Source organism: Shewanella sp. 5S214 (assembly GCF_041439795.1).
Lineage (GTDB): Bacteria > Pseudomonadota > Gammaproteobacteria > Enterobacterales > Shewanellaceae > Shewanella > Shewanella vesiculosa.
In genome coordinates, this window is the sequence record NZ_JBGOOV010000005.1 from 1 (window position 1) to 57,671 (window position 57,671).

Annotated in this window: 51 protein-coding genes and 1 other RNA gene (1 of these 52 running past the window's edge); 34 read left to right on the forward strand and 18 right to left on the reverse strand. The window is 41.5% G+C overall.

From position 1 onward, the window contains the following. Window positions 1-582 precede the first annotated feature (582 nt). Window positions 583-938: a transfer-messenger RNA gene (gene ssrA / locus ACED29_RS04420) on the reverse strand. A 145-nt stretch (window positions 939-1,083) separates the two neighbouring features. Further along, a complete protein-coding gene (gene smpB / locus ACED29_RS04425; protein WP_124016830.1) occupies window positions 1,084-1,572 on the reverse strand; it encodes an SsrA-binding protein SmpB in 489 nt (162 codons plus the stop codon). A 249-nt stretch (window positions 1,573-1,821) separates the two neighbouring features. On the opposite strand from smpB, the gene ACED29_RS04430 reads away from it, so the two are divergent. Continuing rightward, window positions 1,822-2,259 carry an SRPBCC family protein gene (locus tag ACED29_RS04430; RefSeq protein ID WP_124016831.1) on the forward strand — a complete coding sequence of 146 codons (438 nt, stop codon included), beginning with the start codon at window positions 1,822-1,824 and terminating at the stop codon, window positions 2,257-2,259. Continuing rightward, window positions 2,249-2,584 (forward strand): RnfH family protein, encoded by a 336-nt coding sequence (locus tag ACED29_RS04435; protein ID WP_182697950.1) that lies wholly within the window; start codon window positions 2,249-2,251, stop codon window positions 2,582-2,584. Before ACED29_RS04430 ends, ACED29_RS04435 begins: the two co-directional genes overlap by 11 nt. A 301-nt stretch (window positions 2,585-2,885) precedes the next feature. Here the strand turns inward: ACED29_RS04435 and ACED29_RS04440 are convergent, their stop codons facing one another. Further along, window positions 2,886-3,389, reverse strand: coding sequence for an outer membrane protein assembly factor BamE (locus ACED29_RS04440; protein WP_124016833.1), 504 nt, complete (start codon window positions 3,387-3,389; stop codon window positions 2,886-2,888). 307 nt (window positions 3,390-3,696) lie between these two features. Here ACED29_RS04440 and ACED29_RS04445 point away from each other — a divergent pair, with 307 nt between their 5' ends. From ACED29_RS04445 to ACED29_RS04470, 6 genes are all read left to right on the forward strand, one after another. Further along, entirely contained in the window at window positions 3,697-4,533 is an 837-nt protein-coding gene (locus ACED29_RS04445) for an SAM-dependent methyltransferase (protein ID WP_371697139.1), read from the forward strand. Between the two features lie 329 nt (window positions 4,534-4,862). Then, on the forward strand, window positions 4,863-5,075 hold the full coding sequence (locus ACED29_RS04450; RefSeq protein ID WP_124016835.1) for a hypothetical protein: 213 nt from the start codon (window positions 4,863-4,865) through the stop codon (window positions 5,073-5,075). A 6-nt stretch (window positions 5,076-5,081) separates the two neighbouring features. Further along, complete coding sequence (locus ACED29_RS04455; RefSeq protein WP_371697140.1) at window positions 5,082-6,830, forward strand: diguanylate cyclase; 1,749 nt, start codon at window positions 5,082-5,084, stop codon at window positions 6,828-6,830. Between the two features lie 1,677 nt (window positions 6,831-8,507). Then, window positions 8,508-10,160 carry a malate synthase A gene (gene aceB, locus ACED29_RS04460; RefSeq protein WP_371697141.1) on the forward strand — a complete coding sequence of 551 codons (1,653 nt, stop codon included), beginning with the start codon at window positions 8,508-8,510 and terminating at the stop codon, window positions 10,158-10,160. Between the two features lie 91 nt (window positions 10,161-10,251). Beyond that, entirely contained in the window at window positions 10,252-11,568 is a 1,317-nt protein-coding gene (gene aceA / locus ACED29_RS04465; protein WP_182697954.1) for an isocitrate lyase, read from the forward strand. A 497-nt stretch (window positions 11,569-12,065) separates the two neighbouring features. Further along, window positions 12,066-13,520, forward strand: a complete 1,455-nt coding sequence (locus ACED29_RS04470; RefSeq protein ID WP_124017010.1) for an HDOD domain-containing protein — start codon at window positions 12,066-12,068, stop codon at window positions 13,518-13,520. A 124-nt stretch (window positions 13,521-13,644) separates the two neighbouring features. On the opposite strand, the gene ACED29_RS04475 is transcribed toward ACED29_RS04470, so the two are convergent. The 4 genes from ACED29_RS04475 to ACED29_RS04490 all read right to left on the reverse strand — a co-directional run bounded on the left by ACED29_RS04475 (window position 13,645) and on the right by ACED29_RS04490 (window position 16,586). Then, the gene (locus ACED29_RS04475) at window positions 13,645-14,250 is read right to left on the reverse strand and encodes a nuclear transport factor 2 family protein (RefSeq protein ID WP_371697142.1); all 606 of its coding nucleotides are present in this window, start codon (window positions 14,248-14,250) and stop codon (window positions 13,645-13,647) included. Window positions 14,251-14,295: 45 nt separating this feature from the next. Further along, window positions 14,296-15,120: a M90 family metallopeptidase gene (locus tag ACED29_RS04480; protein WP_273057976.1), complete on the reverse strand. Its 825-nt coding sequence runs from the start codon at window positions 15,118-15,120 to the stop codon at window positions 14,296-14,298. A 346-nt stretch (window positions 15,121-15,466) separates the two neighbouring features. Then, window positions 15,467-15,880: a CopG family transcriptional regulator gene (locus ACED29_RS04485; protein ID WP_124016841.1), complete on the reverse strand. Its 414-nt coding sequence runs from the start codon at window positions 15,878-15,880 to the stop codon at window positions 15,467-15,469. Beyond that, window positions 15,840-16,586: an AAA family ATPase gene (locus ACED29_RS04490; protein WP_182697958.1), complete on the reverse strand. Its 747-nt coding sequence runs from the start codon at window positions 16,584-16,586 to the stop codon at window positions 15,840-15,842. The genes ACED29_RS04485 and ACED29_RS04490 overlap by 41 nt, the downstream gene beginning before the upstream one ends. Before the next feature lie 430 nt (window positions 16,587-17,016). Between ACED29_RS04490 and ACED29_RS04495 the strand changes: the two genes are divergently transcribed. Further along, window positions 17,017-17,229: a DUF3820 family protein gene (locus ACED29_RS04495; protein ID WP_041413444.1), complete on the forward strand. Its 213-nt coding sequence runs from the start codon at window positions 17,017-17,019 to the stop codon at window positions 17,227-17,229. Between the two features lie 192 nt (window positions 17,230-17,421). Here ACED29_RS04495 and ACED29_RS04500 read toward each other — a convergent pair whose 3' ends face one another. The 3 genes from ACED29_RS04500 to ACED29_RS04510 form a co-directional block, all read right to left on the reverse strand. Then, on the reverse strand, window positions 17,422-17,919 hold the full coding sequence (locus ACED29_RS04500) for a GNAT family N-acetyltransferase (RefSeq protein WP_124016843.1): 498 nt from the start codon (window positions 17,917-17,919) through the stop codon (window positions 17,422-17,424). Between the two features lie 57 nt (window positions 17,920-17,976). Next, on the reverse strand, window positions 17,977-18,279 hold the full coding sequence (locus ACED29_RS04505; RefSeq protein WP_124016844.1) for an NrfJ: 303 nt from the start codon (window positions 18,277-18,279) through the stop codon (window positions 17,977-17,979). Between the two features lie 419 nt (window positions 18,280-18,698). Further along, window positions 18,699-20,435: a bifunctional UDP-sugar hydrolase/5'-nucleotidase gene (locus tag ACED29_RS04510; RefSeq protein WP_182754818.1), complete on the reverse strand. Its 1,737-nt coding sequence runs from the start codon at window positions 20,433-20,435 to the stop codon at window positions 18,699-18,701. 178 nt (window positions 20,436-20,613) lie between these two features. Between ACED29_RS04510 and ACED29_RS04515 the strand changes: the two genes are divergently transcribed. The 9 genes from ACED29_RS04515 (at window position 20,614) to ACED29_RS04555 (ending at window position 29,829) form a co-directional block, all read left to right on the forward strand. Continuing rightward, window positions 20,614-21,735 carry a bifunctional tRNA (adenosine(37)-C2)-methyltransferase TrmG/ribosomal RNA large subunit methyltransferase RlmN gene (locus ACED29_RS04515; RefSeq protein ID WP_124016846.1) on the forward strand — a complete coding sequence of 374 codons (1,122 nt, stop codon included), beginning with the start codon at window positions 20,614-20,616 and terminating at the stop codon, window positions 21,733-21,735. 31 nt (window positions 21,736-21,766) lie between these two features. After that, on the forward strand, window positions 21,767-22,552 hold the full coding sequence (gene pilW, locus ACED29_RS04520; protein WP_182697961.1) for a type IV pilus biogenesis/stability protein PilW: 786 nt from the start codon (window positions 21,767-21,769) through the stop codon (window positions 22,550-22,552). Continuing rightward, on the forward strand, window positions 22,552-23,514 hold the full coding sequence (locus ACED29_RS04525) for a RodZ domain-containing protein (RefSeq protein WP_182741995.1): 963 nt from the start codon (window positions 22,552-22,554) through the stop codon (window positions 23,512-23,514). Before pilW ends, ACED29_RS04525 begins: the two co-directional genes overlap by 1 nt. Window positions 23,515-23,545: 31 nt before the next feature. Beyond that, window positions 23,546-24,661, forward strand: a complete 1,116-nt coding sequence (gene ispG / locus ACED29_RS04530; protein WP_124016849.1) for a flavodoxin-dependent (E)-4-hydroxy-3-methylbut-2-enyl-diphosphate synthase — start codon at window positions 23,546-23,548, stop codon at window positions 24,659-24,661. 96 nt (window positions 24,662-24,757) lie between these two features. Beyond that, complete coding sequence (gene hisS, locus ACED29_RS04535) at window positions 24,758-26,032, forward strand: histidine--tRNA ligase (protein ID WP_182741994.1); 1,275 nt, start codon at window positions 24,758-24,760, stop codon at window positions 26,030-26,032. Window positions 26,033-26,058: 26 nt separating this feature from the next. Then, window positions 26,059-26,679, forward strand: coding sequence for a tetratricopeptide repeat protein (locus tag ACED29_RS04540; protein WP_371697143.1), 621 nt, complete (start codon window positions 26,059-26,061; stop codon window positions 26,677-26,679). Window positions 26,680-26,691: 12 nt separating this feature from the next. Beyond that, window positions 26,692-27,927 (forward strand): outer membrane protein assembly factor BamB, encoded by a 1,236-nt coding sequence (gene bamB / locus ACED29_RS04545; RefSeq protein ID WP_124016852.1) that lies wholly within the window; start codon window positions 26,692-26,694, stop codon window positions 27,925-27,927. 103 nt (window positions 27,928-28,030) lie between these two features. Next, window positions 28,031-29,497 (forward strand): ribosome biogenesis GTPase Der, encoded by a 1,467-nt coding sequence (gene der, locus ACED29_RS04550; protein ID WP_011636594.1) that lies wholly within the window; start codon window positions 28,031-28,033, stop codon window positions 29,495-29,497. A 122-nt stretch (window positions 29,498-29,619) separates the two neighbouring features. Beyond that, window positions 29,620-29,829, forward strand: a complete 210-nt coding sequence (locus ACED29_RS04555) for a DUF3565 domain-containing protein (protein WP_182697964.1) — start codon at window positions 29,620-29,622, stop codon at window positions 29,827-29,829. Window positions 29,830-29,845: 16 nt separating this feature from the next. On the opposite strand, the gene ACED29_RS04560 is transcribed toward ACED29_RS04555, so the two are convergent. Beyond that, window positions 29,846-30,247 carry a hypothetical protein gene (locus ACED29_RS04560; RefSeq protein ID WP_182722004.1) on the reverse strand — a complete coding sequence of 134 codons (402 nt, stop codon included), beginning with the start codon at window positions 30,245-30,247 and terminating at the stop codon, window positions 29,846-29,848. A 135-nt stretch (window positions 30,248-30,382) separates the two neighbouring features. Here ACED29_RS04560 and ACED29_RS04565 point away from each other — a divergent pair, with 135 nt between their 5' ends. The 7 genes from ACED29_RS04565 to ACED29_RS04595 all read left to right on the forward strand — a co-directional run bounded on the left by ACED29_RS04565 (window position 30,383) and on the right by ACED29_RS04595 (window position 36,221). Next, window positions 30,383-30,949 (forward strand): cytochrome b/b6 domain-containing protein, encoded by a 567-nt coding sequence (locus ACED29_RS04565; protein ID WP_182697966.1) that lies wholly within the window; start codon window positions 30,383-30,385, stop codon window positions 30,947-30,949. Window positions 30,950-31,080: 131 nt separating this feature from the next. Beyond that, the gene (locus ACED29_RS04570; RefSeq protein ID WP_124017011.1) at window positions 31,081-31,590 is read left to right on the forward strand and encodes a TlpA disulfide reductase family protein; all 510 of its coding nucleotides are present in this window, start codon (window positions 31,081-31,083) and stop codon (window positions 31,588-31,590) included. A 4-nt stretch (window positions 31,591-31,594) separates the two neighbouring features. Further along, the gene (locus ACED29_RS04575) at window positions 31,595-31,834 is read left to right on the forward strand and encodes a DUF4266 domain-containing protein (RefSeq protein WP_124016856.1); all 240 of its coding nucleotides are present in this window, start codon (window positions 31,595-31,597) and stop codon (window positions 31,832-31,834) included. Then, window positions 31,825-33,123: a DUF3570 domain-containing protein gene (locus ACED29_RS04580; protein WP_371697144.1), complete on the forward strand. Its 1,299-nt coding sequence runs from the start codon at window positions 31,825-31,827 to the stop codon at window positions 33,121-33,123. Before ACED29_RS04575 ends, ACED29_RS04580 begins: the two co-directional genes overlap by 10 nt. Before the next feature lie 77 nt (window positions 33,124-33,200). Continuing rightward, complete coding sequence (locus tag ACED29_RS04585; RefSeq protein WP_182755237.1) at window positions 33,201-34,079, forward strand: FAD:protein FMN transferase; 879 nt, start codon at window positions 33,201-33,203, stop codon at window positions 34,077-34,079. A gap of 6 nt (window positions 34,080-34,085) precedes the next feature. Beyond that, window positions 34,086-34,745 carry a response regulator transcription factor gene (locus tag ACED29_RS04590; RefSeq protein WP_124016858.1) on the forward strand — a complete coding sequence of 220 codons (660 nt, stop codon included), beginning with the start codon at window positions 34,086-34,088 and terminating at the stop codon, window positions 34,743-34,745. Between the two features lie 78 nt (window positions 34,746-34,823). Then, window positions 34,824-36,221 (forward strand): ATP-binding protein, encoded by a 1,398-nt coding sequence (locus ACED29_RS04595; protein ID WP_124016859.1) that lies wholly within the window; start codon window positions 34,824-34,826, stop codon window positions 36,219-36,221. 93 nt (window positions 36,222-36,314) lie between these two features. Here ACED29_RS04595 and ACED29_RS04600 read toward each other — a convergent pair whose 3' ends face one another. The 4 genes from ACED29_RS04600 to ACED29_RS04615 form a co-directional block, all read right to left on the reverse strand. Continuing rightward, window positions 36,315-37,814, reverse strand: coding sequence for a DUF3300 domain-containing protein (locus ACED29_RS04600; protein WP_371697145.1), 1,500 nt, complete (start codon window positions 37,812-37,814; stop codon window positions 36,315-36,317). Between the two features lie 142 nt (window positions 37,815-37,956). Then, window positions 37,957-39,285, reverse strand: coding sequence for an ATP-binding protein (locus tag ACED29_RS04605; protein WP_371697146.1), 1,329 nt, complete (start codon window positions 39,283-39,285; stop codon window positions 37,957-37,959). Next, window positions 39,278-39,961, reverse strand: a complete 684-nt coding sequence (locus tag ACED29_RS04610) for a response regulator transcription factor (RefSeq protein WP_124016861.1) — start codon at window positions 39,959-39,961, stop codon at window positions 39,278-39,280. The genes ACED29_RS04605 and ACED29_RS04610 overlap by 8 nt, the downstream gene beginning before the upstream one ends. Before the next feature lie 3 nt (window positions 39,962-39,964). Then, window positions 39,965-40,312 (reverse strand): PepSY domain-containing protein, encoded by a 348-nt coding sequence (locus ACED29_RS04615; protein ID WP_235781925.1) that lies wholly within the window; start codon window positions 40,310-40,312, stop codon window positions 39,965-39,967. A 293-nt stretch (window positions 40,313-40,605) separates the two neighbouring features. On the opposite strand from ACED29_RS04615, the gene ACED29_RS04620 reads away from it, so the two are divergent. Then, on the forward strand, window positions 40,606-41,487 hold the full coding sequence (locus ACED29_RS04620; RefSeq protein WP_371697147.1) for a choice-of-anchor H family protein: 882 nt from the start codon (window positions 40,606-40,608) through the stop codon (window positions 41,485-41,487). A 106-nt stretch (window positions 41,488-41,593) separates the two neighbouring features. Then, a complete protein-coding gene (locus ACED29_RS04625) occupies window positions 41,594-42,271 on the forward strand; it encodes an OmpA family protein (RefSeq protein ID WP_182721998.1) in 678 nt (225 codons plus the stop codon). Between the two features lie 66 nt (window positions 42,272-42,337). On the opposite strand, the gene ACED29_RS04630 is transcribed toward ACED29_RS04625, so the two are convergent. Together ACED29_RS04630 and xseA are read right to left on the reverse strand one after the other, a co-directional pair. After that, window positions 42,338-43,075, reverse strand: coding sequence for a hypothetical protein (locus ACED29_RS04630; protein ID WP_371697148.1), 738 nt, complete (start codon window positions 43,073-43,075; stop codon window positions 42,338-42,340). A 42-nt stretch (window positions 43,076-43,117) separates the two neighbouring features. Continuing rightward, entirely contained in the window at window positions 43,118-44,458 is a 1,341-nt protein-coding gene (gene xseA, locus ACED29_RS04635; protein ID WP_371697149.1) for an exodeoxyribonuclease VII large subunit, read from the reverse strand. Between the two features lie 118 nt (window positions 44,459-44,576). Between xseA and guaB the strand changes: the two genes are divergently transcribed. From guaB to tadA, 5 genes are all read left to right on the forward strand, one after another. After that, window positions 44,577-46,049, forward strand: a complete 1,473-nt coding sequence (gene guaB, locus ACED29_RS04640; RefSeq protein ID WP_124016866.1) for an IMP dehydrogenase — start codon at window positions 44,577-44,579, stop codon at window positions 46,047-46,049. Window positions 46,050-46,152: 103 nt separating this feature from the next. Beyond that, on the forward strand, window positions 46,153-47,730 hold the full coding sequence (gene guaA, locus ACED29_RS04645) for a glutamine-hydrolyzing GMP synthase (RefSeq protein WP_124016867.1): 1,578 nt from the start codon (window positions 46,153-46,155) through the stop codon (window positions 47,728-47,730). A 628-nt stretch (window positions 47,731-48,358) separates the two neighbouring features. Then, window positions 48,359-48,898 carry a hypothetical protein gene (locus tag ACED29_RS04650; RefSeq protein WP_371697150.1) on the forward strand — a complete coding sequence of 180 codons (540 nt, stop codon included), beginning with the start codon at window positions 48,359-48,361 and terminating at the stop codon, window positions 48,896-48,898. Further along, the gene (locus ACED29_RS04655) at window positions 48,898-49,227 is read left to right on the forward strand and encodes a hypothetical protein (protein ID WP_371697151.1); all 330 of its coding nucleotides are present in this window, start codon (window positions 48,898-48,900) and stop codon (window positions 49,225-49,227) included. Before ACED29_RS04650 ends, ACED29_RS04655 begins: the two co-directional genes overlap by 1 nt. Window positions 49,228-49,483: 256 nt before the next feature. Continuing rightward, the gene (tadA, locus tag ACED29_RS04660) at window positions 49,484-49,996 is read left to right on the forward strand and encodes a tRNA adenosine(34) deaminase TadA (RefSeq protein ID WP_371697195.1); all 513 of its coding nucleotides are present in this window, start codon (window positions 49,484-49,486) and stop codon (window positions 49,994-49,996) included. Window positions 49,997-50,301: 305 nt separating this feature from the next. Here tadA and mltF read toward each other — a convergent pair whose 3' ends face one another. Beyond that, entirely contained in the window at window positions 50,302-51,726 is a 1,425-nt protein-coding gene (gene mltF / locus ACED29_RS04665; protein WP_124016870.1) for a membrane-bound lytic murein transglycosylase MltF, read from the reverse strand. Between the two features lie 355 nt (window positions 51,727-52,081). On the opposite strand from mltF, the gene purL reads away from it, so the two are divergent. After that, window positions 52,082-55,963, forward strand: coding sequence for a phosphoribosylformylglycinamidine synthase (gene purL / locus ACED29_RS04670; protein ID WP_371697196.1), 3,882 nt, complete (start codon window positions 52,082-52,084; stop codon window positions 55,961-55,963). A gap of 1,100 nt (window positions 55,964-57,063) precedes the next feature. After that, on the forward strand, window positions 57,064-57,671 hold the 5' end (the start) of the coding sequence (locus tag ACED29_RS04675; RefSeq protein ID WP_371697152.1) for a cytochrome ubiquinol oxidase subunit I. Its footprint extends 949 nt past the window's final position; 608 of the gene's 1,557 nt are visible here — the first part of the coding sequence; the start codon lies at window positions 57,064-57,066; its stop codon lies beyond the right edge, outside the window.

Below are 57,671 nucleotides of genomic sequence, written 5' to 3' on the forward strand. Positions count from 1 at the left end.
TTGGTCTGGTGTGGGCGAAGCGCCACGACGTTAGTGGCCGCAGGCCATAGCCTAAACCTAGGGGAATAAATGAATTTGTCTGCTTAATTGAAAATGTACAAATTCAACTCTGAACTTGGGACGTTGAAGAACATTACTTGAGCTGGCCATGGACGGCCAGCTAGTTTTCGAGGGGAAGGGATGGCCTATCGGAAGCGTTAGCATTTTCACTCCTTATTACAAGATGGGCCGAAGCAGGTTTCAAATGAAGTTAAAAGCTGGTTCAATCCCCATGGCGACCTTTTCGCAGCTGTTGTTTTGTAAATCGCGAAAATGTTGCGGGGCGGCTGGGCCAATTCTTAAAAAAGATAAAAGAGGGAACAGCCGTTGGTTTCCTCTTGGTCTGGTGTGGGCGAAGCACCACGACGTTAGTGGCCGCAGGTCATAGCCTAACCAACGTAGGGGCATTTATGTGTTAGCTGATATGGACATTGCTATAAGTGTTGATTAATCATGAGTTGAACATTTTATTGGCTGTCGCCACTTTGTCGCCATTAGACAAAGAAAAAGGGCTTAGCATTGCTGCTAAGCCCTTTCGGTAATTGGTGGAGGCGGCGGGACTTGAACCCGCGTCCAGAAAGCCTACATCCTCGGCACTACATGTTTAGTCTCTCTTTTATTTAACCAAGCAGTCTCCGAAAGACAGGATGCTACTTGGTGAGTCCGGTACTGTTTCGCGGTTCACCCCCGGACGGAGTTCCCTCGCTAGCACACTGTAATATGACCATCAGAATCCACTGTCCACGTGCGAAACGTGTGGTTGATGGCTAGCTAGCCTAAGCTGCTAGAGAGTAGTTAGAGTCGTTTGCAACTATAACGGTGCGGCTTTTTACGAGGCCAACCGCCCCTCGACATGCTCCTTGGGTTTCGTGAATCCTGTCGAATCCAGAATCGCCCCCAATTGAGTTAACTATAACGCTTTGTGAGATGAATACCTAGTATCCATTAACAAAATATAATCGTTTGTTCACTATCTGTTCGTTATAGGCCTATGTTCAATAACAACTTATCAGTTTTCATCGTTTCAGTGGCCCATTAACAATATTAAGCGTTTTCTTTGTCTTTTTTCATTACGCGGGCTTTTTCGATTTTCCACTCGCGTTCTTTGGTGTCTTCACGTTTATCGTGATCTTTCTTACCTTTACCTAAGCCTATTTCGACTTTTACCCAGGCACCTTTGCGCCAGTACATTGATAAAGGAATTAACGTATAGCCTTGACGTTCGATTAAGCCGGCAAGCTTGTCAATTTCACTGCGCTTCAATAGCAGTTTTTTGGTTCTGATTGGATCGCATATTACATGGGTTGAAGCAGTATTCAGTGGTTGAATAGTACAACCATGCATAAAAGCTTCACCCTCTTTAATATAGACATAACAATCCGATAAATTGACTTTACCCATGCGAATGGACTTAACTTCCCAGCCCATAAGTTGTAATCCCGCTTCGATTTTGTCTTCAATGCGGTATTCAAAGGTTGCGCGTTTATTGCGTGCGATGCTCGCTGAGGCGTTTGCTGATTTCTTTTTTACCATTATTATTACCGTTCTGATTGCCGTTATTGACCTGAAGGATGGTGCTGGACAACCCGCAGTGAGCCCATTTGATAAACTCTATTATGTTTACTAACTATAATAGATATGGGGGAGATTTATGATATTACAACGATTATACCGAGTTTCTTGATGATTGTGTTATTTCCAACGCGATTTAACACTCTCAGAGATGCCTTTTTTGTTTAACGTGATAAAATCCCGCTATTGTATTAAGGATAGTGATGTCAGATGCCTAAGATTTCCAAAAGTATGCTGGTTAGATTTAGTGCCTTAGAAATGTATGATTTAGTCAATGATGTTGAATCGTATCATGCTTTCCTACCTGGATGTGTTGGGGGTAAGGTACTGGAATTTGATGGCAAAACCATGGTGGCATCAGTTGATGTCAGTAAAGCCGGGATCAGTAAAACATTTACTACTCGTAATCAAGTGGTGCAAGCTAAATCTATTTCACTTGAACTGGAAAATGGTCCCTTTAAGTACATGCATGGTCTATGGAAGTTTACTGAACTAACCGAAGATGCCTGTAAAGTTGAGTTTGATTTAGATTTTGAATTTTCAAACATGCTGGTTGATATGGCGTTTGGTAAAGTGTTTAAAGATTTAATGTCGTCTATGGTAATGGCATTTACCGATAGGGCAAAGGTGATTTATCGTGATGAATGAAACAGAAAAGTTTTCGGTAGATGTTATTTATGCATTACCAAAACAGCAGAAAATTATTTCGGTGATGGTGTCTCCAGGTACCACATTTATTGAAGCCGTTAAGCAAAGTGATATGGTTAAATTTTTTCCAGATATTAACCTTGAAGACGTTAAGCTTGGGGTGTTTAGCCGCCAGGCCAAACATGATGAGGTGCTTGTTCCTGGGCAGCGTGTTGAAATATATCGCCCACTCATTGCCGATCCTAAAGATGTTCGCCGTAAGCGTGCCGAAAAAGCTAAAGATGAAGGTCGTATTAATAAAATAACCGGTGCTAAAGTTAACTAAACTTAGAATAATATCCATTTATCAAAATGTGCTTTAGGCCTTTGAGTATTATCCTTTGGGTCAATGACGAGTTTATCGCAAGTCAATGAATGCAATAAGCAGGGCAAAGTTTGCAAAATAAATCGTCTATGTTAATTTTGAAATAGGTTAAGCACAGTTATTTTGGCTAAATATCCATGTGTTAACGCTAGTTTAAGGTTAACTCGATTGATGTGTGGCAATGAAAAAACGCCAAAAAAAAGCAGGACTCTCATGAGAGGTCCTGCTTTTTTTTGGCATAAATCACATGTTATTGTGTGGCTTATGTTGGTGTATTATCATTTTCTGCCTGGTTCTTTAATGCCGGACGTTGTTCTTCAACTAACGGTTTTGCATCTGGGCGAATTTCAGGTAGTAAAGGCTTCATATCTGGGTCGTTAACGGACGGCAATGAGCTTTGTTCCAGCGGAGTATTAAATTCTTTACTGAGATCGTAATCGCCGCTAACACTGGAAATTGTGTCGCCATTAAAGTGAATGATCAACTCTTTATGAGTAATGCTAGCATCTCGACCACTTTTGAAATGATAGACATAGTACCAAGTGTCATCAGAGAAGCTGTCGCGTAATACTGGGCGACCTAAAATATATTCTGCTTGTGCTTTAGTCATGTCGACACGAAGTTTTTCGACTTGTTGTGTTTCCATGTAGTTGCCTTGTGGCACATCTGGTTTATATATTAACCAGTCAAATACACTGCATCCGCTAAGAGATAATGAAAGCGCTACTGCGCTTACAAGGGTAAGACTTTGTTTTTTGTTTATCATTGTCTGCGCTACTTCCTAAATTCTGTCGGTCATCATACCCAAGCTGTCCCTATGCTGACAAGGGTCTATTAAAAGATGTTGTGGCTTTGAGTCAATTTAGCGCCCTAAGTTCCATTTTTTCAGTAAATAAATCTAAGGTAAATTTTCATATTTATTTAACGCATTACAGCAAATGTTGGTAGGATGTTGTTAAATCGTTCAATTTAAACGATCGAACTAAATTATGTCACTATTAAGTGCTATATCTAACTAAGCATTTATTATTAATAACTTTATCCAAGTTGCAGCGCTCAAAAAAGAAACAACAATGACTATTCAGCAATCGCAAAGTGCAACATTATCCAATGTAAAAAAAGGCCGTCTGATTTGTGTTGGAACAGGATTACAGTTAGCAGGGCAAATAGGCGCGTTGAGTTTGAGTTATATTGAGCATGCTGATGTGGTGTTTTCGTTAGTGCCCGATGGTTTTTCTGAACGATGGCTAATGTCGCTTAATTGTGACGTGCGTTCGCTGCAGCCTTATTACGCACAATGCGGCGAGATAAAAAACCGTCGTGCTACTTATGCTGAAATGGTTAATGCTGTTTTGTGTGAAGTACGCCTAGGTAAGTTAGTCGTATGCGCCTTATATGGTCATCCTGGAGTATTTGCTTGTGTTGGGCATTTATCCATAAAACAGGCTCGTTTGGAGGGGTATGATGCGAGTATGTTACCGGGTATTTCTGCGGAAGCTTGTTTGTGGGCTGACCTAGGAATCGATCCTGGTAATAGTGGCCATCAAAGTTTTGAAGCGACTCAGTTCATGATTTATCATCATGTGCCCGATCCTACTACGCATCTTTTACTGTGGCAGATAGCCCTAGCGGGTGAACATACTTTGACTCAATTTAGTACGACTAAAGCGAGGTTACAGATTTTGGTTGAGCACTTAACGCAATGGTATCCTCTTGATCATCAAGTGATGATATATGAAGCCGCCAATTTGCCGTTTCAATCACCAGTAATCGAGCGCATGGCTTTGTCGTCTTTACCTGAAGCTAGATTGACCCCAATTAGCACACTATTGATCCCTCCCGCTAAACAGATCACATTAAACCATGAGATGTTGGCTAAGTTAGGTATCACCGAATCAGATATAGGTTAAGTATCTGTTAACATTAAAAGATAATATGGCATAATCGTGCTCTACACTGAACGTTTTGGTTTATATCTTGACCTGATATAGACAGCAGATTAATTGAAGATGAAGTTGCAATTGTTAATTTTTTTATAGTCAGTTTTTTGTTAAAATTGTTAGCCGATACAAGTTAACAACTATCAGCGTTTGTTGTTAAACTGACTTGAGTGTAAAGTACGCACAAGTTTAAAAAGCTAGTTAAATCAGTTGAATGTACTTTATGTGTTGAATTGTCTGATGTTATGTCATTATGCCCATAAATTAACAATAAAATTATTAAAACAGAGAGTGACAATATGTCAAACATGAGTGCCTTTTTTACTGAGCTTGCGACTAATGCCCTGTTATTAGAAGCATATAAGCTTGATCCTCGTGCTGTCATGAAATCAAATGGATTAACACAAGAAGAGATTGACGCTGTAATGTCGGGAGATAAAGCACGTGTGAGCCAGTTAGTTGGTGATAAAGACATGGCTATGTACATGATTATAACTAACCCTACAGAGTAATTATTCTTGCATCATACATCGAGGTATTTTTTTATTATCATCGTGTTGCTTTTTAGCCGCGCGGCGATAGCTGACAATATCGATTATGATAAAGAACTCGATACTATTGAACAATATTTGGCGACAGATACTGGTTATGCAATTAAAAAGATTGAAACCGTATTAGCATCTGAATCGTCACTTACCTCATCACAACACAGCCGCCTACATAGGTTGGTCGGTTCCAAAGAGCTTTATTTAGGTCATTTTGTCGCAGCAGATAAAGCTTTCGATGAAGCACTGATAGACGGTCCAACTGGTGAAGAACTCACCAATATTTATCTATTGAAAATCACTGCAAATATTGGGCTTAGCAACTACCAAAAAGCCTTTTCTCTTCTGGAAGAAAATCTTTCTCGTATTGATAACTATCAAAACCAAAGTATCAAAATAAAGTCTTATAACCGTCTGATGAATGTGTATTTACAGCTGGGCGCTTATGATGAAATGTTACGTATAGCAAAATTGTCGCTGAATTTAAATCAAGGTAAAGACCCAAAAGATCAATGTTATTCAATGTTATACCTGTCAGTGGCCCATTCAAAGTTAGCTCATTTTGACGAAGCGGATACATTATTTAAAGACACTCAAGCTTATTGTAAAGATCATGGTCTGCCATTAATTGAAATCATGTCTATTAGAGGCTTGGCTACAGTGCTGTTTGATAAAGGACAATATGCGGCTGCAGAAAGTTTGTATCTTGTTGCTTTAGAGCGTTACCAAAAGTTTAAATTTGAAGTTGAGATCAATGAGATAAGGTCTTATTTAAGTGTTATTTATTTTCATTTAGGCGATTACCAACAAGCTGAAATGTATGCGCAAATGGTTAATGCGTTACCTAATAAGCCTAGTAACATGATAGCGAAAAAACGAGTTAACGAAACTCTTTCTTTAATTGCAGGTAAACGCGGGCAATTTGATAAAGCATACCAGTTTCAAGTTGTCGCTTCTGCACTTGGCCAGCAGCTGCTTGATGAGCAGAAAGTCAAAGAAAATGCTTATCAAATGGCTCGCTTTGATAGTGTTGAAAAAAGCCGTGAAAATAGCAGTTTGATCCAAGATCACGAGTTACTGATGAAACAAAAAGATTTGTTTATGAAGGAAAAAAGTTCATCTATCATGTTCTCTACTTTACTTGTAGGTCTTTCTGTCGGTTTATTATTGTTATTGATCTCGGCTTGGCTGCAACGTAATCAATTTATGAAACAAGCGCAGCGAGATGGATTAACCGGTATTTTTAATCGCCGTACTGGACAAGAAATGGCGGAAAATGAATTTATTCAAGCTCAAACAATAGGTGAAAGATTCTCTGTTGTGTTAATGGATCTTGATCTATTTAAAAATATTAATGACCAATATGGCCACGGTACAGGTGACTGGGTATTAAAAAAAGTGACTAATGTCATCGAGGGCATGTTGAAACCGACAGATATTTTTACCCGAATGGGCGGCGAAGAGTTTGCTGTCTTTATGCCAAAGCAAGCCGAAGATATGGCTGTTGATTTTGCCGAACGTATTCGTAATGAGGTAGCCAATATTAACACTCGTTTCTCTGGACACGATTTTACGGTCACAGTCAGTTGTGGTGTCAGCACTGTTACTAAAGATGACTTAAGCCTTGATCCTTTAATTCATCGTGCTGATTTAGCCCTTTATCGAGCCAAACATAATGGTCGAAACTGCGTAATATCTTATGACGACACCATGAAGCCTTAATCATCAGCTAAGCTGGGTTCATCATCAAAAGTCATCACACAAGCTCTTCGATAGCTACCATGTGTTCTACAACCTCATCACATTATCAGCAATGCAGTCTATGACTAAATGCACACAGCAACAGTAAATGGCATAGTTGTTAATAGGCTACTCTGAAGTGTATAAGCTCAATTTCTGTATAATTGAAAAGCACTTTTTAGTGTTTGGTTAGCAGCATCTCCAGGTCATCTTACTCTTTGTACATTTTATTGTTAAAAACGATGGTAATTGTATCGCTATTACGCCATGTAGTGACTTCATTCTTACATAAAAAATCTTTTGTAAATCATATAGATAGTTTTTAAATCGAGAATAATATCTTACAACAAACACATTCTATTTAAATAGCAAATACCATTTAGCGGATCTCTTCTGGTGGTGTTTATGGCTTATTTTTAGAGCGTCATCGCTTACGAATAAACCATAATTTGGTCTCACAAACTGCGGCAGATATAAATTGCCTTATATTGCGGCAAAATTTATCTTGAAGGAGCGACTGTTCTGAATAATATGAGGCGAGTGATATATTCTGCTGCTCGTTAACGGGTAAGATCTTACCAAACAGATAATCTCTATTAAGTAGAGTAGGGGCTAAGAATGAACAGCCTATGCACCAAATTGCTTCAAAACAACTCTACCAAGTTATTACGACTACGACGAACAAGCACACTCCCTCTTTGATTCATTTCTGTGTCTCGTTATTGTTAATCGGTAAATTATCGACTATTTAAGTCACTTTCTGCCCGACCTCAAGCTGAATTTTGGCTGTTTTTCCTATCATCATGAGTTGCAATGCCATTTTCATTGTTTGGCTATTACTGCAATAAATCTCTGCTATTGCACCATTTTGGTTCTCTATTGCCCCATTTGTGATTGTTTTTAATTTTTTTCAAAAAAAATTCACCTTTATTTAAAACAAACCAATATAGCTGAACTTGTTGATCGGGTGACGTAACTCACATTTTTAATGACATTACCGCCGTATTTTTTAACGTTGACGTAAACGTAAATTTAAAACAGTCGTTTACATTTGGGTTATAAATGGATTTGTTTAAGCTTATGTTTTAAAACAATTAAAAGTGATTACGTACGGGTAAGCTAAAAACGTTATCAAATTGTTTCATTCACGAATATAGACTAAAGTTATGTAATATAATATTTACAGTTAGTTTTTTTATTACAACCATTTTTACCAAAGTAATTTATTGGTCAATTGGTAAGATGAATTTCTAACGATTGATTTAAAGTATAAACTCTAATAATTAAAGTTTTTTATAAACAGGTGCTTATGTATAGATTTGTTGTTTGGTATTACCAATTTACTGTGCTGTTGACAGTCGTTTTTAACACGTTTTGGTAAACTGATAACTGTTGCAATTACAAACGTTTTTGGTTAGTTTTTAGTACGAAACAGACATTTGAAAGTTTTTGATTCAACGTCAGCTTCTTCAACGTCAGCTTCAACTTAATCTTATGAGTAAGCGGTTACTGGGCTCGATAAAAAGCATTCAATCGTTAAGTACAACAGTGATTCAGTTGATACAAGAATGTGGCATAAATGAGTTAGCAGTAGATAGCGTTATACAGTGAAGCATGACCACCAATATCAAAACAGACAGCATTTAGGGAGCCATTATTATGACGGCAGAACAACTAGTAGCCCAGTACAGTAAGTCCACAGCAAATGCTGATGATTCGGTTAAAACCGATCTCACTTTTATTGGCCCCACTGTTAATGGCCAAGAAGAGGTTTTTAATTCTGGTGCCGTGGCTTTCCTTGATTCGTTATGTGCCAAGTTTGTTGATGAAGTGCCAGAACTACTAAAACTGCGTAAGCAAAAGCAAGCACGTATTGATAATGGCGAACTACCAGACTTTTTACCTGAAACCCGTGCAATACGAGATGGCAATTGGACTATCCGTGGTATGCCTAATGATTTGACCGACAGACGAGTTGAAATTACCGGCCCGGTTGACCGTAAGATGATCATTAATGCCTTAAACGCCAATGTAAAAGTGTTTATGGCTGATTTTGAAGATTCATTAGCACCGAGCTGGCAAAAGATTGTTGAAGGTCAGATTAACCTTCGCGATGCCGTTCGTGGTGATATTGATTTTACCGCTCCAGAAACCGGTAAGCATTACTCGTTAAATCCAGATCCAGCAGTGTTAATTGCTCGAGTACGTGGTTTACACCTTATTGAAAAACACGTTGAGTACAAAGGCACACCTATACCTGGTGGTTTAGTTGATTTTGCGATGTATTTTTATCACAACTACCGTCAACTTTTAGCCAAAAAATCAGGGCCTTATTTTTATATTCCTAAGCTAGAAAGTCATGTGGAAGCGCGTTGGTGGGCTAAAGTGTTTGCGTTTGTTGAAGAGCGTTTCTGCTTAGAGCCTGGCACGATTAAATGTACCTGTTTAATTGAGACCTTGCCTGCAGTGTTTGAAATGGAAGAGATTCTTTATGAGCTTCGTTCAAACATAGTCGCACTAAACTGCGGTCGCTGGGACTATATCTTTAGTTACATAAAAACCTTAAAAAATTATCCAGACCGTGTTTTACCAGACCGTCAAGCCGTCACCATGGACACCAAGTTTTTAAGTGCCTATTCACGCTTATTGATTAAAACCTGCCATAAGCGTGGTGCATTAGCGATGGGCGGAATGGCGGCATTTATTCCAGCAAAAGATGAAGCGACTAACGAGCTGGTATTGCAAAAAGTACGTGGTGATAAAGAATTAGAAGCTCGCAATGGCCACGATGGCACTTGGGTGGCTCATCCTGGTTTAGCTGATACCGCAATGAAAATTTTCAATGATTACATTGGTGGTGATAGAACCAATCAATTGCACATTACTCGTGATGTTGATGCGCCGATTTTAGCCAGTGAGTTACTTGAACCTTGCGATGGTGAAAAAACCGAAGCGGGCATGCGTTTGAATATTCGCATTGCATTGCAGTACATCGAAGCATGGATCCAGGGCAATGGTTGCGTACCCATTTACGGTTTGATGGAAGATGCTGCTACGGCAGAAATATCACGCACCTCTATTTGGCAATGGATTCAACATGGCAAAAGTCTATCAAATGGCAAGCTTGTCACTAAAGCATTATTTAAAGATATGTTGAAAGAAGAAATGGCCAACGTTAAGAAGGAACTCGGCGCAGAACGCTTTAATGCAGGCCAGTTCGCTAAAGCATCAACGTTATTTGAACAAATTACTACCTCAGATGAGTTAGTTGATTTCTTAACATTACCCGGATACGAACTGTTAACGGCTTAATGCCAGTAACAGAATATTAATTACAACACGACTGAATTAAGCAAAGTTGAACGATTCACTTTGCTACCCTCACACAGAAAGGAGCGACACTATGACTACACAACTAACTCGTCAGCAACAGGTTGATGCAATTAAGAAAGATTGGGCTGAAAATCCACGTTGGAAATCTGTTAAGCGTCCTTTTACTGCTGAAGAAGTTGTCGCATTACGTGGATCTGTTGTACCAGAAAACACGATTGCTAAAATGGGTGCTGCAAAATTGTGGGAACTGGTTAACGGCGGCGCTAAAAAAGGCTACGTAAACTCGCTGGGTGCACTTACTGGTGGTCAAGCAGTACAACAAGCAAAAGCAGGTATCGAAGCAATATACCTATCAGGCTGGCAGGTTGCTGCGGACGCTAACTTAGCGGGCACCATGTATCCTGATCAATCACTTTACCCAGCAAACTCAGTTCCAGCGGTTGTGAGCCGTATTAATAACTCATTCCGCCGAGCTGACCAAATTCAATGGGGCAAAGAAGTTAATCCTGGTGATGACAATTATACTGATTATTTTTTACCAATCGTTGCAGATGCTGAAGCCGGTTTTGGTGGCGTACTGAATGCTTTCGAACTAATGAAGTCGATGATTGATGCTGGTGCTGCTGGGGTTCACTTTGAAGACCAACTCGCGTCGGTTAAAAAGTGTGGTCACATGGGCGGTAAAGTTCTTGTTCCAACCCAAGAAGCAGTACAAAAGCTTGTTGCTGCGCGTTTAGCTGCAGATGTGAGCGGTGTTGATACGTTAGTTATTGCACGTACTGATGCCAATGCTGCAGATTTAATGACTTCAGATTGTGATGAATATGACCGTGACTTTGTAACTGGCGAACGCACTAGCGAAGGTTTCTACCGTGTCAAAGCGGGTTTAGACCAAGCCATTTCTCGTGGTCTTGCGTATGCTCCGTATGCTGATTTAATTTGGTGTGAAACGGCTAAACCTTGTCTTGAAGAAGCGAAGAAGTTTGCTGATGCTATTCATGCTAAGTACCCAGATCAACTATTAGCTTATAACTGTTCTCCATCATTTAACTGGAAGAAGAACCTAGATGACGTCACGATTGCTAAATTCCAGCAAGAGCTGTCTAACATGGGTTACAAGTATCAGTTCATCACGTTAGCGGGCATTCATAACATGTGGTACAACATGTTCGATTTAGCCTATGACTATGCTCGCGGTGAAGGCATGAAGCATTATGTTGAAAAAGTTCAAGAACTTGAATTTGCTGCGGCTAAGAAAGGTTATACCTTCGTATCGCATCAGCAAGAAGTGGGTACTGGTTACTTTGACCAAGTCACAACCTGTATTCAAGGTGGTAAATCATCAGTAACAGCGCTAACAGGTTCTACTGAAGAAGAACAGTTTTAACCTATAGTCCCAACCGTTTTACAAGTTTAGTCACTTTGTGGCTGTTGTAACCCCGTGCAGCTCACCTACAGGCAGCACGGGATTTTTATCCAAGGATGTTGGATTATAAGTTTTACTTAGTTGTTAATCCTGATTGTTTGGCTACTTCCTACCCGTAAGCTTTTTAACCACATTATTTGTGATTGCGGCTCTTGTGAGCCGTTTTTTTTTGCTTAATTTTTATCTCATGCTTGTTACTCTGCACATCAAACAGATTCAACTCAAATTACGTTCACTAAAATATAAATAAAGTGACGCAGTTAGCACATCATTTACTAACCATGAGAGTGATTGCGACTTATTCATTGGTTTATTGCCACGTCATTTGAAAGCAAATATCGTTGTTTTACTTTGATACGTGAGCTAGCTTGCTCTAATGACAATCTCTACAAGACACTGTGTTGAAATTGAGTATACTAAATTAATATTTGTTACATTTAGGTTAAATTTTGAAGGCGATGACTCAGCAAAAAGGGGCTGATTATTGGACCAAGCGTATCAGTGATCAAGAAATGCCTGCATTATGTTCCACAGTGCGTGATTTAGAAAAGCTTGCTAAAGACGATGTATCTTCATTATCTTTACTCGGTCGAAGTGTCATGCACGACAACGCACTTACCTCGCGAATTTTGCGAGTAGCAAACAGTGCTACCTACAATAAAGGTATTAATCCGGTGTCGACTGTCAGCCGCGCAGCCGTAGTACTCGGATTTGATACTATTCGTAATATTTGCATTACCGCAAAACTACTGACCAGTTTACTCGAAAACAAACATCTGAGTGCCAGTGTTTATCAACGCTTGTTAAAGCTGATGGCGCAATCTTTTCAGGCGGCCATGCTCGCCAGAATGATGATGAGCGATCGAGGAGAATCGTTACGTGAAGAAGTTTTTATCGCTTCTTTGTTGTATCGCATCGGTGAAAGTGCTTTTTGGAGCATGGGCGGTGAGCTAACCGAACAGCTAGATAAAAAACTGTTATCAACCGATGATAAAATAGAGCAAAACTCATTGATACGAGCTGAACTTGGTACGTCATTTATTCAGCTTACCCAGAGTATTGCCAGAAGCTGGGGGTTAGGTGACGTGTTAATTAAATCGTTAACGCAGCCAGATGAACGTATGCCCGAAATCCGTTGTATTTTTTTAGCCGATAAGTTATCGGAGATAGTATCGCAACCTAACGTTAATGCTGAAGAGTTGCATAAGCGCTTATCCCAAGCCGCCGATATGTTAGACATCAGTGTGGCTAAATTTACTGAAAAGTTTATTGATTGCAGTGAAACAACCCATAAGTTAGCTATCGAATACGGTGCTAAAGCGATTGTGTCTTATTTACCTCATACCGCTAATGTATTAGACAATATTGATGCCCCAGTTGTGCCTTCTGAGGTGCGTGAAACCAATCACGCTTATCAATTAAGTAAACTGAGGCAATTAACCCATTACGCTGCGGTAAAAACTGATTTTAATCAAATCATGCACACGACATTAGAGGGCATGCTGACCGGTGTTGGTTTAGATCGATGCGGTGTATTGTTATTATCACCGAGTCGTAAACTATTACAGCCAAGAGTGATGATGGGCGATGGCGCTGAATTATTAAAGCAAGCATTTGTGATTGAACTTGATGATCCTCAATCGGTTTTTACTCAGTGCATTGGGCAAAAAAAGAGCTTTTGGGTTAATGCACCAACCAGCAATGAATGCAAAGTACAAGTAGATGATGTGCTTGTGGAACGATTTTCCCAAAATGGATTTCTATTAGCACCATTATCTGTTGGAAATAAAGTATTAGGCTTGTTTTATGCCGATAGGTTGGGCTCTGGGCGTCATTTTGAACAAGATGATTTTGACAGTTTTACTCACTTTAGTGAGTTGGCAAATGTGTGTTTTGCGGTGTCGATGGCATAACAAGGCTATTTAGTTATTGACTATTATTGGGTGGGTTAAAGATTTATCACTGGATATTAAGCATCTGCTATTAAACAAAAGGGTGACCGTGATAATAAACATGGTCACCCTGATGAACTGATGATTATTGCATAATTAAGCTAGTAATACGTTTAGCTTTGTCGTTTGGTATCGGAAAGCTCAAATGATATTGTGCTATTTTCCAACCATCAACCGTTTGAACTAATGCACCTGTTCCTCGGCTAATGCCATATTCTGGGCTATAAAGCTGTTCGTCAAATACAATGGTATCGTCAATTTGCAGTAAGTGGCGAGACTTTACATCGTAACGCCAACCTTGAGTGGGTTTGGCATAGCGTTCAAACTCAAGCATATCCCATCGTTCTGACTTATCGGTACCAATAAACACTGCTTGTGGGTGATAAAGACTAAAATAAGTCGTCCAGTCAGCTGCTGCTGCGCTTTCATGTAACTGGTTTAATAAAGCGCTGACGGCTTGGCTGTCTTTTGCAGATAAACCTTGGCTGTCAATTAATTCATTTGCCTGGCTAATATTCTTAATCACGGCTTCGCTTTCGGAGCTTACTTGTTGGCTCACTTGCTTGTTTTTTTGTGCGGTTTGGCTTTGACCAAGTGAGGTGTCATCGGCTTCTGTTGCATGCAAGTCGAAGGCTGCTACTGTGGTCATTAACACCGCAATAAATCCAAGTCTGTTAATGATTGATTGCATAGTATTCCTTTTACGTTATGAATTATTATTATGTTGATGACTTATCTAATGCCAATTTATTGGATCTAGCTGATAAAACTGGCTCAATTCTTTATATAATTGATTATGTTGTTGGTAAAACTCAATAGGTCGTTCAAAAAATGTTTCACTTATTACAGCAAAAAACTCTGCGGGATTGGTTGCGCCGTAATAATTGAATAATGACGGGATATGCTGTTGAGCGCAATGTTGAAGTTGTTTAAATTCCTGCCCTAGAGTAGCAGACCAAGAACGATATGAGGTGATATCTCGTAAAGGAGGCGCACCATTGGCGCTGCCATCTTCTTGGTCAAGTTGGTGAGCAAATTCATGAATAACCACATTGCTGCCATCAAACGGATCTGCAGCGCCTTCTACAGTGCTGTTCCATGACAACACTACCTTGCCATATTCCCAAGATTCACCCAGCAACACATTACGCTGAGTAGAATACACGCCTGCTATATCAGTGCGGTTTTGATGAACAATAAATGCACTTGGGTAGACCAAAATTTGTTTCAGTTTAGGATAGTAATCAGTTTTTCGGTTGAGCAATAATAAACAGGCCTGGGCTGCTATGGTGACTTTTACTTCGTCATTTATGTCGAATCCGTCACAACCGACGAATTGTTTCTCACTAATAAACACTTGGATATGCTTTTTAAGCTGTAGCTGCAAGTCTGTTGGCATGGCTTTAAAGTAAGGAAAGCGCTTTTTTAATATATTACGCCATAGTGTTGGAAATGGTTTGCTAGCCACTATGCTACGTTGACGATTGCGGCGCCATTGACTACTGGTAATCCATCCAATAGCGGTCATTGATATAATGAGCAATGTTACAATCGCGATCATAGAAGGATCCTAATAGTCAAAAAGGTTTTTTTGGTTTTTATTTCAAGCTTATATCTGTGCTGATAAGTTTTCGCACTACTCCGTGATGTTATTCGATAGCTTTAGCTGTGTTTGTTATAAAATTTTGCCCTATGTGAGATTAATGGGGCTGTTTGTAAACAAATTCAAGCTTTAGCAAAAATTAACTCTAGGTGCTGGGCAAATGTTAACTTGTGCAGCGGTATGAGAGGTTGCGTTTTTTAGAAAAAAGCACTGGCTAATAAATATGACCTTCATATTTATTAGCCAGTGAAAGGGTGGGGGGAGAAAAGCGAACATCCTGACCAATCACAAAGTAAATTAACGATTAATCTTTAAAATTAGCTTCTAAGCTTTTTTGTTGTAGTGGCGATAAGCTGAAATATTGTGAAATCAATTGTCTAATCAGTTTTGACTTTGCTATGCCGCCTTGCTGGCTCAGCAAGGCTAACTGAGTGATAGCTGTCTCGCTTAAAGTATAAGTGCAGCGCTTATAAGGTTGCTTTTTGTTGTTGCTATTTGATTTTATTGCCCCCAATTTCTGCGGGTATTTACGCTGTAGAAAATCGATTATATTCGTTTGACTCTCTGTGCCAACAACCTCAGAGGTTACCGCATGTCGAGCTCCGCCTTTACCGGCTGCGTACAGATCTGCAGCTGCAATAAAGTCATCAATTGATACTGCTATGTTATTGGTTTGCTTACATGACGAAGCGTTTTTCTTGAGATCGGCTAGTCCCATAATTTCCTCCCAATGTGGTCACATTCGATGCAGTATTGCGCTGTTTAAGGAGTTGCTTTGCATCGGTAATCTCAAGTAATTCGCAAGCAATACTGCGCATCTCTTCTGCTGCTTTACCTTTGGGTTCTAATTCAAATACTGATAAGCCCGATTCTTCACTGTCGTCATAAATGTTGCGACTGTAGTTAACTGCATCTAGTACGTTAATATCGTAAGTACGACAAACATCTTTTGCTTCGCTGATTCTACTTGCTTGGTTAGGTAAGCTTGGGCATTGTGTGATTACAAATGATGCTTTCATTTTGGGATTTATCATCAAACAAGTGGACACGATATCGTCCATGTGGCTGACCGTTTTCAAGTCGCGACGTTTTGGTCTTAACGGCATTAATACATGTGATGCAACTGACATAGATGCTCGTAAGGCAAGGTTATCTTGACCACCACAATCGACAATTACATAGTCATAATGTTGCTCTAAGCTGAGGAGGTCATTACGGATTTTGCCATAAAGCTGTACGCAGTTTATCGCCGATAATTTGGGGTTGTTGTTACGAGCTTGGATCCAGTCTGATGTTGTTCTTTGTGGATCGCAGTCGACCATAATCACGCAGGCATCTGCCTCTTGGGTCAGGAACACCGCAATATTTTGCGCTAAACAGCTTTTACCGCTGCCGCCTTTCTCACCACCTACTAATATGATCATCTATACAGCCCTCCCAACCAAGTTTGTTATTTACCTAAAAATAATTATAAACTCACTTTAAATACTGAATTAGGTTTGGTCAATTAGCTGATTTTTGACAGTTTTTTATAAATGTCGCCTAGATGTTTAATTGACTAAATTAGCTTGTACGGCAAAAAATTGACAACATGGTGTCGCACGGAGGAATGTTATTTAAAAGTTAAACTTTATAATCACTTAAAGCACTTTACTGAGGAACATGTACCCCATTACTGGCCAGCTAATTTGGCATATTATGCTTTCATATCTTGTTGATACACTTTTTACATCTTATTTTTACTTTTGTTATTCGAAATTGATATAAGTAATAGTTGGCGCTATGAGGGACTTTTTTACGGTTTGCAGCGTGTTACACTTGGGTTTTAGCCATCAAAGCTGTGGGACCGAAGTCATGAATGAACAACAATTATTAGAAGCGATTAATCAAACCATGCCATTTGGTAAATATGCTGGCCGTAAGTTACTGCAGTTGCCTGAACCTTATTTAGTGTGGTTTCATTCAAAAGGCTTTCCAGAAGGTAAGCTTGGTGAGCAGCTTGCATTAATGTATGAAGTGAAGCTCAATGGACTAGAAGAAATGCTGCAACCGCTTTTAAAGCGGTGACCTTGGTAATAAGCGATGGCAAGCGATAATGAACGTAACAGCCTAGAGGTTAGGGCGGACTGCGTCCTGCTAGATCGCTACGCTGTTAAATAAAGCGGCCAAAGCGTTCGCTCGTTATCATCCTAGCATCTTGGCTTTTAACGCTTGTACCGTTACCGCTAGTTACCGCCCTTTTGAGGCATCTCGTGGCGCTCAGAGCGCTTTTTTCATATAGAAACCGGTAAACGTTTGGCCTCGTTTTTGTTGGTAGCTGACTTGTTGTAAGGCAAAACCCATGGCCTCAAACAAAGCTCTAGATAAATATGACGCATCCACACTGACAAATGGATATTGTTGCTGCTGTGCCCAATGTTCAAGGTGTTGGTATAGCGAGCTTGCTATACCTTGATTTTGGAAGTTGGGGTGCACGTATAAACAGTCAATATAACCTTGGTGGTTAAAATGAGTTTCTAGGCTAATAAAACCGATGACCTGTTGCTTGTTTAATGCAATCCAAGCTTTATTTCGTTTGTATTGTAATTGCCAGAACTTAGCTGAACGGGGGGCTAATGACCATGCATCAAGTTTTAGTTTCGGGTATCTCGGATGTTCAATACCTTGCACAGCAGTATGGTATAACTGGCTTACTTGAGTAGCGTAGGACGCTGAAAAATCAACGATTTGACTTGGTTGATTTATTGAGTTTTTCATAAAAAAGACCAATCGGTAAGATTGGTCAATTATGTAAGATTTTTGCGATAAAACGTACTATTTTTTATTAATGTTGCCAACAAACATGATTTTATCAAATGTTCTGTTTAGGCTTGAACTTTTAAAATCGGTCATCCACATTTGCTCAGACACTTCAACTTTATCGCCTTTATTCACTTCAGTTTGTGGGCCTGCTGCCCAGTATGTTTTGTCGGCTTCTTTTAGCTGAACATAGGTGTAACCGCCACCATTCATAGTGTCGATGACTTCTGCTTGATGCAAAGCACCTTGTGCCCACACAGAGGAAACACCTAAAGCCAAAGTGGCTGCGGCAGCAAATGCGATTAATTTAGCTTTCATGTATGTATTCCTATTTTATCTACAGATGACACTGGATAACGAGATTGGCTCAATTTTATGCTATTTAACCATCTCAGCTGATTATGGTCTGTGATCTAGCACGAATAATTGTTATCTGCCAGCGGTTAGGTATTACCACTAGATGGTTTAATCGTGCAGGCTAATGAAGTGAACATTAGCAAATAGTTGCCCACTCTTAAGTTGTCGATACCGGCTGACAAAGTCGTAAAAGCCGCTGGCAGCGTTTGAGTGTGCCAGTGGCTAGGTATTATCACTAGTTGATTTAATCGTGATGGCTAATGAAGTGAACATTAGCAAATAGTTGCACAGTAATAAGCTGTCCATGCTGGCTTGTAAAGTCGTAAAAGCCGCTGGCAGCGTTTGAGTGTGCCAGTGGCTAGGTATTACCACTAGATGGTTTAATCGTGATGGCTAATGTAGTGAACATTAGCAAATAGTTGCCCAGTAATAAGGTGTCCATGCTGGCTTACAAAATCGATAAAAGCTTCAGGCAGTGTTTGATTACTAATGGGTTGCTGCCAATGAGCATGTAATAATGCCTCGTATCCTTCTTTACCTGCAGCAGTATAAGAACTTGATACTCCCAAATACAGCTTATTAGGTTCTAGTGTTTGCCATTGATCGTCTTTGTAGATATCAATCTGAGTTATCCTTAAGCCTTTAGCTTGCTTACCGTCATAAAAGTAGCGCAGGCCATAAGGGTAGGGGAAACTGCCTGCGCCTGTACCCATTATGCCGTTATTGGTCGCGGAGTTTATCGCGGACTCTAATGCTTCGATAACGTATTTACCTTGAATTTTATATAAGGTAAGAGGGAGTTCAAAGGGCAAAATGCGCCCCACAACATCGGCTAAAGATAATTGGCCTTTGTTCAGTGACTGTCTTACCCCACCAGCATTGTGCAAGGCAAAATCTATTGTTGGTTCAATATTTTTAGCCGCTTTATACATGCTTCGACTGACCCAGGGGGCGATTTCACTGCCATGAGGTAAGTGTTTACTTGGTAAGCGAGTATGGACAAAGTCCCGAGGAATATGGCCAAGGATTTGATTTTCTATCGCATCTAATGATGGTCTGTATTGAGTATGGATTACTGAGTGAATATGTTCATCATGTTGTGCGTCTTTAATGCTCGGATGAGCAAAAAGTTGTTTGACTAAGGTTGCGGCAGTATTACTGTCTGTGGCATCACCGTCTTTGGTGGTTACTGTGATGTTTTCATCGACCATAAAATAGTTATTGCCCTGTAATTCAACTATTTTGCCATGTTGATCAAAACATATTTCAGCCAAGCCAATTGTTTCTGCATATTTACCTGCATGTAAAATAGGCGTTGAATTAATCGTTTCTGCATAAGGAATATTACTCCAACCAATATCACTCAGTTGGCCTTGCAGTGTATGAGAATGACCGCCAACAATTAAGCTGATCCCATCAACTTTTGCAGCAAGTTCTCGATCTTGATCTAAGCCTAAATGGCTCAATACTATAATGTGATAGATACCCTGCTGGTGTAAGCGTTGTATTGTCCGCAAAGTCGTGTCGATGGCGTTGGCAAAGTGGGTGTCAGGATCGGGCCGTGCAATTAAGCGCATTTGATCTAATGTAATACCAATAATGGCTAACTTAGTGTCATGAAATGGCTTAATTAATACTTTGGCTGTTTCAGTTGAGTCATCAAAATCGTACAGCATTGGATGGCCATAAAGTCGGCCCGATTTATGTCGGTCTTCTTGGCTGAGGTCCATATTGCCAGCTAGTACCGGAAAATCGATACGGTTTAGAAAAGCTTGAACTGGGCTATTGCCTGCATCGACTTCGTGATTACCTATTACCATAGCATCAGGTTTGAGTAAGTTTAGTAAATGCGCGTTGGCTGCACCTTTAAACTCTCTAAAATATAATGTCCCTTGAAAACTATCACCACCATGCAAAAAAATAAAAGGCGACTGTTTGATTGCTGCTTGTTGCCTGGCGTGTTCAATTTGATAACCTAAACGTGCATATCCGCCAGAATGTGCTTCGAGGGTATATGATTTTTGTTGATTCTCGAGGCTAAACTGAACGGGGCTGGGCTCAAAGTTAGAGTGGGTATCATTAATGTGGGCTAAAGTTAATGTGTAGCGTTGCTTCATAATTTCCCTCTTTAATTGGAAATCGATTCTAACATTATTTTACTCATGTTGGGCGCCAAACCAGGTGAATGTTTGATTTTTGATGCGATAACAAGGCTATTTGATTACTAGCTAATCTTGGCCAGCATCTGTATAATTTGCCGCCCTGTTAAAGGTTTTGGTGTTTGAGGTTAGGCAGATGAGTGAAAAGAAAATCAATTTATTAGATCTTGATCGTAAAGGACTGCGAGCATTGTTCAGCGAGATGGGTGAAAAACCGTTTCGTGCCGATCAGTTAATGAAGTGGATTTATCACTTTGGCGTTACTGACTTCGAAGAAATGAACAATATAAATAAAGTATTGCGTGGTAAATTAGCAGCGCGATGCGAAATTGTCGCACCTGAAATTTCTAATTTCCAAAAGTCTGCTGATGGAACCATTAAATTTGCTATTAATGTTGGTCAGGGCCAAGAAGTCGAAACCGTCTATATTCCAGAAGAAGACCGAGCGACCTTATGTGTGTCGTCACAAGTTGGTTGCGCTTTAGAATGTACTTTTTGCTCTACTGGTCAGCAAGGTTTTAACCGTAATTTAACCGTCGCTGAAATCATCGGTCAAGTTTGGCGAGTGTCGCAATTTTTAGGTTTCCATAAAGACACTGGCGATCGACCAATTTCAAACGTAGTGATGATGGGGATGGGCGAGCCTTTGCTTAACCTTGCTAACGTTATCCCTGCTATGGACATTATGTTAGATGATTTTGGCTTTAGTTTATCTAAGCGTCGAGTGACATTATCAACCTCGGGTGTGGTACCAGCACTTGATAAATTAGGTGATGTCATCGATGTGGCATTAGCCGTCAGTATCCATGCGCCTAACGATAAGTTACGTGACGTGCTCGTTCCGGTGAATAAAAAATACCCATTGCAAGAGTTTTTAGCGGGTATTCGTCGCTATTTAGAAAAGTCTAATGCAAACCGTGGCCGTGTCACGGTTGAGTATGTGATGCTTGATCATATAAATGACAGCACAGATCAAGCACATGAACTCGCTATCTTAATGAAAGATACGCCATGTAAGATTAACTTAATTCCGTTTAACCCGTATCCTGGTTCTCCGTATGGCCGTTCATCGAACTCACGCATTGACCGTTTTTCTAAAGTGTTAATGGAACATGGTCTAACCGTGATTGTGCGTAAAACGCGTGGTGACGATATTGATGCTGCTTGTGGTCAATTAGCCGGTGATATTCGTGATAGAACAAAGCGTTTAGCAAAAAAACAAATGCAACAGAGTCAGATTTCAGTCACAATGGAATAACTCGTTGTTTGCATAGATAATAGGCTTATAAATGAAGCATGGAATGCAAAAGGTTTGTTTAATGACTTTAGTGGCTTTGTCTGCCACTGCTTGTGTTACTGAGCGTACTTACAGTGGTACTGATACCCCTGTAGCTGAACGTCAGTTTGATAAGCAGGGAGCTGCTAGAGAACGTATGCAACTAGGACTGACTTATCTACAGCGTGGTAATAGCGAGCAAGCAAAGTATAATTTAAATAAAGCTGTTGAATATGCGCCGAACATCAGTGAAGTTCATATGGCAATGGCTTATTATTATCAAACCGTTGGCGATATTGAGCGAACGGAAGAGTCATACAAAAAAGCGATTAGTTTGAGTGATGTGACGGGTGATGCGCGTAACAATTTTGGGGTGTTTTTGTGCCAACAAAATAAGTTTGCCGAGTCTGAGAAAATGTTTCTTGCAGCCATAGAGACACCTCAATATACCCGTACCGCATCAAGTTATGAAAACTTAGGTGTATGCAGTCGCAAAGCCGGTAATAAAGAAAAAGCGCGACAGTATTTTAATATGGCGTTAAAGTATGATCCAAGACGTAAAGTCACATTATTAGAATTAACCGAGTTAGCCATGGAAGATGCTGACTACGGCGATGCGCGCGAACAACTCGCAAGATACCATCGAGTTGCTAGTGAATCAGCAGAAAGTTTAGCCTTAGGGATCAAGATTGAGCGGGCGGCGAACGATGTAGAGGCCGTAAAACGATTTGGCATTTTATTAATTGCGAAGTTTCCTGCATCTCCACAAGCCAAAAATTATAGAGCTAACTTGAATTAATGACTAAAGAATTCGAACAAGTAGAACAAGACGAAGAGAACGCGTCATTGTTAACAAATGTTGTTACTGCTGGGGCCATTTTAAAAGCGGCCCGCGAAGCAAAAGGGATCTCAATTGAGACCGTCGCAACTCAACTGCATTTACGCCCCAAGATCATTAATGATCTTGAAAATGACATCTTTGATAATATTGCCTCTACCACTTATGTGCGCGGCTATATTAAAAATTATGCTCGTGCAGTAAGTGCTGATATGAACAAAATTCAGCTATGTTTAAGCCAGCAATTACCTGAAATTGTTGCCCCTGAAATGCAAAGTTTTTCACGTAAGACGACGCATCAAGCTCGTAATAGCCGTCTAAATTTTGTGACTTACCTTATCATTGCCGTATTGATCGCCATGTTAGTATTGTGGTGGGTTCAAAAGTCATCGTTAATAACCAGTGTTGATTTATCTCAGCCAACCGTTGAAGAAATTGCTGCTGGAAGTAACATGGCCCAACCGCAACAATTCATTAGAAGCGAAACTGAACAGTATAGTGGTAATGAACCAAGTAACGAAGCCAGTGCGAGTGCGGCAGAGGCTCCTAGCCAAGCTGCAATAGATGCTGAAGATAAGCTTATTCAAACGGCGCAAGATGCTGCCAGTACTTCACCTAGCAGTGTTGAAAGTGATAACGCACAAGCTGCATCAACAAGCTCAAGTTTAGTGAGTGGTGCAAGTGTATTAACCATTGAACTTTCAGGTGATTGTTGGGTTAATGTGACTGATGCCACAGGTAAAGTCATGGTTGATGGCGTGAAAAATTCAGCTCAGCGAATTGAAGTTCAAGGTACAAAACCGTTTAAAGTGATCCTAGGTGCACCTCAAGTCGCCAGTATCAGCCTCGATGGCAATAAAATCAGTTTAGCTGAATTTGCCAATGGTCGAGTAGCAAGATTAACCCTGCCTAAAGCGTCATAATGCTTTAGCAACTGCAGTAGAGTACATTTACATGTATAACGAATCCCCAATTATTCGCAGACCATCGACACGTATATATGTGGGCAATGTGCCTATTGGCGATGGTGCACCGATTGCTGTCCAGTCGATGACCAATACCAATACTAATGATGTTGAAGCCACAGTTGCACAAATTCGTGCGTTGGAAAAGGTGGGTGCTGATTTAGTGCGTGTTTCTGTGCCAACGATGGATGCAGCTGAAGCGTTTAAAATCATTAAACAGTCAGTGAATGTGCCTTTGATTGCCGATATTCATTTTGATTATCGTATTGCACTTAAAGTGGCTGAATACGGTGCAGATTGCCTGCGTATAAATCCTGGTAATATTGGTAATGAAGAGCGTATTCGCAGCGTTGTTGAATGTGCACGCGATAAAAATATTCCAATCCGCATTGGTGTGAATGGTGGTTCGCTTGAAAAAGATCTAATGGACAAGTACCGTGAGCCAACACCAGAAGCCCTGTTTGAATCGGCAATGCGTCATGTGGATATTTTGGACCGTTTGAACTTTGATCAATTTAAAGTCAGTGTAAAAGCCTCAGATGTATTTCTTGCTGTCGCATCTTATCGTTTACTCGCTAAACAAATACGTCAACCTTTGCATTTGGGGATTACTGAAGCAGGCGGTATGCGTGCCGGTTCAGTTAAATCAGCTGTGGGTTTAGGCATGTTATTAGCTGAGGGTATTGGTGATACTTTACGTATTTCCTTAGCAGCCGATCCCGTTGAAGAAATCAAAGTGGGCTTTGATATTTTAAAGTCTTTGCGCATTCGTAGCCGTGGAATTAATTTTATTGCTTGTCCTTCTTGTTCGCGCCAAGAATTTGATGTGATTAGCACAGTTAATGAACTTGAACGTCGTCTTGAAGACATTACCACCGCAATGGATGTGTCCATTATAGGTTGTGTGGTTAATGGTCCAGGCGAGGCATTAGTGTCTGATATTGGTTTAACGGGTGGCCATGCTAAAAGCGGTTATTATGATGGCGGAGTGCGTCAAAAAGAACGCTTTGATAATAACAATATCGTCGATGGTTTAGAAGCTAAGATCCGTGCAAAAGCAAGCATGATGGCCAACCGTATCGCGATAACCGATAAAACCGAATAATCTTAATCCTGTGCATGACAACCTAAAGTTGCCGATGCAGAGGGTGTATTTACATTTTATTAGCGCAAGCTAATTCAATAAGTGGACAAGTTAACAGTGGCAAAGCAAATCCAAGCTATTCGCGGAATGAATGATATTCTGCCTACCCAAAGTCCTATATGGCAAAAACTCGAAGCAGTATTGCGTTCATCTGTTAGTGCATTCGGTTATAGCGAAATTCGCACTCCTATCGTAGAAAGTACCGACCTTTTCAAGCGCTCTATTGGTGAAGTGACCGATATTGTTGAAAAAGAAATGTATACCTTTGAAGATCGTAATAGTGACAGCTTAACCTTACGTCCTGAAGGTACCGCTTCAACTGTTCGTGCGGGTAACGAACATGGTCTGCTTTACAACCAAGAACAACGTTTATGGTATATGGGACCTATGTTCCGTCATGAGCGTCCGCAAAAAGGTCGTTATCGTCAGTTCCACCAGTTCGGTGTTGAAGTGTATGGCATTGGTAGCGCCGATATTGATGCTGAAGTATTGATGTTATCAGCCCGTTTATGGGACTTGCTAGGGATTAAAGAGCACGTTGCACTTGAGCTAAACACCTTAGGCGATCCCGCTGAACGTGCGGCCTATCGCGATGCGTTGATTGCTTTTTTAGAGCAGCATAAAGACATTCTCGATGAAGATAGTAAACGTCGGATGTATTCAAATCCATTGCGTGTACTGGACACTAAAGATCAGCAAGTGCAGGCTATTTTAGCTGACGCACCAGCATTAATGGATTACTTGGGTGAAGAAACTAAGACACATTTTTCAACTTTATGTGAACTCTTAGACGCTGTTGGCATCCAATACACCATCAATCCACGTTTAGTACGTGGTTTAGATTATTATAACCGCACCGTATTCGAATGGGTTACCACCAGTTTGGGCTCTCAAGGTACAGTGTTGGCGGGTGGTCGCTATGATGGTTTAGTCGGCCAACTGGGGGGGAAAGATACTCCAGCCGTTGGTTTTGCAATGGGCCTTGAGCGCATTGTACTATTACTTGAAACGCTTGAGTTAACCAGTGATATTGCCCCTGAAGTAGACATCTATGTTACTGCTATGGGTGAGAATTGTGTGGTTGAAGCCATTAAAGTGGCTCAAGAGTTGCGTCAACAGTTACCAACGCTTAAAGTCATGAGTCATTGCGGTGGTGGTAACTTTAAAAAGCAAATGAAGCGTGCCGATAAAAGCGGTGCTCAATTTGCGTTGATCATTGGCGAAAATGAAGTCGCGAATAATCAAGTGGCTATCAAGCCGTTAAGAACAAAAGACGAACAACAATTGGTTACGCGTAGTGAACTCGTAACTAAAATTGCAGAACTGATTTAAGAATTGATTTCAAAGGGGAAGTGCAAGTGGAAATTTATAGCACAGAAGAACAACAAGTAGATGCTATCAAGCAGTTCTGGAAAGATTATGGTACCTCGATTGTCGTGGGTGCCGTGGTAGGCCTTGGTGGTCTATATGGTTGGAATACTTATTCTGATATGAAGGTGGCGGCAGCCGAAAAAGCTTCCGAATCGTTTCAGTCTATCGTGACACAGTCAGCTAACCCTGCAGCGTTATTGGTTCAGGCAGAAAGCTTTACATCAGAACATGATCAGCAAGGTTATCAGGCATTACTCGAGTTGATGGTCGCTAAATCAGCGGTTGAAGCGGGTGATTTAGCAAAAGCTGAAGCCTCATTTACCAAAGTAATTGCCGCAGAGCCAGGTTCAGGTTTAGGCATGGTGGCCATGATACGTTTAGCGCGTATTCAAGCTGAGCAAAATAATCTTGGTATGGCCTTAGCCACACTAGAACAAGTGACTGATAAAGCATTTGCTTCGCAACGTGAAGAATTAAAAGGCGACTTTTTAGTGCGTCAAGGTGATTTGGATAAAGCCAAATTAGCTTATCAAGCAGCCGTGGATAATGGTGGCGCGATAGCCAGTCCTGCGCTAACCATGAAGTTAGACAATCTAAATAAGGCATAAGGAATTTAGCCAATGAAGTCTTGGTGTAAAAATCTACTTGCCGTCGGGTTAAGTGTTGCTCTTATGTCTGCTTGTTCTTCAAGTGATGTTGAAGAAGAGCCAGTGAGTGAATTAGTTGATATACAAGCAACTGTATTTCCTGAAGTGACTTGGGATACCAGTGTTGGCGATGGCGTAGGTGATTATTACTCGCAACTTCGTCCAGCGGTTCGTTATGGCAAATTATTTGTCGCCGATCGCAGCGGTGTTGTGGTTGCGTTTGATGAAACCAGCGGCAAGGAGCTATGGAAACAAGACTTTAATGATGTCTTTGAAGATAAGCTTGAAATTAAAACCAAAGGAATTCGTTTAGCTGCCGGCGTTACTGCGGCACGTAACAAAGTCTTTGTTGGTGGTGAAACTGGCTTATTAGTTGCGCTAGATGAGGCTACGGGTGACGTAGTGTGGTCTGCTCAAGCTAATGGTGAGTTATTATCGGCACCGACAGTGGCAGAAGATGTTGTTGCAGTAAATACCAGTAAAGGTGCATTTGAAGCATTTAATATCGATAACGGTGAAAAGTTATGGACCTATGAAATGCAGCTGCCAAACCTTACCTTACGAGGTACAGGTTCAGCCGCTTATGAAGCGGGCGGTTTCTTTTTAGGCACAGCAGATGGCAAAGTCGCTGTTGTGGTCAAAAGTAATGGCCAACAAGCATGGGAACAAGCGGTATTTACCCCAACGGGTTCCAATGAGTTTACCCGGATGGCCGATATTGATATGACGCCATTAATTTTGGGCGAAAATATTTATGTTGCGAGTTACAACGGTAATCTCGTGTCTATGGAGCTTCGCAGCGGACGGATTGTTTGGTCACGTAAATATTCAAGCTTTAATGATTTAGCTGCTGCAGGTATTGGCCTGTACTTAGTTGATGATCATAGCCGTATTTATTCGGTTGATCGCCGCAATGGTCTTGAATTATGGAGTAATTCGGTTCTTAAAAACCGTGAATTAACCGCTCCAGCCGTGATAGACAATTACATTGTTGTTGGTGACTTTGAAGGTTACTTGCACTTTATTGACCGTAATAGCGGTGACATTGTTGGTCGCATTGAAGTTGATAGTGATGGATTATATGCCCAACCTTTAGTGGTGGGTGACAACATTTATGTTCAAGGCCGAAGTGGTAAAGTTGCTATTGTTTCCTTGAACAAGCAAGAGCAAATGAATGCTGAGGAAGATACCAAAACTGATGCGGAATAAGTCGTAGCACTATTTTTGCGTTAATTAAGGTATAATATCCTTACTAGAGCCCCTGGAAGCGTTCCGGGGGCTTTTTATTGAAAAGTTTTTTAGAGGCAAAATCATGATCCCTGTAGTGGCCCTTGTAGGGCGACCGAATGTCGGCAAATCGACATTATTTAACCGTCTTACTCGTACTCGTGATGCGTTAGTCGCTGATTTCCCAGGTTTAACACGTGACCGTAAATACGGCCGCGCATTTTTAGCTGGCTACGAGTTTATCGTTGTTGATACTGGCGGTATTGATGGCAGCGAAGAAGGGATCGAAACTAAAATGGCTGAACAGTCATTGGCCGCGATTGAAGAAGCGGATGTCGTATTATTTATGACTGACGCTCGTGCGGGTATGACAGCTGCTGATTTAGCGATTGCTCAGCATTTACGTAGCCGTGATAAAGTCACTTTTGTGGTTGCTAACAAAGTCGACGGTATTGATGCCGATTCAGCTTGTGGTGAGTTTTGGTCTTTAGGTCTAGGTGAAGTATACCAAATGGCTGCCGCGCAAGGCCGTGGTGTGACCAACATGATTGACTACGCACTAACGCCTTATGCTGAAGCTATGGGTATCGTTCGCGAACTCGACGAAGAAGGCGAGCAAGTTGAACGTGAATATACTGAAGAAGAAGCTGAAGCAGAACAAGAACGCCTGCAAAACTTACCGATTAAGCTCGCCATTATTGGTAAGCCTAACGTGGGTAAATCAACACTGATTAACCGTATCCTCGGCGAAGAACGTGTGGTGGTTTATGACGAACCCGGTACTACTCGTGACAGTATTTATATTCCAATGTCACGTGAAGGTAGAGAGTACGTATTAATTGATACTGCTGGCGTTCGTCGTCGCAGTAAAGTGAATGAAGTTATCGAGAAATTCTCGGTGATTAAAACCTTAAAAGCAGTTGAAGATGCTAACGTAGTATTATTGGTTATCGATGCGCGCGAAGGTATTGCAGAGCAAGATCTTGGTTTATTAGGTTTTACCTTAAACGCTGGTCGTGCATTGGTTATTGCGATAAATAAGTGGGACGGTATTGATCAAAAAGTCAAAGACCGTGTTAAAAGCGAACTTGATCGCCGTTTAGGCTTTATCGATTTCGCCCGTATTCACTTTATTTCAGCATTACATGGTACTGGCGTTGGCCATTTGTATGAGTCAATTGAAGAAGCCTACGACAGTGCTACACGTCGTGTGAGTACTTCAATGCTGACTCGCGTTATGCAGATGTCGCAAGATGATCACCAACCACCATTGGTTAATGGTCGTCGTGTGAAACTGAAATATGCTCACGCAGGCGGTTATAACCCACCAATCGTGGTTATTCATGGTAACCAAGTTAAGAAGTTACCTGATTCGTATAAGCGCTATATGATGAACTACTTCCGTCGTTCATTGAAAGTAGTTGGTACGCCAATTCAGTTACGTTTCCATGAAGGTGCTAACCCGTTTGAAGGTAGAACTGAAAAGTTAACCGTGGGTCAAGAGCGTCGTCGTAAGCGTGCAATGAGCCACATTCGCGATCGTACTAAGTAACCTCGTATTGACTTAAGTTATTTATCGCTTAAAAAGCCTGACTTGTTCAGGCTTTTTTGTCGGTGTTAACCGTGCTATTGGAATTGCTATTGGCATTGCTATTAAAGATTAGGTGAACGAGGATGCAGCAAAAAATTATCGGTTATCATCTGGATGAAGAACAGCATTGGGTGGCAGAATTAGGCTGTGGCCATTTTCAACATGTACGCCATAACCCACCTTGGACTGTTCGCCCCTGGGTGACGACGGTAGAAGGTCGACAACAACAATTAGGCATGATCCTTATTTGTAAAAAATGCGATGTCGCGGCAGCGGCAGATAGGCTCGACTAAACTGAGTTTGCCTATCTTAAGACGATAAATCACTGGCGGTTCGACACCACCATAAGTAAGCGGCGATGTAGGTACATATAATAGTGTCCATTACCATTGATGACCAAAATCCATCGACAAAAGGTTGATTGGCATTGCTCAATACTAAGCTAATAAAAAACAGCTTTTCAATTAGCGCAATGCAAAATACTGGTTTGACCCAATCTGAGCGAAACATTGCAATAAAAAAACTGCATCCCACCATCAAAACCATTAATCCCCAATGCTGAATGAAAATTGTATCACTGGCAAAGAAGGGCAGTTGGTTTAGGTTTTCCAGCGCCCATTGGGGAAACAAAGTATACAGTCCACCTAATGAAGTCCCTAGACCGGCTAGAAATAACACTATTTGGCGATATTTAATCAAAATAGTTGTCACGTGTGACCTCTTTCAATGTTTTATGCTGTCATAATGTCATGTTTTAGAATATTTTTCGATTATTGTTATTCATAAGTAATTGTTAAGATTTCGGCGTAATAATAGCCGCATTATCGCAATCCTATCGAGGTTTATATGCAAACACAGACTAATTTCCCACTGCTTCATCGTCTCATTCACTGGGGGCTCGCGTTGACTATGATGGTCATGCTATTAACAGTTTTATTGCGACTTGGCTGGATGGAGAAAAACCATATGGCAGCGATTATTCATCAAGGTTTAGCCAAAATTGACGTCATCATTACTGATAAGCAAGCGGTGAGCATTGCAAGAAGTATTCGTGGTGTTATGTTTCAGTGGCATATTTATTTCGGCTATGCGGTCAGTGTATTTGTGTTAGCGCGTTTTATTTATATGGCTAAATTTGGTCTGCATTACACATCACCTTTTTCACGCCAAGCAACCACTAAACAAAAGTTTCAAGCGTGGGTCTATTGGCTATTTTATGCGGGTGTCGCCTTGTCAGTTATAACCGGTTTGTTGCTTAAATTTGGCCCAGAATCAATAGAAGGACAGGCTGAAACAATACATGTACTGGCACTTTGGTATTTCATTCCTTTTATCAGTTTACATTTAGCGGGTATTTTAGTGGCTGAATCGGGTCATGAGAAAGGTTTAGTGTCGAAGATGATTGGTGGTTAACTTTAACAATTGTGTGGTCGAGGCAGCATTTGCCTTGGCCAGTTTTTTAAATTGTTCGATCTGTTTACTTAAGTAAACCTTAAGCTTGGTAACTTACTTTGTCCTATATTCAGTCAGTAGGCAAAAATATGATGTCAAAAAAGTTATTTTCACGCTTAAGTAAGTTTAACATTGCCGCGTTAAGTTTGGCGTTAAGCCTTGGAGTCAGTGTTACAGCTTATGCTGCTCCGTCATTAGATAATAAAGTGATGGATCTGCAAGGGCAGTCTGTCAGTTTGCAACAATTTGCCGGTAAGGTCGTTTATGTCGACTTTTGGGCTTCATGGTGTGGCCCATGCCGCAAATCATTCCCTTGGATGAATGCCATGCAAGCTAAATATCAACAGCAAGGTCTCGAGGTTGTAGCGATTAACCTTGATGTTGACACAGCATTAGCGCATGAGTTTCTGAGTAAGCTACCGGGAAAATTTAATCTTCGCTTTGACCCTGAGGGCGATATAGCTCGAGCCTTTGAGTTACAAGGAATGCCAAGTAGTTTTATGTTTAACCGTAAAGGTGAACTGGTACAAACTCACATGGGATTTTTTACCGAAAATACCCCCGCCTACGAGCAAGAAATCCAAATGTTGTTACAGGAGTAAACTCATGACGAAAGCGTTTTATCAACCCTTAGCCAAGGCGGCAGTGGCGTTAGCCATTGTCAGTAGTTTGGCTGGATGTTCAAGCCTAGGTGTACAACCTTGGGAAAAAGATCAATTAGCCAGAGCTGACATGGCCTTAAACAGCGAAAAACTCGATCTTGCCTTAGATGACCATATTTATTTCAGTAAAGAAGGCACCAGCGGTGGGCGTTCATTAGCGGGTGGAGGTTGTGGATGCAACTAACATCTAAGCAAAATATTGCCAGTGCATTGGCGTTAGCAAGCTGCAGTCTACTGAATCAACAGGTGAGTGCTGCTGAAGCTACTCCTGCAAATGATGATTGGAAAGTCGATGCTGCCATTATGTATTATGGTGAGCAAGACCGCGTGCAAGCTGCAGAAGCCATTGGTAACGTGCAAAAAGCCTTTGGCGAAACTTCACTCCTAGACATGAAAATTGTAGTCGACAGCTTAACTGGCGCATCGGCTTCTGGTGCGGTTGCCCAAGACGAAAGCCAAACCTTTACTCGTCCTTCAGGCGACGGCCAATATACCGTTAGCTCAGGTGAGACGCCGCTTGACGATACCTTTCACGATACCCGGGTACAGCTAAGCGCTAATTGGCAAGAAGTGCTTAACCAAGATTGGACTGGTAATGTCGGTGTGTACGGCTCTAAAGAGTTCGATTACCTCTCTATGGGGATTAATGCGGGCCTTGAGCGCAGCTTCAATAAAAACAACACGACGTTGTCGTTGTCTGGCGCGTTCAGTAATGATGTGGTTGATCCTGTTGGCGGTCGCCCAGTAGCCATGTCACAAATGGTGTTTCGGGGTAATTATGCCAGTGATGCCGATTATCAAGCCGCATTTGATCAAACTCGTTTAGCGGGTGATGATACTAAGCAGACGAGCGATATTATGTTCGGTGTCACTCAGATTATTAATCGTAATTGGTTAATGCAGGCTAACTATGGTTTATCCAGTGTGTCTGGTTACATGACTGACCCGTATAAAATTCTTAGTGAAGTTGATGCTAATGGTCAAACACAAGCTTACCGTTATGAAAATCGTCCTGATTCACGCTTGAAACACAGTGTGTTTTTACTTACCAAAGGTGCTTTAGATTCTGGTGTAGTCGATTTTTCATATCGTTACAGTACTGACGATTGGGATATTCAATCACATACGTTAGAAACCCATTACCGCTATTACTTTAGCCCAAGCATCTACGGACAATTACATTTACGTTATTACCAACAGCAGGCTGCTGAGTTTTATCGACCATTCTTAATGAGTGGCGATGCCATACCTGAGTATGCCAGCGCAGATTATCGTATTGGTGATATGACGGCTTATACGATTGGGCTTAAATTTGGTCAGCGTTTATCCGGTGGACATGAGTTAAGTTATCGTATTGAGTATTATCAGCAAAATCCTGAAAATAATGGTACGCAATTACCGGGGCAGTTACAGAACTATGATTTATTCCCAGCAGTGAAGGCAATTGTAGCTCAAGTGAGTTATTCGTTTTAAGATGGATGTTATATCCATAAAACGAGTCACTTTACGTGCATAAACGGCTAACTACAGTGTTAAAAGCCCCAGAGGCGATGAGCTTACAGACTCGTCCTTGGGGCTTTTTAGGTTCATTTAACGCTATGGCAAGCCCATGCGAATTGTTAATGGCGGTGAATGACGAACATGTAGCTCGGCAAATGCTCAATATTGCTTATGATGAAGCTAAGCGTATAGAACATAAGTTTAGTCGTTTTATTGAAGGTAATGTGGTGTGGCAGCTAAATCATGCTCAAGGTGACACAACAGTCATTGATGCCGAAACCCTTCATTTATTTACCTTTGCGAAACAATGTTTTCAATTAAGCGAGGCAGCATTTGATATCAGCGCTTGCCCATTAATGGCCCTATGGCGTTTTGATGGCAGCCATTGTGTACCGCTACAAACTGAGATTGATAAAGCCTTAGATCAAGTTGGTTTTGAACGTATTACATTGACTAACACTAGTGTTCATATGCCGGCTGGCATGAGTGTCGATTTTGGCGGTATCGGTAAAGAATATGCCGTTGATCGCACCGCAAATATATTGGCTCAACGTTGGCCTGATACCTCGGTATTAGTTAATTTTGGTGGTGATATTGCTTGTCCTGTCTCCAAAGCGGATGGCTGGCAGGTGGGGATTGAAAACCCGCAGAAGCTTGATAACGCTGCAGCACTATTAACTATCCGTCAGGGTGCTCTCGCGACCAGCGGCAATACTCGACGTTATATAGAAGTGAACGGTAAGCGTTATGGGCATATTATTAATCCTCAAAATGGTTATCCGATAGAACAGGCGCCATTATCGGTTACTGTACTCGCGCCAAATTGTGTTATGGCGGGAATGTTAGCCACGATGTCGATGTTAAAAGGGCCAGATGCTGAAGCGTTTTTACAGCAGCAAGGTGTCGATTTTAAGGTATTTAGGGGATAAGTCATCATGCGCGTGTTACTGGTTGAAGACAATAAACTACTCGCCCAAGGCGTGATGCTGAGTTTGGCCAAAGAAGGTATCCAGGTTGATCATCTGCCGTCCTATAAGCAGGCGGAGGTAGCCCTGAATAATGAAGATTTTAGCGCGATTATTCTCGATTTGGGTTTGCCTGATGGCAATGGCGCTGACTTACTAAAACTGTGGCGTCGTAACGGTATCTCGTTACCGATTATTGTACTCACCGCGAACACTGATTTTGATACACGTTTGATGTGTTTAGATATTGGCGCAGACGATTATTTAAGTAAACCTTTTGATGTCAGAGAGCTTATTGCAAGATTACGCGCTATTATTCGACGCCAGCATGGCTTAGACAATAATCAATTTAGTTATGGCGCGCTTAATATTGATTTTGCCCGCTGTGAAGTACATTTTCGCGGCGTGTTAGTGTCACTCTCTCGGCGCGAGTATCAATTATTGCTCGAGTTTGCTCAATCTGCTGGACGGGTATTAACCCGTAATCAACTTGAACAATTAACTTATGGTTGGGATGAAGTCGGCAGTAATTCGATCGAGGTGCATATTCATCACCTACGCAAAAAAACTGCCACCGAATTAATCAAAACTGTACGTGGTATAGGCTACATTTTAACGGAAACGGTATAATCTTTTTCGTGACAAGTGATCAGTAAACAACGTAACACCTAAATTGCGCTATGATGCTATTCAATACCATAGGACATTATGTTTTCATTACGATTATTATTAAGTTTGCTCATGCTGGTGGGGATTGTCCTCACCGTGACGTTTTCGAGCATCTTGAGCACCCGTGATGCGACGCATGAAGTTGAAGAATTATTTGATGCACAGATGATCCAAACTTCGAAAATGCTAGAAAAGTTTTATGTTGATCATCTAACGCAAGCGCAATTAGCTCAGCTTGTTCTCAAGCCTATCCTGTTCCATGTTGATGATTCGAAAGTCGACACATTTGCCGAACAAGCTAACCCTATTACCTTATCTTATGAGCATAAGTTGTCATTTCAATTACTGTCTAGCACCGGGCAGTTACTGGCTTACTCTGACAGTTCTGGCGATCAACTACTAACTAATTTTACTCAAGGTTATGATACTCGTCGTATCGGTAATGATTTATGGCACGTATACAGTTTTTTTTCATTGCCGCAGCAGGTATGGATTGTTACCGCACAGCGTGATGATGTCAGACAGGAGTTAGTATCATTAATCATCAGCAATACTTGGCGCTCGCCATTGATCATTACGCCGATCATGATGTTTTTTATGTTGGCGTTAACTTACTACCTATTTAAACCGGTAAAATTATTAGAACGTCATTTAGACAATCGTCCTGCCCAAGACCTAACCCCAATCAATTTCACGTTACCAACAGAATTAGCGTCGACACAAAAAGCACTTAACAGTTATTTGCAGCGTATTAGCGAGACGATGATCCGTGAGCGTCGTTTTAGCGCAGACGCTGCACACGAGCTAAAAACACCGTTAGCGATTATTAAGTTACATAGCGACGGCTTAAGTGATGTATTGTCAAGCCAAGCCCCTGATGTTCAACTTGCGACCTTGGCGTATATAGAAGCCATAGGTGAGGGCGTAAACCGTATTAATCATATGGTAGAGCAGTTGTTACTGTTGTCGCGGGTTGATGCGATTGAAGCGTTAAATCAAACAGATTGTAAGCTACAAGACATCATTGATAACGTGATAAATCAGTTATTACACGTGATTGCTGATTATGAATGGCATATTGATATTCCTGCGGACATGACCATTAACGCCGATGCGTTTTACCTTGAGTTAGTCCTGAAAAATATTATTGAAAATGCCTGCAAATACAGTCCTGCGGAATCATTAATTACCATTAAGGCTTCTCAGGATGATGAGTACACAATGATTTGTGTGCTTGATCAAGGTCGTGGGATGTCTGCTAAGGAGATAGCCTTAGCCAAAAATCGATTTTATCGTGTTGATGAAAATGCTTCTCAAGGAGCGGGTCTAGGTTTGTCTATTTGCCAGCACATTATCAGCTTACATCATGGGGAGTTGATCTTTAATCAAGTCGATCCTCATGGGCTTGATGTGTGTATCGTATTGCCACGAGTTTAGTTCAATATCGTTAATTTTGATGACGTTAGTTTAAAAAAACAACATGGCAAACACACTTTGCTCATGTTGTGTTTTTCGCAATCGATTAAGTGTTTACTCTCTTTCTCTTGATGGTTTTATATCCCTTGATTGGCTTGTGCGATGTGATGAATTATCACGTTGCTGATTAACCGATCGTGAAACTTGCTGAGATGTGGAGCGGGATGTATCGCGCACTTGCTGTCTCTTTGGTTCGTTTGTGCGTATTTGTTTCACTTGCTGTTGTTGATTGCGCATAGTGTTAACCTGCGGCTCACGCACTTTTTCAACTCGAGTATTACGCTGAGCTTGTTGTAATTCTTGAATGCGCGGTTTGCTTGTCATATTTTCGACCGGTTTTGCCTCATATTTAGGCCCAGTTTGGGCCACATCGCGCTGACGACTGTAGCTTGACTTCATTGGTTCGCCTTTACGATCAAACGATTTTACCTGTGCAACTGGTTGACGCTGCTGACTTAATTCGCGCTTTAGTTGGGTACTTCTGTGTTCAACAGCATCATTGCGATTGACTCTTTTAAGCGCTGATTTGTCACTATGCTTGTCCTGCTTAGCGTAATTGACTTGATTATGTTGATCGTTCACCTTGGTTGAGTAATGGCGTGGCTCATTGGCTAGCTGGCGCTTAGGTTCGCGTGAATAACTTACTTGCTGGTTACGTTTTTCATAATGGCCATTATAACGTTTGCTGATCACTTGGCTGTGGTACGCCACACCTTTGCGATGTTTAGGCTTATGTTGCCAATGTTGTGCACCATGGCTGTAACTTATTTTCCGTGGCGTGTAGTAACGGTAGTTTTGATGTACAGGTACGGCGATTACGCGGCGGTCATGCCAATGAAAACCACTAAAAAAGAAGTTAAAACTGATATGTACGCCAGTGTCCCAGTAAATAGCGCTGTGGTTAGGGCGGTAGTGCACATAAGCTGGTGCACTCCAGTAAACGGGCGGGTAACGGTTCCAGCGCCAATCACCATAAACAATGCGACTGTCGTAATAAGGTACATAGACGATTTCAGGGCGAACCGACTCAATAATGATCCGACGCTCAACCCGCGACACTTTGACTTGTTCAAGGTCGGCTAAGTTATTGGCCTTATCGGCTTGTTGTCTCAGCGACTGAATGGTATCTAGCATGCGGCCTTCGTCTTGTAAAAAGGCATCTCCTACGCTTTGTGTCCAGGCTAAGTCATCATTTAAGCGTTGCAGTACATTGGGAAATGCCACTAGGGCTTTGACGCTTGGATCCCAGTCTTGTGACTCGACCTCTATCATGATTTGCTTAGTATCACGATCGCCTTGGTTTGATAACCAACGCTTAGCTTGAACAATTTCTAATGGATATGTTGACGCAATGAGGATGTGAGTTAATAAGCTGTCTGGATATAGCGCAATAGGCGCAAGCATTTGTGCTAACTCAGCATCACTGACCGCATCATCTGCCGCTGTGTAAGTGAGGTTATTAGTTGGCTGCGCCGCTTGCACACTTGTTAATGGCATACAAACCAGAGCTAAGGCAAGTAGCGCCTTAGCGGGTGCGTGAATGGCTTTTTTCATGTTATCTCCAGTGTCATTTATGACTGTTAAGCCAATCATAACGAGCCGAAGATGAACATAAGCTGAAGGCTAACCGAGAGAGTTAAACTATATAGTCAGGTTTAGCTAGAAATGAGTTATCTATTCATCAGACTATTAGACACTAATGCGTAAATTCAAATTCAAATTTGGCGCCGCCCAATAAGGTCGATTGGCTTACGGTAAGCTTACCGTGATAACTATCGACGAGGTCGCGCACAATCGCTAAGCCAATACCATGACCTTGATCGTATGTATCAGCGCGTATGCCTCGTTCGAAAATTTGCTGCTGCTTGTCTTCAGGTACTCCTGCTCCGTCGTCTTCCACACTAATCAGAAGGCTATTAGGCCCTTGCTTAACCGTTAGTTTTACTTGGGCATTTGCGGCTTTGCAGGCATTGTCTAACACATTGCCGAGCATTTCTGTTAAATCGGCTTCATCACCTTTGAAACGTGCATTGTGATCGCCTTGGTAATCAATGCTGAGTTGTTGCTGTTGGTATATCTTAGTTAAGGTTCTGACTAATCTCACGCTTATACTGTCAACACTGATCCCCAAATGCCACGCGCTACCCGCAGCACTTTGTGCGCGCCTGAGCTGATAGGCAATAATTTGATTTATGCGGTTAATTTGCTCGAGCGAGGCCTCGCTTAAGTTAGCTTGGGTTTGCATTACCGCCAAAGGGGTTTTTAAACTGTGGGCTAAATCGGCCAGGGCATTACGATAGCGTTTACGCTGATTTTGTTCGGTTTGTAATAAGGTGTTTAATTGCTTAGCGACTTTTTGCAGCTCAACAGGGTAGTGGGTGCTTAGCTGCATCGATGTCCCTTGCTCTACTGCACTCAGTTCTTGGCTAAATTTACCCAAGGGTTTTAGAGTCCATAATAACCAGCTCAATTGCACTATCAACAATAGGGCCGTTAAGATCAGTAACCAAGTCCATAAGGTATTAGAGAATTTTTGGATTTGTTGAAGGTATTCCTGTTTATTTTTTATAATGTGTAGCGTCATGGTAAAAGGCTGTTCGCTGGTGGTAAAACTCACGCTAAAGCTATATATCAACTGAGGTTTATCATTAATCATGATCGAGTCGAAGGTGCTTCTGCCCGTTGCTGGTTTAGGCAGATTAATTGGCGTGTTTAGGCCCAAAAATGAATTTGAGGTCCACAATAGCTGATTGTCTTTGGTGGTGATTAACGCATAAAGACCTGATCCAATGACATTAAATTGGTTTTCAAGTAAATGTGACGGCATTTGTAATTGGTTATTTTCCACTTCGGCCATGGCCAAGACCGAGTAAATATAAGCTTTTAATTGATTTTTGGCGGCGACATTCACTTGGGTCTCAAAGGCATTGTTTACTGTCATGCCAATAATCGGCAGCAACACCAATATTAACAATAAGGCGCTGACAACAATGCGAACTTTAAGCGAGTTGAGTAGATTATGCATTTGGGTCTAATTGGCGCAGACGATAGCCCTGACCGCGGAGCGTTTCAATTAATTGGTACTGATTGTCAGGGTCGAGTTTTTTACGTAAACGGCGAATGAAAACCTCAATCACATTCGAGTCTAAATCAAAATCTTGATCATAAATATGTTCAATTAATCGGCTTTTTGAATGCACTGAACCTGGATGCAACATTAGGTATTCAAACAGTTTGTATTCAGAACCACTGAGGTTAATGATTTGCTCGCCCTGTTTAATTTCTAAACTGCGAGTATTGATACTAAAGGGACCATTTTGGATAATAGGGCTTGCTTTACCTGCCGAACGGCGAATTAACGCATTAATTCGGGCAACCAGTTCTTCGAGCTGAAATGGCTTACTTAAATAATCATCGGCACCGGCATCTAATCCAACTACTTTATCTTGCCAACTGTCTCGAGCGGTTAAAATGATTATCGGGTAGCTAATGTCTTGCTCGCGTAATTGGCTGATTAATGACAAGCCATCGAGTTTTGGTAAACCGACGTCGATAATAGCGACATCGTATTGATATTCTTGAGCTTGAAATAAGCCTTCTTCGCCATCATTGGCGACATCAACAGTATATTGCGCCTCGATAAGGTGTTGTTTGATGTTCTGTTGCAAGGCTAAATCGTCTTCGACTAATAATAATCTCATGGGTTAGTTCCTTGTCACTGCGCCATTGGTGGCATCGACTAACACGTAGAAAATAACCCCATCATTGGTGAGTAGTTTAATCCGATACCCAGTATGTCCATTAACGTTAGCCGATTGTACTTTTAACACTTTGCCAGAATAACGACTTTGCGCTATTTGTACCGCATGTTGAGCACTTGCCACGACGAGGTTACTGTTCTGATTATTGTTTTGGCGATTATTATTAGGGCCGGGAGAGTGGCTAGCATGGGGCGATGAATACCATGCCGCATAAGACGGTACCGACGTGAGTGACAGTATCGTTAATATTAGGCCTAACATGATGGCATTTATGTTGAGCATACGCTGCATATTGTGATCCCTAATAACCTCAGTATTGCCAGTGTAAAAGATCCCTTTCTATATAGAAACATCTACTTAACCTAATCGATAAAATAGCCATAGGCATAAATAGCTGATTTGTCATCGCAGTATACGTTTTAACAGATGAACATTAGCTGAATCATTTACAGACACCTTGAGGTTTCTTGCTAGTCACGCATAAATAGCTGATTGTTTTGGTTGTTATGATTAGCCTATGTTCAGCTTATGTTCATTTCCATTAGGTTTTAATGGCCTCAATATCAAGACAGCGAGGAATGAACATGAAGCATAATAAAACTAACATATCCCAGATATCGGTAATGAATACCCAAATAAAATGGGGCTTAGGCTTATGTGTTGCCAGTGCGCTTTGGTTGAGCTCGCCTGTAGCACAAGGCGCCGAGCACATAGCTGAACAAGGCCTTGGGACTTACAGCCAAGCAAGGGGCATTAACCTTAAAACCCCAGAGTCTGATGCCGATAAGCAAGCTAGGATGATGGTGTTACATGAACAAGCTAAGTTGCAAAACCTTGATGGCAACATCAAGGTAAAAATGACTCGCGAACAGGTACTGGCTAAAAATAAAAAATCTGCGGCCACAGCTGAAAACCAGCAAAAACGAGTATTAGCGCAGCAGAATCAGGTGGTTTACTACGATTTCTCCTTCTACGGTGCCAATTCATATTTACTGGAAGATTACGATTACGACGGTTTTTATCAAACCTTTAGTGTGACTTTTGATGCAGATATTAATAGCAGTGCGGGCGATATTCAGGCCGATGTGTTTGCAGAACTCTATTTGAGTCAAGATGGTGGTCCCTGGATTCATTACTACTCAACCGATGTATTCACCTTACATGCAGACTCTAGCCATGATGACTATGAAGTGCTGACGACATTGGCTAATGGCTATCAAACCGATCATTATGATGTGTTGATCGATTTATATGAGTTGGGGTATGCCGATCCTGTCGCAACGATTAGTAGCGATCAATCTAATACACTGTATGCTCTGCCGCTTGAAAGTAGTGATCGAGATGCGGTTTATGTTGATGAGGTCTATATCGAAACGGAACATTCTGGCGGGACCTTATCTTGGTTAAGCATTGCGTTGCTTGCCGGAGTGATAGGCTTGCGTAGACGTTTCATTAAAAAAATATAACGAAAGCCTTAAGCTTTTCTGAGTTATAATAAATCTTTTTGATTTTAATTAGTTTTTATTGTGTCAGCTTTACTTATCCATGATGGATAAGTCGTTAGGAGTGAGTATGTTAGTAAAGTTAAATACATCATTGTTATGCAGTACATTAATTGGTTCGGCGCTCTTGTTGTCAGGTTGTCAATTACCTAATCCTTATACTGGCGAATCAGAAAACACTAAAGCGACTAATGGCGCTATGATTGGCGCTCTGTCTGGTGCTGCTATCGGTGTACTTTCATCAAGCAAAAGTGATCGCGGTAAAGGTGCTTTAATTGGTGCTGCATCTGGCGCTGCTGTTGGTGGTGGTATTGGTTATTACATGGATGTGCAAGAAGCTGAATTGCGTAAACAGCTAAAATCAACTGGTGTGAGTGTAACTCGCAACGGTGACAACATTGTACTAAACATGCCTAATGAAGTGACCTTTGCGGTTGATCAAACTGTATTAAGTGCACGCGCTAAATCAGTATTAAACAGCGTTGTATTAGTGGCCAAAGAATATGATGATACTCGCTTGAATGTCATTGGTTATACCGACAGTTCAGGTTCAGATTCTTATAACTTACGTTTGTCACAAGTACGAGCGAGTGAAGTTGCACAATATATCACTAGCCAAAAAGTCAGTGGTTCACGTGTGTCTTCTACTGGTATGGGTGAGTCAAGCCCAATTGCGAGCAACTCTACCGAGCAAGGTCGTTCGCAAAATCGTCGTGTAGAAATTGTATTAACGCCAATCGGTAAGTAAACCCGTTAGTAAGCGTTAACAAATGCCATCGTAAGATGGCATTTTTATATGTGATGCGCCACGGGATCAGTCAACATATCCGCGGTATTGTTGCTTGAATGTACCAGGAATAAAAGCGTTATAAAGTGATTTGAATGACAGTATGCCTAGACCAAATAGGATGAAAAAATATACCAATTGGCCTCTTGTGCGGAAATTTCTCACCTTTGGTGCCATATAATCATACGACAACAACATTTGTTGATTCATTTGCAGTTGATAAATCAATTCATCTTGTTGCCAAATCGATACCCGCATCCCCGATGTTAATGTCGTGGCAATTTGTTTGCATTTTGAACGGTGCAAATTTGGTGCAACAAAAGTATTGGGATAAGCCGAAATGACAATGTCATAGAAATCATTGATTTCACCGGTTTGTTGATTTTCAACAGCGTCCCTACGACATTCAATTTGATCAACTGTGATGTTATATCGATGTAGATTATCTAATGAACTCTCCCAATAGTGAGGCATTACCCATGCTAATAGCGCCACATTCACCAACAAGTAAGCTCCGACAAAAGTCATACGCCAAACTATTGGTATCGTGGTAAATTCAAAAATAATTTCACTTCTTCGCCAGTAATCTCGGTCGAACTCATTTTCTTTTAATTGAGGCTTAAGATTAAAACAGCCAAGTTTTTTACGTCGAGATATTTCGTCGCATAATTGCTTATATCGTTCAGGAAAAGCTTGTTTATTAATGTTGCGCTCAACATCGAGTAACTCATCATCCTTGTATTGCCGATAATCTATCTGTTTCACGCTATGTCCTTGCGCACCATTTTTTCAACGAGATCATGTTGTTTATTTGGTAGAGATATCTGTCACGGTTGAGGTGACACTTCCTTGCTTTAACCGAGTATGAATCACATCACCATTGCTTAACTGATTGGCATTTTCAACGACATGATCATTGGTACTTGTGATTGAATAACCCCGACTCAATGTTGCCAGTGGGCTGACGGTATCAAGTTTATGTGCTGCTTGTGTAAGTCGTAATTCAGCTTGTTTAAAGCAGTCTTTGCTGGCGTCATTAAAACGTTCAATTAAATATCCAAGCCGCTGTTTTTCTAAGGTTAGGGTATTAATAGGTGAACGTTGTTGTAAGCGATTATGCAATTGCTGATGGCGCAATGTTAAGCGGCTGAGTTTATGCTGTAAGGCATTTTCTAGGCGCATTTGCATTTCATCAAAACGCTGCTCAAATTGTTGCAGTTTACGTTGTGGCTCATGACGTTGTAGTTGATGAGATAACTGAGTTAATCGACCATACTGCTGTAATTGATAATGTTTCATACCCTGTTGCAAGCGTGATAACAGCAGGGCTAATTTTTCAGTTTTATTACCTTTGTCTTTTGATAATAACTCGGCACCAGCTGACGGGGTTGGTGCACGCACATCGGCAACATAATCGCTAATAGTGGTATCAATCTCGTGGCCGACGGCACTAATAATGGGTAAGGCACTGTTATAAATAGCATGGGCTAAATGTTCGCTGTTAAAACACCATAAATCTTCCAATGATCCGCCGCCACGGGTAAGCAACAGCACATCAACTTCCATGCGTTGATTGGCAGTGACAATTGCTTGGCAGATTAAGTTGCTGGCCGTTGCACCTTGAACTTGAGTTGGGTATATAACCACTTCAATAGAGGGATCTCGACGTGCTAACACATGCAAGATATCTCGCAGTGCCGCGCCTGTTGCCGAGGTGATAACCCCAATACGTTGAATGTTATTTGGAATAGGGCGTTTGGTTTCTAATGCAAACAAACCTTCAGCAGCCAGTTTAAGCTTTAACGCTTCAAATTCTTGCGCCAGTAATCCATCACCCGCCGGGAGCATAGACTCCAGCAGTAATTGATAGTCACCACGAGGCTCATAGACACTAATGGCACCTTTAACTAAGACTTGTTGGCCATTGACGGGTTTAAAGCGCACCGATTGATTACGGCCCTTAAACATCGCGCAACGAACTTGTGAATGAGCGTCTTTTAAAGTCAGATACCAATGCCCTGAACTTGGCGATGAAAAGTTTGATATTTCGCCATTTAGCCAAATTTTACCTATTTGACCTTCAAGAATATGCCGCACTTCGCTATTTAATTGCGAAACACTATAAACATTGTTTTTTGTGGCACTCATGAATATTCTCATTCTAACGTTAATAAAAATCTATTTTCCATTTACCAACTGCAATATGCAAGGTATAATCTCGCCGCAATATTTCACCCAAATCCTACTCAACTAGGGAGATGTTGCCATGCTACGTTTACTGAAAGATGCACTAACTTTTGACGATGTATTGTTAGTTCCTGCCCACTCGACTGTACTCCCTAATACCGCGGTTCTTAAAACTCGTTTAACCAATAAAATCGAATTAAATATTCCACTTGTGTCTGCTGCTATGGACACTGTGACTGAATCTCGCCTTGCTATCGCGATGGCGCAAGAAGGTGGTTTAGGTTTTATTCATAAAAATATGAGTATTGAGCAGCAAGCCGAAGAAGTCCGAAGAGTTAAAAGTTATGAAGCCGGTATTGTTCAAGATCCCGTCACTGTAACGCCAGCAACCACCTTAACCGATTTACGTTTATTAACAGAACGTAATGGTTTTGCCGGTTATCCCGTCGTTAATGATGCGCACGAGCTGGTGGGTATTATTACTGGCCGTGATGTACGTTTTGTAACCGACTGGAGCAAAACCGTTGCTGACATGATGACCCCAAAAGATCGTTTGGTCACAGTGGCTGAAGGCACCAAGCTCGATGAAGTGCAAAAATTAATGCATTCTCATCGTATTGAAAAAGTCTTAGTGGTTGACGGTAACTTCAAACTTAAAGGCTTAATCACTGTTAAAGATTTCGAAAAAGCTGAGCGCAAGCCAAATGCATGTAAAGACGAATTAGGTCGTTTACGTGTTGGTGCTGCGGTTGGTGCAGGTCCTGGTAACGAAGAGCGTGTTGATGCCCTTGTTAAAGCGGGTGTAGACGTATTATTGATTGATTCATCTCATGGTCATTCAGAAGGCGTTTTACAGCGTATTCGTGATACTCGAGCTAAATACCCAGATTTACAAATTGTTGGCGGTAACGTCGCAACCGCTTCAGGCGCACTTGCGTTAGTAGAAGCTGGTGTTAACGCCGTTAAAGTTGGTATTGGCCCTGGTTCAATTTGTACGACTCGTATTGTGACAGGTGTTGGCGTTCCGCAGATTACTGCAGTTTCTGATGCAGCTGAAGCTGTGCTTGCGTTAGGCATTCCGGTGATTGCTGATGGCGGTATCCGTTTCTCTGGTGATTTAGCTAAAGCACTCGCTGCGGGTGCATCATGCATTATGGCCGGTTCTATGTTCGCTGGTACTGATGAGGCTCCAGGTGAAACTGAACTTTATCAAGGTCGTGCATATAAATCATACCGTGGCATGGGTTCACTTGGCGCAATGGGCCAAACTCAAGGTTCATCTGATCGTTACTTCCAAAGCGACAATGCTGCCGACAAGTTAGTCCCTGAAGGTATTGAAGGTCGTGTGCCTTACAAAGGTAAGTTGAAAGAAATTATTCATCAACACATGGGCGGCCTACGTTCATGCATGGGCTTAACCGGTTGTGCCACCATTAAAGATTTAAATGAAAAAGCACAGTTTGTAAAAGTGACTTCAGCAGGTATGGGTGAGTCTCATGTTCATGACGTGACCATTACCAAAGAAGCACCAAACTACCGTTCTGGTTCATAATTACTGTGAGGACGACATTTGTCGTCCTTCTGTTATTAGCGTTAATTTGCCCGTATCGATGTGATACGGGGTATTACACTTAATCAATATGTAAAGGTTACCCATGAGTAATATTCACGATCATAAGATTCTAATCCTCGATTTTGGTTCTCAGTACACTCAGCTTATTGCGCGTCGTATCCGTGAAATTGGTGTGTATTGTGAGTTATGGGCCTGGGATGTGAGCGAAGCGCAAATTCGTGAGTTTGCCCCAAATGGTATTATTTTAGCCGGCGGCCCAGAAAGTGTTACAGAGGACAATTCTCCTCGAGCTCCAGAATATGTCTTTACTGCTGGAGTACCTGTATTAGGTATTTGTTATGGCATGCAAACCATGTCTGAACAACTTGGTGGTAAAGTCATTAAAGGCGTGGGTGAAGGCGAATTTGGCTATGCTCAAATTGAATTGCAAACCACGTCAGCCTTATTCAAAAGTATTGAAGATGCTGTCAGTGCTGAAGGCAAACCACTGCTTGATGTGTGGATGAGCCATGGTGATAAAGTCTCCGCTATTCCTGAAGGTTTTGTGACCGTTGCTAAAACAGCTACGTGTCCGTTTGCTGCGATGGCAAATGAAGAGAAAGGTTTTTACGGTGTTCAGTTCCACCCTGAAGTGACTCATACTCGTCAAGGTCAGCGCATGCTAGAGCATTTCGCGTTGGAAATTTGTGCTTGTAAAGCCAATTGGAAACCATCATCAATTATTGAAGATGCGATTGAGCGCCTTAAAAAGCAAATCGGTGACGATGAAGTTATTCTTGGTTTATCAGGTGGTGTTGACTCATCAGTGGTGGCGATGCTGCTTCACCGCGCGATTGGTGACAAGCTAACGTGTGTGTTTGTTGATAACGGCTTATTGCGTTTAAACGAAGCGGACCAAGTGTTAGAAATGTTTGGCGATCATTTCGGACTCAATATTATTCACGTTGATGCTGAAAACCGTTTCTTAGATGCCATGGCTGGCGAAGCAGAACCTGAAGCTAAGCGTAAAATTATTGGTCGGGTGTTTGTTGAGATTTTTGATGAAGAATCAAAGAAATGCGCGAATGCTAAATGGCTAGCTCAAGGCACTATTTATCCTGATGTGATTGAATCAGCGGGCAGTGCAACCGGTAAAGCTCATGTGATTAAGTCGCACCACAATGTTGGCGGTTTACCTGCCGATATGAAGATGGGTTTAGTTGAGCCACTGCGTGAGTTATTTAAAGATGAAGTGCGTAAGATTGGTTTGGAATTAGGCCTACCTTACAACATGCTTTATCGTCATCCGTTCCCAGGACCAGGTTTAGGTGTTCGTGTACTTGGCGAAGTGAAAAAAGAATATTGTGATTTATTGCGCAGTGCAGACGCTATCTTTATTGAAGAGCTACACAAGGCTGATTTGTATAATAAAGTGAGCCAAGCCTTTACCGTATTCTTACCCGTTCGCTCGGTAGGCGTAATGGGTGATGGCCGTAAATATGATTGGGTTGTATCGCTACGAGCGGTAGAAACTATCGACTTTATGACCGCGCATTGGGCACATCTACCATATGATTTCTTAGGTCGCGTTTCAAACCGCATCATCAATGAAGTCGATGGTATTTCACGAGTGGTGTACGACATATCAGGTAAGCCGCCAGCAACGATTGAGTGGGAATAATGTCATCTCACACAATAGCGAGTACTAACTTGCAATAAGTGATATTTAAGCCCATATTTTTATGGGCTTTTTTATTTTCTGAACATTTTTATTCGCACCAAGCCGCTTTAATAGAATATGACTCTGGGAATGATTTTTCGTTACCTTGGTATCTTCAATGTCTTACTGCTCATGTGGTATATCCAACATCTTGCTAATCATCCATCAGTGACTTCCAGCCAAACATAATGGTTTTTCGGTTAGCCTTTCGCACATAATTAAGTTTTATTACGATAGGCTTAATTAATGGTATCTACATGAACTATATATAATTTTAATCTATGTGTAGAATGCTGTCTCATGAACTCAGCCCGTGTTACATTGCCAAGGATTTGCAGCGCTTTGGGACGTGTCATGCTTTGAAACATAGGTTTGCTCAGGTCCGCGCTGACCCCCCTATACAAAGGGTGTTATTTTGAATATTGACACTGGAGTAGAGCTATTTTTAGCCTCAAACTGAAGCGGTAATCAATGAATACGGCTTTGATTTATCATGTCACTGCGAACGGAGTCTAGGTGATGGGTTATCTCACCCCGCTTAGCTAAATTAACGTCACTATCAATGGCCTGAATTGGAAAATTAAGACTTATGCAACCAATGATAAAACAAAAATTAATAGCGACTTTGGTGTCTTTAACCATACTGATCCCGGCAATGGCATCAGCACAAGAGATCCCAAAGCGGTTTCAACCTACTCTGGATGCCTTTCTTGAGGTAGCCAAATCGGAATGTGCAGCATTAGACAACGGCATATTCGAGGTTGTGGATGGCGGCATTCAATTTTACGCAGATTTCAATCAAGACGGTATCAGTGATCCTATCATCGACACCCGCGCGTTCAGTTGCTCAAGTTCTGCCACGCTGTTCGTCGGTGGAACAGGCGGACATTATATCAATGCATTCGTTTCGGATGATGACAAGAGCTATAAACAGTTCCAGTTTCTTGCCCAAGACAGTGCGGTTATCGCACTCGGCGGTACGGCAGTATTAGTGCTCAAGCACCATGGCACAAGTTGCAACCTTCAAGGACTCAGCCCCTGTTTTGCAGCTTATAGCTGGGCAGAAGGAAAGTTTAATACTGCTAATGCAATCATTCACCCACAACAGCAAACAGGAATCGATAAATAATGCCCTCTGATATAGCAAGCGACCCTAATGTATGGACAACAGGGGAGTTAATTAACATAGCACTGTTCGCAATACTGTATTTGAGTTGTTTAACATTCGCTATCCGCAAGACTTTACAAAAAGATTATGGCCGTTTTTACTTTATGGCTTGCGCTGTATTGGTGGTGGTTGGCACGCTCGCTATGGTATTAGAGCCATTTAATTCAACGATGAGTGGTGAGATGCCACCACAAGCTGGCCTCGGAGCTTGGGTCATGTTTCTCGGTTTGTTTGGTACCATTGCCGCTATTGTCTGGGGAGTTACTCGTCGAGTCTTTAGTCAACGCTAAGCCGTGTTTTATACTCAAGATTGCGGGGGGCGAGTTATAGCAGCACCTGCGCTATCAAAACGACAGTCTAATCCTAGTTTAGTGATAGCACTTTATGGCAGTAGATACCTTCTAGCGGGGTAAAAAAGAGGTGTTTGATACCGTTTGCTATGCAAAATTCAGGTTATAATAAGCCTGTATGACAATGACCTAGGGCAGTAGAGTGACAAATATTTTAAAGGCAGACCTTGCTGCCAACACGAACTCCATCACTGATATGGAGCATGACACTCAGCAAGCCATTGATAAAAAGTGGATGCGGTTAGCCATGCAACTAGCTGAACAAGCAGAATTAAAAGGTGAGGTGCCTGTCGGTGCCGTATTGGTAAAAGATGATGTGTTAATTGCCAGTGGCTGTAATTTAAGTATTTTAAATCATGATCCTACAGCTCATGCTGAAATGGAGTGTATTCGCCAAGCGGGTAAGGTATTAGAAAATTATCGTATGCTCGACACAACTTTGTATGTCACTTTAGAGCCTTGCACTATGTGTGCAGGTGCCATGATCCACAGTCGTATTGCTAGAGTGGTGTACGGTGCCGATGATTTAAAAACCGGCGCGGCGGGTAGTGTGATCAATTTGCTGCAACACCCTGTTTTTAATCATCAGCTTGACGTGACATCAGGTGTGTTAGCAGAAGAGTGCGCTTCACAATTAAGCGCTTTTTTTAAGCGGCGTAGGGCAGAAAAAAAAGCACTCAAAAAGTTAGAGAGAAAATCAACTGATTGAGTGGCATATTTTTCTGTGGTTAACGTGAGATTATGATTCGGTTTGTACCAACAAAAAATGTGCACGTTGACGATTTTGAATACGGGTTTTGTGTACTTTAAGCATGACACGACGTCGTGACATGGTATTGCTTATCGCTCTTCTTCTCATATCGTGATCCTTTCATATTGGGTAACCTCATTGAGGTTACTGATAAACAGCATACTTTACAGTAGGCTTTCTAACGACAGATTCGGTTCCATACTACCTTATATTGATGACGATTGTCGGTCAGCTTGATGACGATAACCGCATCGATAGCACAATTATTGTGCTGATACCTTGGTTTTATCTGCAGCCTCTTCTGCAATCACTTCAACTTGATCTTGGATAACATCAATTTTCTTGGTTTGATTATCAATCCAAACTAAGGTGTCGTAGTAACGACGAATACTGTCGACATAATGCACCGCTTCACTTCCGCGAGCATAGCCATAGCGAGTTTGCTTGTAATATTTAGCTTGCTGCAGCAAAGGTAATACTTTTTTGACGTCACGCCATGCACTGGGATCCATTCCCATTGACTCTGTTAACCGTCGCGCATCTTCAACATGACCTAAACCGATATTATAAGATGCCAGAGCGAACCAAATCCGTTGAGCTTCAGGAATTCTGTCTGGCAATCTGTCCATCATATCTTTTAAATAAAATGCACCACCGCGAATACTCTGCTCTGCATCTAAGCGATCATCTACACCAACATAAGCCGCGGTCGGTTGGGTCAGCATCATCATACCTCGGACACCAGTTGGTGAGCGTGCGCTTGGGTTCCAATGTGACTCTTGATAACTGGCAGCGGCTAATTTACGCCAGTCTAACTCACCTGAATACTGCTCAAAAAAACTACGGTATTCAGGGAGGATATTGTCAATGGCACGAATAAAGGCTCGTGTGTCGACATAGTCAAAACGTTTCACATGACCAAAATATTTTTCGTTTAAATGTTCAAGGGTGCCGGCACGTCTCTCTTGATGCCAAAAGGCCAGGAGTTGGCTCATTAAGCGGTCACTATTTCTCGGTGGTAACAGCCACACTACTTCAACTTTTTCTTCTAAAATCATTCCTGCGCGTAACTCAGGTAAAAAACGCTGGTTGATCAATAAACTATTTGAATCTGAAATGGTGTAGTTCAATTCTCCGTTGGCGATTAATGCAAACAGTTCTTCATTGTCTTTGTCATTAACTTGGTTCCACATCAATTCAGGATAGTCTTTTTGCAGCTTAGTTAAGGTATTGACCGAAGAGGAGTTCGCCATCACGGTAATTTCACCCGACAGAGTGCCAATATCTTTGGGTTCTGGAGTACCTTCTCGATACACCAATACTTGATTAACTTTATATAAGGTCGGTCCAAGTTTAAATTGTTGACTGCGGTTGGGGGTTTTTGCGATGCCAGCAGCAATAATATCAATCTTGTTTTCTTTTAATGCAGCAAATAATTGTTTGCGATTGGTGTATGGGATCATCTCTAGCGGCACGGCTAAATAATCGGCAAAGCGCTGGGCCATTTCAAAGTCGAATCCGCTTTCACCCTGATCTGAATTTAAATAAATCTGTGGACCATATAATGTCCCAACCTTGAGTACAGTACGTTTTGGGGCAGGCGCAGCAATGTCAACCTCATGAATATCAACAGGTTGACAGGCGGATAGCATCCCGCAAAGTAAGATGATGAATAAGGTTTTGATCATATTTATTAATTGGTTATCTTAAGTTGTTTCGTTAATTTCACCAGAGTAATGCATGAGAAACGAATATAATTCCGGTTGAATAGCCTTTAAATATGTAGGGGAGTTTAGGTGTTTTTGGTTACTTTATCAGGAGTTTTCCTAAACGCCTATAGTTGGACAAATAACCCGCTTTTAACGTCGGTTTATTGAACGACAGTAAAGTCGCTGTGTCATAAATATGCATAAGCACAATTGTGGATATTTTCCCTATCAGGAAACACTGTTTTCACGGGTGCTTAAAGGTGATTTGTACTGTGCAATTCCTTATAATAGCGCCAATTCTGACCCAATATAATTTATAAGGTGAATAGACGTGATTGAGATCATTCGCGGAGCCCCAGCACTATCTGCATTTAGAGTTCAAAAACTCATGGAGGCTTGCGAAAATGCAGCACTTCCAGTATCTCAAATTTATGCTGAATATGTTCATTTAGCTAATTTGAGTGAGCCACTAGATGATAATGAGCGTCTACAGTTAGAAACTATTCTTACCTATGGACCCGCTATTGAGTCGCATGCTCCACAAGGTACTCTATTATTTGTTACTCCACGTCCTGGCACCATTTCTCCTTGGTCTTCTAAAGCAACCGACATCGCACACAACTGTGGTTTGGGCAAAGTAAAACGCCTTGAGCGTGGTATGGCTTATTATGTTGAAGCTTCAGAATTGACCGCAGAACAACAAAAACAACTGCAAGGTTTATTACATGACCGTATGGTCGAAATCATATTGCCTGAGTTTGAAGCGGCTGAGGTATTATTTGCCCGCACAGAACCGGCAAAATTTAGCAGTGTTAATATTCTTGCTGAAGGCCGTCGTGCCTTAGAAGTGGCTAACGTTAAGTTAGGTTTGGCTCTTGCTGATGATGAAATTGACTATTTAATTGAAAACTTTGTTCGTTTAAAGCGTAATCCTAACGACATCGAATTAATGATGTTTGCTCAAGCAAACTCAGAGCATTGTCGCCACAAAATTTTTAATGCAGATTGGACAATCGATGGCGAAGTGCAGCCAAAATCATTGTTTAAAATGATTAAGAATACTTTTGAAGTCACTCCTGATTACGTGTTATCAGCTTATAAAGATAATGCCGCTGTGATGACAGGTTCGGTTGCGGGACGTTTTTTCCCAGACCCTGATGGTATTTATAACTATCACACTGAACCAATGCACATCTTAATGAAAGTCGAAACTCATAATCATCCTACTGCAATTAGTCCTTATCCTGGTGCCGCTACTGGTTCTGGTGGTGAAATTCGTGATGAAGGCGCTACTGGTCGAGGTTCTAAGCCTAAAGCGGGTTTATCTGGTTTTACGGTTTCTAACTTAAAAATTCCTGGATTTGTGCAACCATGGGAAGGGAATTACGGTAAACCCGATCGTATTGTGACTCCACTTGAGATCATGCTTGAAGGCCCACTTGGTGGCGCTGCATTTAATAATGAATTTGGTCGTCCTGCGATTACGGGATATTTCCGCACTTATGAACAATTAGTGTCTAGTCATAACGGTGTTGAAGTCCGTGGTTACCATAAGCCGATTATGATTGCCGGTGGTTTAGGCAATATTCGCGAAGAACATGTGCAAAAAGGTGAAATCACGGTTGGCGCTAAACTCATTGTGCTTGGTGGGCCTGCAATGAACATAGGTTTGGGCGGCGGTGCTGCATCTTCTATGGCATCAGGTCAGTCTAGCGAAGATTTAGATTTTGCTTCTGTACAACGTGAAAATCCAGAAATGGAACGTCGCTGTCAGGAAGTGATTGACCGTTGCTGGCAGCTAGGTGACACCAACCCTATTCAATTTATTCACGATGTGGGTGCCGGCGGATTATCGAACGCATTCCCTGAGTTAGTGAATGACGCTGATCGCGGTGGTGTGTTCAATTTACGCAACGTTCCCTCTGACGAGCCAGGCATGAGCCCGCTCGAAATTTGGTGTAATGAATCTCAAGAACGTTATGTGCTATCGGTTGCGCCAGAGAATTTACAGCAGTTTGCTGATATTTGTGCCCGTGAACGCGCTCCATTTGCAGTGGTTGGTGAAGCGACTGCAGAGATGCATTTAACGCTTGCCGACAGTCACTTTAATAACAAACCGATTGATTTACCGCTCGAAGTCTTATTAGGTAAAGCGCCTAAAATGAGTCGTGATGTGGTGTCGGTAAAAGCGGTATCACCGGCATTAGATCAATCTAAGATTGAATTAAAAGATGCGGTTAAGCGCGTTTTAACTTTGCCAACCGTAGCCGATAAAACTTTCCTAATCACCATCGGTGACCGTTCAGTGACGGGATTAGTTAACCGCGACCAAATGGTCGGTCCATGGCAGGTTCCGGTTGCTGATTGTGCGGTAACCGCATCAAGTTATGATAGCTATAGCGGTGAAGCGATGTCGATGGGTGAACGAACGCCATTGGCTTTACTCGACTTTGATGCTTCTGCGCGTATGGCGGTTGCTGAATCGATAATGAACATTGCTGGTACTGATATTGGCTCGTTTAAGCGCATTAAGCTTTCGGCTAACTGGATGTCGCCGGCGGGTCACCCTGGTGAAGATGCCGGTTTATACCAAGCTGTTAAAGCCATTGGCGAAGACCTTTGTCCAGAACTTGGTATCACTATCCCTGTCGGTAAAGACTCTATGTCGATGAAAACCGCATGGGAAGATAGTGGTGTACAGAAAACGGTAACATCGCCTATGTCATTAGTTATCACCGCTTTTGGCGTGGTACAAGACATACGTAAAACCGTGACGCCACAACTTCGCAGTGATAAAGGTGACAGTGCATTATTAATGCTGGACTTGAGCAATGGCCAAAATCGTTTAGGGGGTTCTTGTTTAGCGCAGGTTTACAGTGAGCTAGGTGATATTGCACCGACATTAGATGTTACCGCTAACTTAGCTGGCTTCTTTGAAGTCATGCAGCAATTAGTCGCTGAGCAAGCGGTTATGGCATATCACGACCGCAGCGACGGTGGTTTATTTACCACCTTAGTGGAAATGGCCTTTGCCGGTAATACTGGGTTAACTATTGATTTAGCCAGCTTGAATGGTACTGATTTAGAACGTTTATTTAATGAAGAACTGGGTGCTGTCATTCAAGTAGGTGTTGCTGATGCTAAAGCCATTGCCGCGCAATTTGAAGCTAAAGGCGTAGCTTGTCATCACATTGGTGGTTTACAAGCCGCTGACAAGATTAGCATTAACGATGGCCAGCGAGTGATATTTGCTGATAGCCGTACTGCACTGCGCACTATGTGGTCAGAAACCACCTATCGCATGCAAGCTCTTCGTGATAATCCAGAATGTGCACGTGAAGAGTATGAGCTTAAACAACAAGCTGATGCACCTGGTTTAACGGTAAAATTAGGCTTTAATCCAAGTGAAGATGTAGCCGCACCTTATATTCTTAAAGGTGCCGCACCTAAAATGGCTATTTTACGTGAGCAGGGCGTTAACTCTCATGTCGAGATGGCAGCTGCTTTTGACCGTGCCGGTTTTGAAAGCCGCGACGTGCACATGTCGGACATTTTATCAGGGCGTATTAGCCTTGAAGAGTTCCAAGGCCTAGTGGCTTGTGGCGGATTCTCTTATGGTGATGTATTAGGTGCTGGTGAAGGTTGGGCTAAGTCGATTCTATTTAATGATCGTGCTCGCGATGAGTTTAGTCGTTTCTTCGAACGTGATTCAAGCATCGCCCTTGGTGTGTGTAATGGTTGTCAGATGTTATCTAATCTGAAAGAAATTATCCCAGGAAGTGAGCATTGGCCGCGCTTTGTGCGTAACCGCTCTGAGCGTTTTGAAGCTCGATTCAGTTTGGTTGAAGTGCAACAAAACCCATCGGTATTTTTTGACGGCATGGTCGGTTCTCGTATGCCTATCGCAGTATCTCATGGCGAAGGCTTAGTTGAATTTGCTAATGCTCAAGCGTTAGCTAATGCTGAAGCATCGGGCACTATTGCACTGCGTTATGTTGATGGTCATGGTCAAATTGCGACCCAGTACCCAGAAAATCCAAATGGTTCAGCCAATGGCTTAACGGGTATTTGTACCACTGATGGTCGCGTAACCATTATGATGCCGCATCCTGAGCGAGTATTTAGAACTGTTGCTAATTCATGGCATCCAGATAACTGGGGTGAAGATAGCCCATGGATGCGCATGTTCCGTAATGCTCGAGTCAAGATTGGTTAATTTCAAATTAACTATCTAGTTTAGATAAAGTAAAAAGGCGACTCATTTGAGTCGCCTTTTTTATTGGTTAATTCGTTTTATCAACTAATGGCTTTGATGTCGTTGAATAAATAAAACCCCCATAGAGTAGCTCTATGGGGGTTTAGTTTCGTTATATATAGATAATAACGATTGTCGCTTAATATGATTTCTGCGCTAACAAAAACATCTACTAAACAGGGTATAGATAAAAAAGTGAGCGATCTTACTTCACTTCTTTAGCAGTAAACATTTCAGTAAAAACGCGTTTGTACAAGTTGGCAATATTTTCGAATAATTGAGTCATAGCACTTCTCTTTAGGTTAGGTTACTGGAATTAAGACGACGACTCATCGTGCAACCACTGTTCGTTTTCTTAACTGTGTGGAAATTATACAGTTACCTTATTGCTGGCTCAAACGAGAAAAAATGATTCTTGTCATTAGTTAATCTAATGGTTTGTTGGCGTGGTTTTTTTATATTTATTATATTTAAATTATAAGTTATTGATTATTAGTATTTAATTTAATTCATTTAAAATTAACATTATTTAAATAATTTATTAATTATTATTGAGTTGTTGGTTTTTATACTTTCTTTTAACAATAGCGATGAGTAGGGTTTTTTATGGCGACCTATATTTAATCGATTTATCTTCCTAGCAATTGGCTTGTTTTTGTCAATACCTCAAGAGGGGATGCGAGAGATGTTCAAAAAGTTTTACAGAAAATATGACCATTTTTTTGATAAATTGTGATCCATCTGACAACAAGTGGAGATCATTTAAGAGTGATTTTCACTGTAAAGGCCTGATTTTTTATATCAAAATATTATCCATTCGAAAAATCTAATGTTTATCACATTTTTGACTAAAAAATATGATCTTCTAGGTATTTATACCGTAAGATACAAGGCGTTTAAGATTGCACTTGAAAACACAGGCAAACAGATTAATTTATCATTTTTACTCATTGGTGAGTTATCCACTGCTTCAATATGACCGTTTTCAGGTATAACATCATCATTATAGTAACCCCGTGTTACTGTGTAGTATTTGGTTGTACTGAAGTAAGGAGCCGCCAATGATTATCGAAGAGGTCGTTGAGCTATCGCGTTTTCAATTTGCGTTGACAGCCATGTATCATTTTCTATTTGTTCCACTCACCCTAGGTTTAGCTTTCATCCTTGCGATTATGGAATCACTGTATGTGATGACGAATAAGCAAATCTATAAAGACATGACAAAATTTTGGGGTAAGTTGTTTGGGATTAACTTTGCTCTAGGTGTTTCTACGGGTTTAGCAATGGAATTCCAGTTTGGTACTAACTGGTCCTACTATTCTCACTATGTAGGTGACATTTTTGGTGCGCCTCTGGCCATTGAAGGCTTAATGGCTTTCTTCCTCGAGTCAACGTTAGTCGGGATGTTCTTTTTCGGTTGGGATCGTTTTAGTAAACGTCAGCATTTAGTGGTCACATGGCTTGTTGCCATCGGCTCTAATATGTCAGCCTTATGGATTTTGATTGCCAATGGTTGGATGCAAAATCCAGTAGGTTCAGTATTTAACTATGAAACCATGCGCATGGAGATGGTTGATTTTGGCGCCGTAGTGTTTAACCCTGTCGCGCAAGTTAAGTTTGTTCATACTGTAGCCTCTGGTTATGTTGCTGGTTCGATGTTTGTGTTAGC

Bases quoted from the DNA above. Each gene is read 5' to 3' on its own strand.
- ACED29_RS04470 (WP_124017010.1), top strand. From the start codon at position 12,066: ATGACTCAGCAAAAAGGGGCTGATTATTGGACCAAGCGTATCAGTGAT.
- ACED29_RS04510 (WP_182754818.1), bottom strand. From the start codon at position 20,435: ATGAAGCAACGCTACACATTAACTTTAGCCCACATTAATGATACCCAC.
- ACED29_RS04650 (WP_371697150.1), top strand. From the start codon at position 48,359: ATGCAACCAATGATAAAACAAAAATTAATAGCGACTTTGGTGTCTTTA.
- bamB (WP_124016852.1), top strand. From the start codon at position 26,692: ATGAAGTCTTGGTGTAAAAATCTACTTGCCGTCGGGTTAAGTGTTGCT.
- smpB (WP_124016830.1), bottom strand. From the start codon at position 1,572: ATGGTAAAAAAGAAATCAGCAAACGCCTCAGCGAGCATCGCACGCAAT.
- ACED29_RS04615 (WP_235781925.1), bottom strand. From the start codon at position 40,312: ATGCAGCGTATGCTCAACATAAATGCCATCATGTTAGGCCTAATATTA.
- ACED29_RS04570 (WP_124017011.1), top strand. From the start codon at position 31,081: ATGTCAAAAAAGTTATTTTCACGCTTAAGTAAGTTTAACATTGCCGCG.
- ACED29_RS04620 (WP_371697147.1), top strand. From the start codon at position 40,606: ATGAAGCATAATAAAACTAACATATCCCAGATATCGGTAATGAATACC.
- ACED29_RS04430 (WP_124016831.1), top strand. From the start codon at position 1,822: ATGCCTAAGATTTCCAAAAGTATGCTGGTTAGATTTAGTGCCTTAGAA.
- ACED29_RS04585 (WP_182755237.1), top strand. From the start codon at position 33,201: ATGAGCTTACAGACTCGTCCTTGGGGCTTTTTAGGTTCATTTAACGCT.
- aceB (WP_371697141.1), top strand. From the start codon at position 8,508: ATGACGGCAGAACAACTAGTAGCCCAGTACAGTAAGTCCACAGCAAAT.
- ACED29_RS04565 (WP_182697966.1), top strand. From the start codon at position 30,383: ATGCAAACACAGACTAATTTCCCACTGCTTCATCGTCTCATTCACTGG.
- guaA (WP_124016867.1), top strand. From the start codon at position 46,153: ATGAGTAATATTCACGATCATAAGATTCTAATCCTCGATTTTGGTTCT.
- ACED29_RS04490 (WP_182697958.1), bottom strand. From the start codon at position 16,586: ATGATCATATTAGTAGGTGGTGAGAAAGGCGGCAGCGGTAAAAGCTGT.
- ACED29_RS04505 (WP_124016844.1), bottom strand. From the start codon at position 18,279: ATGAAAGCTAAATTAATCGCATTTGCTGCCGCAGCCACTTTGGCTTTA.
- ACED29_RS04485 (WP_124016841.1), bottom strand. From the start codon at position 15,880: ATGGGACTAGCCGATCTCAAGAAAAACGCTTCGTCATGTAAGCAAACC.
- ACED29_RS04610 (WP_124016861.1), bottom strand. From the start codon at position 39,961: ATGAGATTATTATTAGTCGAAGACGATTTAGCCTTGCAACAGAACATC.
- ACED29_RS04480 (WP_273057976.1), bottom strand. From the start codon at position 15,120: ATGATCGCGATTGTAACATTGCTCATTATATCAATGACCGCTATTGGA.
- ACED29_RS04605 (WP_371697146.1), bottom strand. From the start codon at position 39,285: ATGCATAATCTACTCAACTCGCTTAAAGTTCGCATTGTTGTCAGCGCC.
- ispG (WP_124016849.1), top strand. From the start codon at position 23,546: ATGTATAACGAATCCCCAATTATTCGCAGACCATCGACACGTATATAT.
- tadA (WP_371697195.1), top strand. From the start codon at position 49,484: ATGGAGCATGACACTCAGCAAGCCATTGATAAAAAGTGGATGCGGTTA.
- pilW (WP_182697961.1), top strand. From the start codon at position 21,767: ATGAAGCATGGAATGCAAAAGGTTTGTTTAATGACTTTAGTGGCTTTG.
- ACED29_RS04440 (WP_124016833.1), bottom strand. From the start codon at position 3,389: ATGATAAACAAAAAACAAAGTCTTACCCTTGTAAGCGCAGTAGCGCTT.
- ACED29_RS04495 (WP_041413444.1), top strand. From the start codon at position 17,017: ATGAATGAACAACAATTATTAGAAGCGATTAATCAAACCATGCCATTT.
- ACED29_RS04475 (WP_371697142.1), bottom strand. From the start codon at position 14,250: ATGCAATCAATCATTAACAGACTTGGATTTATTGCGGTGTTAATGACC.
- der (WP_011636594.1), top strand. From the start codon at position 28,031: ATGATCCCTGTAGTGGCCCTTGTAGGGCGACCGAATGTCGGCAAATCG.
- xseA (WP_371697149.1), bottom strand. From the start codon at position 44,458: ATGAGTGCCACAAAAAACAATGTTTATAGTGTTTCGCAATTAAATAGC.
- ACED29_RS04655 (WP_371697151.1), top strand. From the start codon at position 48,898: ATGCCCTCTGATATAGCAAGCGACCCTAATGTATGGACAACAGGGGAG.
- ACED29_RS04590 (WP_124016858.1), top strand. From the start codon at position 34,086: ATGCGCGTGTTACTGGTTGAAGACAATAAACTACTCGCCCAAGGCGTG.
- ACED29_RS04445 (WP_371697139.1), top strand. From the start codon at position 3,697: ATGACTATTCAGCAATCGCAAAGTGCAACATTATCCAATGTAAAAAAA.
- ACED29_RS04600 (WP_371697145.1), bottom strand. From the start codon at position 37,814: ATGAAAAAAGCCATTCACGCACCCGCTAAGGCGCTACTTGCCTTAGCT.
- ACED29_RS04525 (WP_182741995.1), top strand. From the start codon at position 22,552: ATGACTAAAGAATTCGAACAAGTAGAACAAGACGAAGAGAACGCGTCA.
- aceA (WP_182697954.1), top strand. From the start codon at position 10,252: ATGACTACACAACTAACTCGTCAGCAACAGGTTGATGCAATTAAGAAA.
- guaB (WP_124016866.1), top strand. From the start codon at position 44,577: ATGCTACGTTTACTGAAAGATGCACTAACTTTTGACGATGTATTGTTA.
- ACED29_RS04500 (WP_124016843.1), bottom strand. From the start codon at position 17,919: ATGAAAAACTCAATAAATCAACCAAGTCAAATCGTTGATTTTTCAGCG.
- ACED29_RS04580 (WP_371697144.1), top strand. From the start codon at position 31,825: ATGCAACTAACATCTAAGCAAAATATTGCCAGTGCATTGGCGTTAGCA.
- ACED29_RS04450 (WP_124016835.1), top strand. From the start codon at position 4,863: ATGTCAAACATGAGTGCCTTTTTTACTGAGCTTGCGACTAATGCCCTG.
- ACED29_RS04555 (WP_182697964.1), top strand. From the start codon at position 29,620: ATGCAGCAAAAAATTATCGGTTATCATCTGGATGAAGAACAGCATTGG.
- ACED29_RS04595 (WP_124016859.1), top strand. From the start codon at position 34,824: ATGTTTTCATTACGATTATTATTAAGTTTGCTCATGCTGGTGGGGATT.
- mltF (WP_124016870.1), bottom strand. From the start codon at position 51,726: ATGATCAAAACCTTATTCATCATCTTACTTTGCGGGATGCTATCCGCC.
- ACED29_RS04575 (WP_124016856.1), top strand. From the start codon at position 31,595: ATGACGAAAGCGTTTTATCAACCCTTAGCCAAGGCGGCAGTGGCGTTA.
- ACED29_RS04515 (WP_124016846.1), top strand. From the start codon at position 20,614: ATGAGTGAAAAGAAAATCAATTTATTAGATCTTGATCGTAAAGGACTG.
- ACED29_RS04625 (WP_182721998.1), top strand. From the start codon at position 41,594: ATGTTAGTAAAGTTAAATACATCATTGTTATGCAGTACATTAATTGGT.